44 protein-coding genes and 1 pseudogene (2 of these 45 running past the window's edge) are annotated in these 57,671 nt (G+C 66.9%); 22 read left to right on the top strand and 23 right to left on the bottom strand.

What is annotated here, in order from left to right:
- From NAO55_RS12180 to ggt, 4 genes are all read left to right on the top strand, one after another.
- A protein-coding gene (locus NAO55_RS12180) for a GMC family oxidoreductase (protein WP_102838928.1) crosses the window boundary here: on the top strand, positions 1 to 173 show its 3' portion. 1,423 nt of this gene lie to the left of the window's left edge; only the last 173 of its 1,596 coding nucleotides appear in the window; the start codon falls outside the window, past its left edge; the stop codon is at positions 171 to 173.
- A 106-nt stretch (positions 174 to 279) separates the two neighbouring features.
- Positions 280 to 762: a pantetheine-phosphate adenylyltransferase gene (gene coaD, locus NAO55_RS12175; RefSeq protein ID WP_013984354.1), complete on the top strand. Its 483-nt coding sequence runs from the start codon at positions 280 to 282 to the stop codon at positions 760 to 762.
- 107 nt (positions 763 to 869) lie between these two features.
- On the top strand, positions 870 to 1,121 hold the full coding sequence (locus NAO55_RS12170; protein WP_003303200.1) for a YfhL family 4Fe-4S dicluster ferredoxin: 252 nt from the start codon (positions 870 to 872) through the stop codon (positions 1,119 to 1,121).
- Positions 1,121 to 2,854 (top strand): gamma-glutamyltransferase, encoded by a 1,734-nt coding sequence (ggt, locus tag NAO55_RS12165; protein ID WP_102838929.1) that lies wholly within the window; start codon positions 1,121 to 1,123, stop codon positions 2,852 to 2,854. Before NAO55_RS12170 ends, ggt begins: the two co-directional genes overlap by 1 nt.
- On the opposite strand, the gene NAO55_RS12160 is transcribed toward ggt, so the two are convergent.
- The 4 genes from NAO55_RS12160 to NAO55_RS12145 form a co-directional block, all read right to left on the bottom strand.
- On the bottom strand, positions 2,838 to 4,673 hold the full coding sequence (locus NAO55_RS12160; RefSeq protein WP_102838930.1) for a Na/Pi cotransporter family protein: 1,836 nt from the start codon (positions 4,671 to 4,673) through the stop codon (positions 2,838 to 2,840). The two genes, ggt and NAO55_RS12160, sit on opposite strands and share 17 nt — an antisense overlap.
- A gap of 100 nt (positions 4,674 to 4,773) precedes the next feature.
- Positions 4,774 to 5,115, bottom strand: coding sequence for a hypothetical protein (locus tag NAO55_RS12155; protein ID WP_041755835.1), 342 nt, complete (start codon positions 5,113 to 5,115; stop codon positions 4,774 to 4,776).
- A 114-nt stretch (positions 5,116 to 5,229) separates the two neighbouring features.
- Positions 5,230 to 6,042, bottom strand: a complete 813-nt coding sequence (gene mutM / locus NAO55_RS12150) for a bifunctional DNA-formamidopyrimidine glycosylase/DNA-(apurinic or apyrimidinic site) lyase (protein ID WP_102838931.1) — start codon at positions 6,040 to 6,042, stop codon at positions 5,230 to 5,232.
- Positions 6,043 to 6,097: 55 nt separating this feature from the next.
- The gene (locus NAO55_RS12145) at positions 6,098 to 6,964 is read right to left on the bottom strand and encodes an HDOD domain-containing protein (RefSeq protein WP_013984359.1); all 867 of its coding nucleotides are present in this window, start codon (positions 6,962 to 6,964) and stop codon (positions 6,098 to 6,100) included.
- 130 nt (positions 6,965 to 7,094) lie between these two features.
- On the opposite strand from NAO55_RS12145, the gene NAO55_RS12140 reads away from it, so the two are divergent.
- Both NAO55_RS12140 and NAO55_RS12135 read left to right on the top strand, forming a co-directional pair.
- Entirely contained in the window at positions 7,095 to 7,634 is a 540-nt protein-coding gene (locus NAO55_RS12140; protein ID WP_014598026.1) for a type 1 glutamine amidotransferase domain-containing protein, read from the top strand.
- A 100-nt stretch (positions 7,635 to 7,734) separates the two neighbouring features.
- Positions 7,735 to 8,931, top strand: coding sequence for a class I SAM-dependent rRNA methyltransferase (locus NAO55_RS12135; protein WP_102838932.1), 1,197 nt, complete (start codon positions 7,735 to 7,737; stop codon positions 8,929 to 8,931).
- A gap of 53 nt (positions 8,932 to 8,984) precedes the next feature.
- Here NAO55_RS12135 and NAO55_RS12130 read toward each other — a convergent pair whose 3' ends face one another.
- On the bottom strand, positions 8,985 to 9,833 hold the full coding sequence (locus NAO55_RS12130) for a poly(ethylene terephthalate) hydrolase family protein (RefSeq protein ID WP_180981604.1): 849 nt from the start codon (positions 9,831 to 9,833) through the stop codon (positions 8,985 to 8,987).
- Positions 9,834 to 10,341: 508 nt separating this feature from the next.
- On the opposite strand from NAO55_RS12130, the gene ilvD reads away from it, so the two are divergent.
- Positions 10,342 to 12,180 (top strand): dihydroxy-acid dehydratase, encoded by a 1,839-nt coding sequence (gene ilvD, locus NAO55_RS12125; RefSeq protein ID WP_102838934.1) that lies wholly within the window; start codon positions 10,342 to 10,344, stop codon positions 12,178 to 12,180.
- A 41-nt stretch (positions 12,181 to 12,221) separates the two neighbouring features.
- On the opposite strand, the gene NAO55_RS12120 is transcribed toward ilvD, so the two are convergent.
- Positions 12,222 to 13,334: an NAD(P)/FAD-dependent oxidoreductase gene (locus tag NAO55_RS12120; protein WP_102838935.1), complete on the bottom strand. Its 1,113-nt coding sequence runs from the start codon at positions 13,332 to 13,334 to the stop codon at positions 12,222 to 12,224.
- Positions 13,335 to 13,431: 97 nt separating this feature from the next.
- On the opposite strand from NAO55_RS12120, the gene NAO55_RS12115 reads away from it, so the two are divergent.
- Positions 13,432 to 13,887: a metallophosphoesterase family protein gene (locus NAO55_RS12115; protein WP_003282804.1), complete on the top strand. Its 456-nt coding sequence runs from the start codon at positions 13,432 to 13,434 to the stop codon at positions 13,885 to 13,887.
- Here the strand turns inward: NAO55_RS12115 and NAO55_RS12110 are convergent.
- Positions 13,880 to 14,527, bottom strand: a complete 648-nt coding sequence (locus NAO55_RS12110) for a YitT family protein (RefSeq protein WP_102838936.1) — start codon at positions 14,525 to 14,527, stop codon at positions 13,880 to 13,882. The genes NAO55_RS12115 and NAO55_RS12110 overlap by 8 nt on opposite strands.
- Before the next feature lie 87 nt (positions 14,528 to 14,614).
- A complete protein-coding gene (locus NAO55_RS12105) occupies positions 14,615 to 15,130 on the bottom strand; it encodes a dihydrofolate reductase (protein ID WP_095460281.1) in 516 nt (171 codons plus the stop codon).
- Between the two features lie 148 nt (positions 15,131 to 15,278).
- Here NAO55_RS12105 and NAO55_RS12100 point away from each other — a divergent pair, with 148 nt between their 5' ends.
- The 3 genes from NAO55_RS12100 to NAO55_RS12090 all read left to right on the top strand — a co-directional run bounded on the left by NAO55_RS12100 (position 15,279) and on the right by NAO55_RS12090 (position 19,247).
- The gene (locus tag NAO55_RS12100; protein WP_079329384.1) at positions 15,279 to 16,394 is read left to right on the top strand and encodes a glycerophosphodiester phosphodiesterase; all 1,116 of its coding nucleotides are present in this window, start codon (positions 15,279 to 15,281) and stop codon (positions 16,392 to 16,394) included.
- A 92-nt stretch (positions 16,395 to 16,486) separates the two neighbouring features.
- Complete coding sequence (locus NAO55_RS12095; protein WP_102838937.1) at positions 16,487 to 17,881, top strand: DUF2868 domain-containing protein; 1,395 nt, start codon at positions 16,487 to 16,489, stop codon at positions 17,879 to 17,881.
- Entirely contained in the window at positions 17,874 to 19,247 is a 1,374-nt protein-coding gene (locus tag NAO55_RS12090; protein WP_102838938.1) for a DUF3482 domain-containing protein, read from the top strand. Before NAO55_RS12095 ends, NAO55_RS12090 begins: the two co-directional genes overlap by 8 nt.
- Before the next feature lie 135 nt (positions 19,248 to 19,382).
- On the opposite strand, the gene NAO55_RS12085 is transcribed toward NAO55_RS12090, so the two are convergent.
- A complete protein-coding gene (locus tag NAO55_RS12085; RefSeq protein WP_102838939.1) occupies positions 19,383 to 20,306 on the bottom strand; it encodes a DMT family transporter in 924 nt (307 codons plus the stop codon).
- Positions 20,307 to 20,394: 88 nt separating this feature from the next.
- Here NAO55_RS12085 and NAO55_RS12080 point away from each other — a divergent pair, with 88 nt between their 5' ends.
- Positions 20,395 to 21,309: a LysR family transcriptional regulator gene (locus NAO55_RS12080; protein ID WP_102838940.1), complete on the top strand. Its 915-nt coding sequence runs from the start codon at positions 20,395 to 20,397 to the stop codon at positions 21,307 to 21,309.
- A 42-nt stretch (positions 21,310 to 21,351) separates the two neighbouring features.
- Here NAO55_RS12080 and phoU read toward each other — a convergent pair whose 3' ends face one another.
- From phoU to NAO55_RS12055, 5 genes are all read right to left on the bottom strand, one after another.
- Positions 21,352 to 22,080 (bottom strand): phosphate signaling complex protein PhoU, encoded by a 729-nt coding sequence (phoU, locus tag NAO55_RS12075; protein ID WP_102839659.1) that lies wholly within the window; start codon positions 22,078 to 22,080, stop codon positions 21,352 to 21,354.
- A gap of 145 nt (positions 22,081 to 22,225) precedes the next feature.
- A complete protein-coding gene (pstB, locus tag NAO55_RS12070) occupies positions 22,226 to 23,053 on the bottom strand; it encodes a phosphate ABC transporter ATP-binding protein PstB (RefSeq protein WP_102838941.1) in 828 nt (275 codons plus the stop codon).
- A 97-nt stretch (positions 23,054 to 23,150) separates the two neighbouring features.
- On the bottom strand, positions 23,151 to 24,821 hold the full coding sequence (pstA, locus tag NAO55_RS12065) for a phosphate ABC transporter permease PstA (protein ID WP_102838942.1): 1,671 nt from the start codon (positions 24,819 to 24,821) through the stop codon (positions 23,151 to 23,153).
- Between the two features lie 27 nt (positions 24,822 to 24,848).
- Positions 24,849 to 27,125 (bottom strand): ABC transporter permease subunit, encoded by a 2,277-nt coding sequence (locus NAO55_RS12060; protein WP_102838943.1) that lies wholly within the window; start codon positions 27,123 to 27,125, stop codon positions 24,849 to 24,851.
- A 162-nt stretch (positions 27,126 to 27,287) separates the two neighbouring features.
- Complete coding sequence (locus NAO55_RS12055) at positions 27,288 to 28,253, bottom strand: PstS family phosphate ABC transporter substrate-binding protein (protein ID WP_102838944.1); 966 nt, start codon at positions 28,251 to 28,253, stop codon at positions 27,288 to 27,290.
- A gap of 223 nt (positions 28,254 to 28,476) precedes the next feature.
- On the opposite strand from NAO55_RS12055, the gene NAO55_RS12050 reads away from it, so the two are divergent.
- Entirely contained in the window at positions 28,477 to 28,878 is a 402-nt protein-coding gene (locus NAO55_RS12050; RefSeq protein WP_003286782.1) for an acyl-CoA thioesterase, read from the top strand.
- Positions 28,879 to 28,902: 24 nt separating this feature from the next.
- Here the strand turns inward: NAO55_RS12050 and NAO55_RS12045 are convergent, their stop codons facing one another.
- The gene (locus NAO55_RS12045; protein ID WP_102838945.1) at positions 28,903 to 30,117 is read right to left on the bottom strand and encodes a GGDEF domain-containing protein; all 1,215 of its coding nucleotides are present in this window, start codon (positions 30,115 to 30,117) and stop codon (positions 28,903 to 28,905) included.
- Positions 30,118 to 30,283: 166 nt separating this feature from the next.
- On the opposite strand from NAO55_RS12045, the gene NAO55_RS12040 reads away from it, so the two are divergent.
- Positions 30,284 to 31,192, top strand: a complete 909-nt coding sequence (locus NAO55_RS12040; RefSeq protein ID WP_102838946.1) for an AEC family transporter — start codon at positions 30,284 to 30,286, stop codon at positions 31,190 to 31,192.
- Here the strand turns inward: NAO55_RS12040 and NAO55_RS12035 are convergent, their stop codons facing one another.
- The 4 genes from NAO55_RS12035 to recC all read right to left on the bottom strand — a co-directional run bounded on the left by NAO55_RS12035 (position 31,193) and on the right by recC (position 40,875).
- Positions 31,193 to 31,636 (bottom strand): hypothetical protein, encoded by a 444-nt coding sequence (locus NAO55_RS12035; RefSeq protein WP_102838947.1) that lies wholly within the window; start codon positions 31,634 to 31,636, stop codon positions 31,193 to 31,195.
- A gap of 130 nt (positions 31,637 to 31,766) precedes the next feature.
- Entirely contained in the window at positions 31,767 to 33,620 is a 1,854-nt protein-coding gene (gene recD, locus NAO55_RS12030) for an exodeoxyribonuclease V subunit alpha (RefSeq protein ID WP_102838948.1), read from the bottom strand.
- A gap of 130 nt (positions 33,621 to 33,750) precedes the next feature.
- The gene (gene recB / locus NAO55_RS12025) at positions 33,751 to 37,299 is read right to left on the bottom strand and encodes an exodeoxyribonuclease V subunit beta (protein ID WP_102838949.1); all 3,549 of its coding nucleotides are present in this window, start codon (positions 37,297 to 37,299) and stop codon (positions 33,751 to 33,753) included.
- 297 nt (positions 37,300 to 37,596) lie between these two features.
- Entirely contained in the window at positions 37,597 to 40,875 is a 3,279-nt protein-coding gene (recC, locus tag NAO55_RS12020) for an exodeoxyribonuclease V subunit gamma (RefSeq protein WP_102838950.1), read from the bottom strand.
- A gap of 237 nt (positions 40,876 to 41,112) precedes the next feature.
- Here recC and NAO55_RS12015 point away from each other — a divergent pair, with 237 nt between their 5' ends.
- From NAO55_RS12015 to NAO55_RS12005, 3 genes are all read left to right on the top strand, one after another.
- Positions 41,113 to 42,009, top strand: a complete 897-nt coding sequence (locus tag NAO55_RS12015) for a cache domain-containing protein (RefSeq protein WP_102838951.1) — start codon at positions 41,113 to 41,115, stop codon at positions 42,007 to 42,009.
- Positions 42,010 to 42,148: 139 nt separating this feature from the next.
- A complete protein-coding gene (locus NAO55_RS12010; protein ID WP_102838952.1) occupies positions 42,149 to 43,840 on the top strand; it encodes a Na/Pi cotransporter family protein in 1,692 nt (563 codons plus the stop codon).
- Between the two features lie 32 nt (positions 43,841 to 43,872).
- Entirely contained in the window at positions 43,873 to 44,502 is a 630-nt protein-coding gene (locus NAO55_RS12005) for a hypothetical protein (RefSeq protein ID WP_102838953.1), read from the top strand.
- Positions 44,503 to 44,540: 38 nt separating this feature from the next.
- Here NAO55_RS12005 and NAO55_RS12000 read toward each other — a convergent pair whose 3' ends face one another.
- Positions 44,541 to 47,102 (bottom strand): TRAP transporter permease, encoded by a 2,562-nt coding sequence (locus tag NAO55_RS12000; RefSeq protein ID WP_102838954.1) that lies wholly within the window; start codon positions 47,100 to 47,102, stop codon positions 44,541 to 44,543.
- A 120-nt stretch (positions 47,103 to 47,222) separates the two neighbouring features.
- Positions 47,223 to 48,188 carry a TAXI family TRAP transporter solute-binding subunit gene (locus NAO55_RS11995; RefSeq protein WP_102838955.1) on the bottom strand — a complete coding sequence of 322 codons (966 nt, stop codon included), beginning with the start codon at positions 48,186 to 48,188 and terminating at the stop codon, positions 47,223 to 47,225.
- Between the two features lie 557 nt (positions 48,189 to 48,745).
- Between NAO55_RS11995 and NAO55_RS11990 the strand changes: the two are divergent.
- From NAO55_RS11990 to NAO55_RS11975, 4 genes and pseudogenes are all read left to right on the top strand, one after another.
- Positions 48,746 to 50,336 (top strand): annotated as a pseudogene (locus NAO55_RS11990) (methyl-accepting chemotaxis protein).
- A gap of 303 nt (positions 50,337 to 50,639) precedes the next feature.
- Positions 50,640 to 50,804 (top strand): hypothetical protein, encoded by a 165-nt coding sequence (locus tag NAO55_RS11985; RefSeq protein WP_172974191.1) that lies wholly within the window; start codon positions 50,640 to 50,642, stop codon positions 50,802 to 50,804.
- A 123-nt stretch (positions 50,805 to 50,927) separates the two neighbouring features.
- A complete protein-coding gene (locus NAO55_RS11980; RefSeq protein ID WP_102838956.1) occupies positions 50,928 to 52,514 on the top strand; it encodes a methyl-accepting chemotaxis protein in 1,587 nt (528 codons plus the stop codon).
- A 134-nt stretch (positions 52,515 to 52,648) separates the two neighbouring features.
- The gene (locus tag NAO55_RS11975) at positions 52,649 to 54,574 is read left to right on the top strand and encodes a sensor domain-containing diguanylate cyclase (protein WP_102838957.1); all 1,926 of its coding nucleotides are present in this window, start codon (positions 52,649 to 52,651) and stop codon (positions 54,572 to 54,574) included.
- Here NAO55_RS11975 and NAO55_RS11970 read toward each other — a convergent pair.
- Positions 54,555 to 55,955 carry a sensor histidine kinase gene (locus NAO55_RS11970; RefSeq protein WP_102838958.1) on the bottom strand — a complete coding sequence of 467 codons (1,401 nt, stop codon included), beginning with the start codon at positions 55,953 to 55,955 and terminating at the stop codon, positions 54,555 to 54,557. The genes NAO55_RS11975 and NAO55_RS11970 overlap by 20 nt on opposite strands.
- Positions 55,948 to 56,619: a response regulator gene (locus NAO55_RS11965; protein WP_102838959.1), complete on the bottom strand. Its 672-nt coding sequence runs from the start codon at positions 56,617 to 56,619 to the stop codon at positions 55,948 to 55,950. Before NAO55_RS11965 ends, NAO55_RS11970 begins: the two co-directional genes overlap by 8 nt.
- A 182-nt stretch (positions 56,620 to 56,801) precedes the next feature.
- On the opposite strand from NAO55_RS11965, the gene NAO55_RS11960 reads away from it, so the two are divergent.
- Positions 56,802 to 57,671, top strand: partial view of an OprD family porin gene (locus NAO55_RS11960; RefSeq protein ID WP_102838960.1) — the 5' portion only. Its footprint extends 393 nt past the window's final position; only the first 870 of its 1,263 coding nucleotides appear in the window; the start codon lies at positions 56,802 to 56,804; its stop codon lies beyond the right edge, outside the window.

The raw sequence follows: 57,671 nt of genomic DNA, 5'->3' as shown, positions 1-57,671 counted from the left end.
ACCCGCGCCAGGCGGTGACCGACAGCCTCGGCCGGCACCATCAGCTGGGCAATCTGTCCATTCACGACGGGTCGCTGTTTCCCACCAGCGTCGGCGCCAACCCGCAGCTGTCGATCTACGCACTGTGCGCGAAATTGACGGCAGAGCTGATCGATCGTTTGCAGAACGCCTGAGATTGCCCCGCAATCGCGGCAGATCGCCGCACGGCCATTCAGGCTTTACGCTGCCGATACCGAGCCGCTACCATCCACACCCCCACGCATGCGTCAGGACGCCGCGATGAATCGAGTGTTGTATCCGGGAACCTTCGATCCCATCACCATGGGCCACGCCGATCTGGTGGAACGTGCCTCGCGGCTGTTCGACGAGGTCATCATCGCCGTGGCGGCCAACCCGAAGAAGAACCCGCTGTTCCCGCTGGAGCAACGTGTGGAGCTGGCCCGTGAGGTGACCAAGCACCTGCCGAACGTCAAGGTCATCGGCTTCTCCACCCTGCTCGCCCATTTCGTCAAGGAGCAGCAGGCCAACATCCTGCTGCGCGGTCTGCGCGCGGTGTCCGACTTCGAATACGAATTCCAGCTGGCCAACATGAACCGGCAGCTGGCGCCGGACGTCGAAAGCCTGTTCCTCACGCCGTCGGAAAAGTACTCCTACATTTCCTCGACCCTGGTGCGCGAGATCGCCTCGCTCCAGGGCGACGTCTCGAAGTTCGTCCATCCGGCCGTGATGCAGGCGCTCAAGACGCGCTTCGGCCAGAACTGAGGGCCACCGTCGGCGCTGCGTCGGATGCACGCCGCGCGCCGATGCGGCACAATTGGCCGTCGTAATTTAGCTGTGCCGAGGCTCGAGCCACGGCAGGAGTTCGCTGGATGTCCCTGAAAATCACCGATGACTGCATCAACTGCGATGTCTGCGAGCCGGAGTGCCCGAACAGCGCCATCTCCCAGGGCGAGGAGATCTACGTCATCGACCCCAACCTCTGCACCGAGTGCGTCGGCCACTACGACGAACCGCAGTGCCAGCAGGTTTGCCCGGTAGACTGCATTCCGCTCGACGAGAACAACGTCGAGAGCAAGGACGAACTGATGCAGAAGTACCTGATCATCACCGGCAAGGCGTGATGCGCTGGCGGCAACCGACCCGGCGGACGCTCCTGTTCAAGGTGCTCCACGGCTGGTTCGCCGCCCTGCTGTTGCTGGCCTGCAGCGTCCAGGCCAGCCCGCTCGACAACGGTGCCGTTGCCACCGCCCACCCCCTGGCCAGCGAAGTCGGCCGACAGATCCTCGAAGCAGGCGGCAACGCCTTCGACGCCACCGTCGCGGTGAGCGCCGCGTTGGCCGTGGTTGAACCCTACGGCTCCGGGCTCGGCGGCGGTGGCTTCTTTCTGCTGCGCGAGGCCGCCGAGCCGGCCCGTCATGTATTTCTCGACGCCCGCGAGCGAGCGCCCGGCGCCGCCACGCCGGACATGTATCTGCGCGGAGGCAAGATCCAGCGCGAACTCTCGCTGAACGGCCCGCTGGCCGCGGCGATTCCCGGCACGCCAGCGGCACTGGTCGAACTCGCCGAAAAACGCGGTCGCCTGCCACTCAAGACGACCCTGGCACCCGCCATCGCCCTGGCCCGCGACGGCTTCGCGGTGGATGCGGTGTACCGCCAGCGCGCCAGCTGGCGCCTGGCCGCACTGCGTGACGATCCCGAGAGTGCGCGGCTGTTTCTAACTGGCGGCGAGCTTCCGCCCGAAGGTCATCTGCTGCGCCAGCCGGAACTGGCGCAAACCCTGGAGCGACTCGCCAGCAACGGCCGTAACGGCTTCTATCGCGGCGAGCTGGCACAGAAGCTGGTCCAGGGTGTGCGTGCGGCCGGCGGCATCTGGTCGCTGGAGGATCTGGCCGACTACCGCACGGTGGAGCGCGAACCCCTGCGTTTCGCCCTGGCCGATGGCCGCGAGCTGATTGGCGCGCCGCCGCCATCGGCCGGCGGGATGATCCTCGCGCAGAGCCTGGGCATCCTCGAACGCCTCGCCTGGCGCGAGGCCGAACCGCTGCAGCGCAGCCACCTGGTGATCGAGGCGCTGCGCCGCGCTTACCGTGACCGTGGTCTGCTGGGCGACCCCGATTTCGTCAGCGCACCGCTCGCACGACTGTTGTCCGCCCCCTACCTCGACCAACTAGCGGCATCCATCGACCGCGAACGCGCCACCCCGAGCAGCGACCTGCCAGCGGCACCGCGCTGGCGCGAGGGCGAGCACACCACACACTTCGCGGTGATCGATGCCGAAGGCAATGCGGTGGCGGCGACGCTGTCGCTGAACATGATGTTCGGTGCCGCCTTCACCGTGCCCGGCACCGGTGTGCTGCTCAACGACGAGATGGACGATTTCGCCGCCGACATCGACGGCAGCAATGCCTATGGCCTGCAAGGCAGCAGCGCCAACGCCATCGCCGGCGGCAAGCGGCCGCTGTCGAGCATGAGCCCGACCTTCATCGAAAGCGCCGAGGAGTTCGCCGCCTTCGGCACGCCCGGCGGCAGCCGTATCCCCAGCATGGTGCTGCTTTCGGCACTGTCTTACCTGGATGGAGAGCCGGTGCAGGCCTGGCCGGCAGTGCCGCGCTATCACCATCAGTACCTGCCGGATGTGCTGCAGTACGAAGCCGATGCCTTCAGCCCGGTGCAGCTGGACGCACTACGTGCCCGCGGCCACCAGCCCAGGCTGATCGAGCGCGACTACGGCAATCAGCAGGTGCTCTACTGGCACAAGCCGAGCGGCCAGGTCGAGGCGGCCAGCGACCCGCGCGGGATCGGCCGCGCGCTGAAGGTGCCGGCACGGCGCCAGCCGATCACGGCTGCACAATGACCGGGCCGTCGTCGGCTGCCAGCTGTCGCAGTTGGCGCGTCAGCTCGTGGCCCTCGCCCAGCAGCAAGGCGTTGCGCAGGCTCTGGATGATGCGACTGGCATAGCCCAGGTCGTTCATCAGCGAACTGGTCTGCAGGCCGTCCAGCTTGTGATTGCGGATCGACTCGAACAGCCGCCGGCGGAATTCGGCGTCGAATTGCGCGGCGCGCTCGTCCAGCCAGTTCAGCCGCTCGCGCCAGAGCTCATCAGGCAGCTCCGAGTGGCTCAACGTGCGGATCTCCCGTAGCGACTCCAGCAGATGTCGGCGCAGTTCGACATAGGCCTGCCGAGCACCAGACTCATCGGTACGCAGGTAGTGGCCAAGGTTCTTCTGCAAGTGCTTGGCATCCTTGACCGCATCCACCAGCTGCAGCGCGGCGACCTGGCAGTTCAGCCAGAACGCCTGGTGGCTCTCGTCCAGCGGCAACTCCAGGCGGCCCATGAAGGTCAGCAGGTCGGAATACACGCCCTTGATATGGCGCTTGTAGAGGCCCTCGGCATCCAGCGCCTGGGCTTCGGGCTTCGCCTTGATCAGCGTCTCGTCGATCGGCCCCTGCTGGCGTAGCTGCTCCACCGGCAGGTAGGTCGCGTGACAGATCACTTCCAGGCTCAGGCGCGCCAGATGCTGCAGTTCCTGAGCCACCGCGCTGGCCGCCGCATCGGCCGAATCCAGCGCGCGATCATTGAGATAGCGGGCGTGGGTGGTTCCGTCCGGCTGTGCCGGCGCCAGCTCGGTGATCAGCACCGTCGGCTCGGCCCGCTCCGGCAGTACGCGCAGCAGGAAATTCGCCAGCTGCGTCTGCCAGGGCCAGAACAGCAGTACGCCAATGCCGTTGAACAACGTATGAAACAGCGCCAACTGAATCAGTCGATTCTCACCCAGCCCCAGCGGCGCGACCAGCCACGGCACCAGCCAGGCCAGGGGCACCAGCAGCGCGATCGCCAGGACGGCGGTCGTGACGTTGAACAGCACATGCGCCAGGGCCAGGCGCTGGCCATTGCGATTGCCGCCCAGCGAGCCGACAAAGGCGGTGGTGACGCTGGTGCCGACGTTCGCGCCGATGGCGGTGGCCAGGGCCTGGATCAGATCCAGCTGACCGGCAGCCAGCGCGGTCAGGGTCAGCATCAGCGTGGCATGGCTCGATTGCAGTACCACGGTGGCGAGCAGGCCGATGCCGACGAACAGCAACTGGCCGGTCAGGCCGCCGGCGTGATACTGCGACAGGTCCATGCCACCGAAGCTGGAAAAGCCGGTCTTGATCTGATCGATACCGAGAAAGATGAAGGCGATACCGAGCACGATGCGCCCGGCCGCCTTGCCCTTGTCTCCGCTGAAGCTGGCCAGCACCCCGAAGACCAGCAGCGGCAAGGCCAGCGGACTCAGGCTGACGTTCTGGCCGGCCAGCGCCAGCAGCCAGATGCCGGTGGTGGACCCCAGGTTGGCGCCGAACAGGATGGCGATACCGCCGGCGAGCTTGATCAGCCCGGTACTGATGAAGGCGATGGTGAGCAGCGATACCAGCGTGCTGGACTGCAGCAGCATGGTGCCGCTGATGCCGAACATCAGGCCCTTGAGCGGCGTCGCGGTACTGCGCGCCAGAAGCTGTTCGAGCTTGCTGCCGGCCAGCTGGCGCAGGCCCTCTTCGAGGCATTGCATGCCGAACAGGAACAGCGCGAGTCCCGCGCACAGCTCGAGCCAACCGTCGCTGGCCCAGAACGACCAAGACAACATCAGCAGGCCCACAATGGGCAAGAAAGTCTTGAAGAAGCGGCTGTTCAAGGAGGGAGCTTCGCGGCGCGGGATGGGAGGCGAAGCCTACTGCAGCAACACCGCAACCGGAAGGCTCAGGCCTCGCCAGTCGCGGTGCGGATGACGTCGATCAACGCTGGGCGTTGTAGCCGCTGGTGGTGCAGCCCAGGCAGCGTACGAAAGCCGCTTTGCCAGGCTCGACCACCAATGCCTTGCCGGCCTCGCCGACGTTGCCGCCCAGCGCGGTGAACGGCAGGCTGACAACGAAAACGCCGGCGCCGATGGCCGTCGCGGCGATGAGCAGCGGACGGGCGATGATCAGGTCGCCCACCATGGAGTAGGCCTTGGGCGCCTCGACGGTGTACATCGGATCGCCGCTGGCGTTCTGCGGGACCGATTCCGCGTGCGCCGGCATTGCCAGCAGGCCAGTGGTCAGAGCCAAGACAGCAGCGGTGGAGCGGAACAGATTCATGGTGTGGTCCTTCAGCTGTGCGAAACGCGGCAATTTTAGTTGTGACGGCCACTATAGCAGTGGCCGCGCCCCGCGGGGCGTGAACGCCGTCAACGCGCGCGCAGTTACGCCACCTCAGCGTTGGCAGCGACTGCAGTAGACGCTGGCCCGCTGGCCCAGGCGGATCTCGCGCAGGGTCGAGCCGCAGCTCTTGCAGAACTCACCACCGCGACCATAGACGAACAGCTCCTGCTGGAAATAGCCGGGCTTGCCATCGCCGCCGACAAAGTCGCGCAAGGTGGTGCCGCCGCGCTCGATGGCCATGGCCAGGATGCGCCGGATCTCCTCGCCGAGCTTCAGATAGCGCGCCCGCGAGATACTGCCGGCCGGCCGTCGCGGGTCGATCCCGGCGGCGAACAGCGCCTCGCTCGCATAGATGTTGCCGACGCCCACCACAACCGCGTTGTCCATGATGAACGGCTTGACCGCCATGCTGCGCCCGCGCGACAGCCGATACAGCCGGTAGCCATCGAAGTCCTCGCCCAGCGGCTCGGGCCCGAGGCTGGCCAGCAGTACATGCGCCAGCGGCTCGTCGCTCCAGAGCATCGCGCCGAAGCGCCGCGGATCGGTGTAGCGCAGGGCCTGACCGGACTCCAGCAGGATGTCGACGTGCTCATGCTTGGCCGCGGGCGATGCCGCATCCACCAGACGCAGGCTGCCGGACATGCCGAGATGGACGATCAGCGTGCCGCTTTCGGCGCGGATCAGCAGGTACTTGGCGCGCCGCTCGACGGCCTCGATGCGCTGGCCGGACAGACGCACGTCGAGATCCTCCGGAATCGGCCAGCGCAGGCGACGATCACGCACCAGCACGCGGCTGACGCGCTGGCCGACCAGATACGGCTCGATGCCACGGCGGGTGGTTTCGACTTCGGGAAGTTCGGGCATGGCGAGATACGGTTACAGCGAAGGATGCCGACCTTAGCAGGCCGGCGCCGGAGCGTCAGCCCACGCCCAGTTCGCGAATGCTTTCCTTCAGGCAGACGAAGTCGTAATCCGACAGGCCGACATAGTCGAGCACCAGGCGCGCGACGCTGTCCCACTCGTGGTCCTCGGGCTGACCGCCCAGCACGCGATGACAGGCACAGATGTGTTCGGCCATCTTGAGGATCGCCAGCAGCGTCTTGATCGGCGCGTCACGCCCGGAGTCGTCGGAGAACAAGGACAACGCGTTGTGGTGATTGGCGATGGCATCGCACAGGTACAGCGGCAGGTTCCACGACTTGGCGGTGAAGTAACCGACCACCGCGTGGTTGGTGCTGAGCACGCGGTTCTCGATGTCGACGATGCGCTGGCCCTCGCCGGTACTGGCGTAGGCTTCCTCCAGCACCGCTATGTAACCGGGGAAGCGCTTGAGCATCAGCGGAATGCCGCAGTTGTGGAACAGCCCCAGCGCGTAAGCCTCGTCCGGCGCCTGGTAGCCGATGCGCTTGGCCAGGGTCAGGCAGGCCATGGCCACGTCCTGCGCGCTGTCCCAGAAGCGATTGAGGGTGACGATGGTCTCGTCGCTCATCTCGCCCTTGATCGACTGGGCGTTGATCAGGTTGATCACCGAGTCGCAGCCGAGCAGGTTGACCGCCTGCTGGATGGAGGCGATGCGGTTGGTCAGGCCGAAGTACGGCGAATTGACGATCTTCAGCAGCGCGCCGGAGAGCCCCGGGTCTTGGCTGATCAACCGGGCGATGGCCTTGAGGTCGGGCACCGGCATGACCTGCTCCATCTGCAGATCGACCATGATCTGCGGCTGCGGCGGCACGCTGATGCCTTGCAGCACCCGGCGGATTTGATCGGCGGACAGTTCAACGGCCATGGCGGGACGCTCGGACAGGTAAGGCAAAGTGCTATCGGCAGGAAAGGGCGAACTTTGGCTGAGATGTGGGTCCCATTTCAAGTGACTCGCATTCGGCGAGTGTTATCGACAGACAGACGGAGGTAAGTCCATGTCCCAATCTCTCAACGGCAAACGCGTGGCCATTCTGGTGACCGACGGTTTCGAGCAGGTCGAGCTGACCGGGCCCAAGGAGGCGCTGGAAAAGGCCGGCGCAACCGCCGAGATCATCTCCGCCAAGAACGGCGAGGTGACCGGCTGGAACCACACCACCCCGGCCTCCAAGTTCCATGTCGACAACACCTTCGACAGCGTCCGCATGGAGGATTACGACGCCGTGCTGCTGCCCGGCGGCGTGGTCAATTCCGACACCATCCGCACCGACAAAACCGCGCAGAAGCTGGTCCGGGCGGCGGCCGATGCGAACAAGCCCATCGCGGTGATCTGCCATGGCGGCTGGCTGCTGATCTCCGCCGACCTGGTCAAGGGCAAGCGCATGACCAGCTGGCCCTCGCTCACCGACGACCTGAAGAACGCCGGTGCCGAGTGGGTCGACGAGCAGGTGGTGGTGGACGGCCAGCTCATCAGCAGCCGCAAACCCGATGACATCCCGGCATTCAGCCAGGCGCTGATCGACGCCCTGTCCGCCTGAGCGAGACAGCGGCAGCACGCGGCGAGCGTTTTTCCGCCGACCCGGCGCGCGCCGCCTGCCGCTCGTTTAGAATGCCCGTCTTTTTTCCGGAGCCCTGCCGATGACCCTGCCCAGCCTGCGCCTCAAAGCCAATGCCGACCGCCGCCTGCGCGCGGGCCATCTGTGGGTCTACAGCAACGAGGTCGACACCGCGGCCACGCCCCTGGCCGGCTTCGCCGCTGGCGACCAGGCCATCCTCGAGGCCGCCGGAGGCAAGCCGCTGGGCATCGTCGGGGTGTCGCCGAACAACCTGATCTGCGCACGGCTGCTGTCGCGCGATCTCAAGCACAGCCTGGACAAGTCGCTGCTGGTGCATCGCATCCAGGTCGCGCTGTCGCTGCGCGAGCGCCTGTTCGATCAGCCGTGCTACCGCCTGATCTACGGTGATTCCGACCTGCTGCCGGGCCTGGTGGTGGACCGCTTCCACGACCACCTGGTGGTGCAGCTGGCTTCGGCCACCATGGAGCGCAACAAGGATGCCGTGCTGGAAGCGCTGGTGCAGGTGCTCAAGCCCCGCGGCGTGCTGTGGAAGAACGACTCCAGCGCCCGCGATGCCGAAGGCCTTGAACGCTACGTCGATACCGCCTTCGGCGTGGTACCGGAGTGGGTCGCGCTGGAAGAGAACGGCGTGAGGTTCGAGGCGCCGGTGTTGCAGGGCCAGAAGACCGGCTGGTTCTACGATCACCACATGAACCGTGCGCGCCTGGCGCCCTACGTCAAGGGCAAGCGCGTGCTCGACCTGTTCAGCTATATCGGTGGCTGGGGCGTGCAGGCCGCCGCCTTCGGTGCCAGCGAAGTGTTCTGTGTCGACGCCTCGGCCTTTGCCCTGGATGGCGTGGAGCGCAACGCTGCGCTCAATGGTGTGGCCGAGAAGATGACCTGCGTCGAAGGCGATGCCTTCGAGGCGATGAAGGAACTGAAGAGCGCCGAAGAGCGCTTCGACGTGGTGATCACCGATCCGCCGGCGTTCATCAAGCGCAAGAAGGATCTGAAGAACGGCGAGGCCGCCTACCGCCGCCTCAACGAAACCGCCATGCGGCTGCTGAACAAGGACGGCATCCTGGTCAGCGCCAGCTGTTCGATGCACCTGCCCGAGGACGACCTGCAGAACATCCTGCTCGGCAGCGCGCGCCATCTGGATCGCAACATCCAGCTGCTCGAGCGCGGTGCCCAGGGTCCGGATCACCCGGTGCATCCGGCGATCCCGGAGACCCGCTACATCAAGAGCCTGACCTGCCGCATCCTGCCCAACAGCTGACCCCTGCACCAGGCGCGCAAGGCGGTGGCGAACCGCCGCCCTGCGCCCATCCCTTATTCGATGCCCTTGCGCTGATCGCTCCACAACAGGCTGGTGCACAACCCGCAGAAGCGTCCGTAGAAAGTGCTGCGCGCACTTTCGTCGTCCATCAGGTGATAACGGAACCAGGCCGTCGTCGGGCCGCGATAGGCCCCGCCATCACCCACCGGCTCGAAGTGGCTGACATAGCGCCGCTCGCCCCAGAAGATCGGCACGTTGGCGCGAGTGAAGACCGGCTGCGCGTTCAGGTAAGGAATGGCAATGGTGTCGGCACCGCCGGACATCAGGAACATCGGCCCGCGCTGGTTGCGCTGCGACGACGAGTCATGGCCGAGACCAATGGTGTACGGCTGGATCGGCGCGGTGGCCTTCACGCGATCGTCCTGCCCGGCCATGATCGAGCCGCCACCGCCCTGGGAATGCCCCGAGGTCCCGACCCGCCCGGTGTTCAGCACGCCGACGTAAGTGCCATAGGTGCGGTTGCTCTCCTGCACCAGGTAATCCAGGCAGGCCAGCATGTCCCGCCCCGTGCCGGCGTTGGAGGTTTCCGCCGCGGCGACCACGAAGCCATGGCTGGCCCAATGGCTCAGCAGTCCGGAATAGGTGGTCGGCCCGGTACCGGTGCCGTTGCCCCAGAGGATGATCGGGTGGCGGACTCCGCCCTGGCCGAGCGTGCGTGGCCGGTAGACTCGGCAATTGGGCCCCTCGCTCTGGCTGGTTACCGCGTACGGCCCGTCGTTGTCGAAGCTCGAAACCGACGGAAAGGGCGCGCCGGGCGTATCGGGCAGCGGAGCGGCGGTGGCGGAAACGGACAGGGCGACCAGCGCCGTGGCACTCAGGCATCCAAGTGTAAACTTGCGCATCTGCATTCCTCGTTCTTGTCATTGGTATAAGGATTCATCGCCGGTCGAACGCTGCCCTACCGTCGCGAAACGGACACATACCGGCCGACCGCCAGCGGGCAGCACGCAACTCCAGTGGCGCGGCAGCCAGCGAAACGGTCGGGAATGGACTCTAGCGAGCGATAATCGACCCGCCAGTCGCACGCAGGCAGAAGCGGACCAGCGGTCAATGCGGCATTTTTCAGCGGATGTGCGTCTCGAACGCCTCCTCCGGCGTCGCCATGCGGCTAGCGCGCGGCATGCCGGCGTACCGGCAATCGTCCCGCCTGGCCCGGCTGCCGGAACGTGCGTAGAATCGGTGATATCTCGCCATTCACCACACGGCGGACCCTGAGCCCAGGCCCCACGAGCGATTACCCCGCCTCGACCCGGCCCCTTCCGAACGCACGGTCATCCTCCGTTGCATCCGGCACAGGCGTTGCTCACCATACGCATACCTCCGTTTACCTGATTAGCCGCAGGAACCGTCATGCCTGATTACCGTTCGAAAACCTCCACGCACGGCCGCAACATGGCCGGTGCCCGGGCGCTGTGGCGCGCCACCGGCATGAAGGACGAAGACTTCAAGAAGCCGATCATCGCCATCGCCAACTCCTTCACCCAGTTCGTCCCCGGCCACGTGCATCTGAAAGACATGGGCCAGCTGGTCGCCCGCGAGATCGAGAAGCACGGCGGCGTGGCCAAGGAATTCAACACCATCGCGGTCGACGACGGCATCGCCATGGGCCACGACGGCATGCTCTATTCGCTGCCGTCGCGCGAGATCATCGCCGACTCGGTGGAATACATGGTCAATGCGCATTGTGCCGACGCCATCGTCTGCATCAGCAACTGCGACAAGATCACCCCCGGCATGCTGATGGCCGCGCTGCGTCTGAACATCCCGGTGGTGTTCGTTTCCGGCGGGCCGATGGAAGCCGGCAAGACCAAGCTGGCCAACCACGGCCTGGACCTGGTCGACGCCATGGTGGTGGCCGCCGACGACTCCTGCTCCGACGAGAAGGTCGCCGAATACGAGCGCAGCGCCTGCCCCACCTGCGGCAGCTGCTCGGGCATGTTCACCGCCAACTCGATGAACTGCCTGACCGAAGCCCTCGGCCTGTCCCTGCCGGGCAACGGCACCACGCTGGCCACCCACGCCGACCGCGAGCAGCTGTTCCTGCGCGCCGGGCGTATCGCCGTCGAGCTGTGCAAGCGTTACTACCAGGACGGCGACGAGTCCGTACTGCCGCGCAACGTGGCCAGCCGCAAGGCCTTCGAAAACGCCATGACCCTGGACATCGCCATGGGCGGCTCGACCAACACCATCCTGCACCTGCTGGCCGCCGCCCAGGAAGCCGAGGTCGACTTCGACCTGCGCGACATCGACGCGCTGTCGCGCAAGGTGCCGCAGCTGTGCAAGGTGGCACCGAACATCCAGAAGTACCACATGGAAGACGTGCACCGCGCCGGCGGCATCTTCTCCATCCTCGGCGAGCTGGCCCGCGGCGGCCTGCTGCACACCGATGTTTCCACCGTGCACAGCCCGAGCATGGCCGATGCCATCGCCGAATGGGACATCACCCAGACCCAGGACGAAGCGGTACATACCTTCTTCAAGGCCGGCCCGGCGGGCATCCCGACCCAGGTCGCCTTCAGCCAGGCCACCCGCTGGCCGAGCCTGGACCTGGACCGTGCCGAAGGCTGCATCCGCAGCGTCGAGCACGCCTATTCCCAGGAAGGCGGCCTCGCCGTGCTCTACGGCAACATCGCCCTGGACGGCTGCGTGGTGAAGACCGCCGGCGTGGACGAGTCCATCCACGTGTTCGAAGGCACGGCGAAGATCTACGAAAGCCAGGACAGCGCCGTGAAAAGCATCCTCGCCGACGAGGTGAAGCCAGGCGACATCGTCATCATTCGCTACGAAGGTCCGAAGGGCGGCCCGGGCATGCAGGAAATGCTCTACCCGACCTCGTATCTGAAGTCCAAGGGCCTCGGCAAGGAATGCGCGCTGCTCACCGACGGTCGCTTCTCTGGCGGCACCTCCGGCCTGTCCATCGGCCACGCCTCGCCGGAAGCGGCCGCGGGCGGCGCCATCGGCCTGGTACAGGACGGCGACAAGGTGCTGATCGACATTCCCAACCGCACCATCAACCTGCTGGTCAGCGACGAGGAAATCGCTCATCGCCGCCACGTGCAGGACAAGAAGGGCTGGAAGCCGGCGCAGCCGCGCGCGCGCAAGGTCTCGACCGCGCTCAAGGCCTACGCCCTGCTCGCTACCAGCGCCGACAAGGGTGCGGTGCGCAACAAGGCGATGCTGGAAGGCTGATCGCTGCGACAAGAAAAAACCCGGCCCTGTGCCGGGTTTTTTTATGCGCGCGGCTCGTGCAGCCGGGCCGTCACGTAATCCGCGATCGCCAGACAGGCAGTCAGGCCCGGCGACTCGATGCCGAACAGGTTCACCAGCCCGCCGACGCCGTGCTGCGCCGGGCCATCGATGCGAAAGTCCGCGGCCGCCTCGCCGGGCCCGCTGATCTTCGGGCGGATGCCGATGTAGGCCGGTTGCAACGAAGCGTCCGGCAGCGCCGGCCAATAACGGCGAATCGCCGCGTAGAAGCTTTCGGCCCGTTCCGGCTCGATGCGATAGTCGAGCGCCTCGACCCACTGCACGTCCGGGCCGAAACGCGCCTGGCCGGCCAGATCCAGGGTCAGGTGCACGCCAAGCCCGCCGGGCTCGGGCAGCGGATAGACCAGATGGCGAAACGGCGTGCGCCCGCTCAGGCTGAAGTAGCTGCCCTTGGCGAAGAACTGCCGCGGCCGCGCGGCCGGGTCCAACCCGGCGGTGTGCGCGGCGAGGATGGGCGCACCATGCCCGGCGCAATTCACCACGGTGCGGGCCAGCAGCTGCAGCGGATCGGCGCCGCCCACCTCGACCTGCAAGCCTGCGCTGCCAGCCGTGATCGCCGTTACCGGCGCGTTCAGTGCCAGCACCGCGCCGTGGCGCTCGGCATCGCCCAGCAGTGCCAGCATCAGCGCGTGGCTGTCGATGATGCCGGTACTCGGTGAGAGCAGCCCAGCCACCGCCTGTACTTCCGGCTCCAGCGCCAGCACCTCCCGCCCATCGAGGTACTGCAGGTCATCGACCCCATTGGCCAGCGCGTGCCGCCGCAGTTGTTCCAGCGCAGCGATCTGGGCCTCGTCGGTGGCGACGATCAGCTTGCCGCAACGTCGATGGGCCACGCCGTGGCTGTTGCAGAAATCGTAGAGGTGGCGACGCCCGGCCACGCACAACCGGCCCTTGAGCGAGCCCTGCGGGTAGTAGATGCCGGCGTGGATGACTTCGCTGTTGCGCGCGCTGGTGGCGGTGCCAAAGGCCGCCTCGGCTTCCAGTATCAGCACCTCGCGACCGGCCAGCGCCAGTGCACGCGCCACCGCCAGCCCGACCACTCCCGCACCCACCACCACGCAATCCACCCGATCCATGCCAGACTCCTCGACCCGAACAGCCCAAGCCTGCCGCAACCACAGCGGTCGGCCAAGGGTCGGATGACCTGACGAAGCAGTTAAAGGAAACACCGGCATGCGCATCGGCCTGATCTCCGACACCCACGGCCTGCTCCGCCCCGAGGCGGTGGCGGCACTGCAGGGCTGCGCACAGATCATTCACGCCGGCGATATCGGCAAACCGCAGGTGCTCGACGGGCTGCGCGCCATCGCGCCGCTGGAGGCGATCCGCGGCAATATCGATACGGCCGACTGGGCGCAGGTGCTGCCCGAACGGCTCGACCTGCGCATCGGGGGTCTCACCCTGCACGTGCTGCACGACCTCAAGCAGCTGGATATCGACCCGCTTGCCGCCGGCGTCGACGTGGTGATCGCCGGCCACTCGCACAAACCGAAGGTCGAGCGGCGCGATGGCGTGCTCTACGTGAACCCGGGCAGCGCCGGTCCGCGACGCTTCAGCCTGCCGATCAGCCTGGCGCTGCTGGAGCTGAACGACGGCCAGGCGCAGGTGGAGCTGATCAGCCTCAGCTGACGCCCATGTAGCGATCGGCGCGGTGATTGATCGCCAGCACCAGATTCAGCGCCACGGCGCCGAGCACCGACAGCAGGACCTTGTCCACCGGTACGACGAACACCGCGGCCATGACGATCAGCGCGTCGATGCCCATCTGGAAGGTACCGGCGCGCAGGCCGAAACGCTCCTGCAGAAACAACGCGAGGATGTTCACCCCGCCAAGACTGGCGCGATGGCGGAACAGGATCAGCAGGCCGATGCCGATGGCGAAACCACCGAACACTGCGGCGTAGACCACGTTCAGCTCGGCGAAGCGTACCCACTGCGGGGTCAGCTCGGCGAACAGCGAGACCAGCCCTACTGCGCAGACGGTGCGCAGGGTGAACTTCCAGCCCATGCGCCAGATCGCCAGTGCATAGAACGGCAGGTTGAGCAGGAAGAACACCGGGCCGAACGACCAGCCGGCCAGGTACTTGAGCAAAAAGGCCAGCCCAACGGTGCCGCCGGTCAGCAGCCCGGCGTGGCTGTAGAAGGCGACGCCAAGGGCGACCAGCGCGGTGCCGGTGAGCAGCGCCAGAGCGTCCTCCCACAGCGGGTGACGAACGAAGATCGCCGATACGCGCTCGGCTTGCGGCACGTCGGATTCGCGGGTTTGCATCGGCTGGGTCTCGAAAACGGTTGTTGCGAAGGATAGAAGCTGGGCAGACGGAAGGACTTGGCGTCGATCAAGCAAAGACGGCGCCGATCAGCGCCGTTGCCAGGTCTCGAACCGATACGCAGGCGCCTCGCCCTCGGCCGGATGCGGCTGGCTGTCGATGCACTGCCATTCGTGCTCGTCGAATACCGGGAAGAAGGCATCGCCCTCGGGCTGCGCGTCGATCCGTGTCAGGTAAAGCCGCTGCGCCTGCCCCAGCGCCTGGGCGTACAGCTGCGCACCGCCGATCAGCATCAGCTCGGCGACACCCTGCTCGCGCGCCCACTGCTCGGCACGCACCAGCGCGGCATCCAGATCGGTGAAGGTTTCCGCGCCGTCGAGCTGCAGATCGGCCTGGCGACTGACCACCAGGTTGAGCCGCCCCGGCAGCGGGCGGCCGAGCGAGTCCCAGGTCTTGCGACCCATGATGATCGGCTTGCCAAGGGTCATGGCCTTGAAATGCTTGAGATCGGCGGGCAGATGCCAGGGCATGCGGTTGTCGAGGCCGATCACGCGGTTCTGCGCGAGGGCGGCGATCATGGCGAGGGGAAGGCGGGTCTGATTCATGGCGGCGAGAATACCAGAGCGGCCCCGATTCCCGCAGCGCCAGCCGTTCGTCGGTTTAACCGTTTTGCAACGCAAGGGGCAACGCAGCGTCAACGTCCGGTCATGCAAGTGGCGCAGGCTGTGACATCCAAACCGAGGAGATGCCGAAATGGCCCGCAAGACCACCGCTTCCCTTCGCCGCTGGCTCACCGCCTGCACCCTGTTGCTACCGCTCTCCGGCTTCGCTGCGCCGGATGAACACGCCGCGAAACACCAGGCTGCGCGGGGCGAGCCGACCCCGCTGGTGATCGCCCATCGCGGCGCCAGCGGCTATGTACCGGAGCACACCCTGGCCGCCTATGCCCTGGCCGTTTTCCAGGGCGCCGACTACATCGAGCCGGACCTGGTGATGACCCGTGACGGCCATATCGTCGCCCGCCACGACAACGAGCTGGGCCTGACCACCGATGTCGCCCAGCGACCCGAGTTTGCCGATCGCAAGCGCACCCAGCAGGTCGACGGCGTCACCCTCACCGGCTGGTTCAGCGAAGACTTCACCCTCGCCGAGCTGAAGACCCTGCGCGCCATCGAGCGCATCCCGGATATCCGCCCGGGCAATGCCCGCATGGACGGCAGCCTGGAAATCCCGACCCTGCAGGAGATCATCGACCTGGTGAAAACACTGCAGCTCAGCCAGGGCCGGCGCATCGGCCTGTACCCGGAAACCAAGCATCCGACCCATTTCCAGCAGCTCGGCCTGGCCATGGAGAAGCCGCTGGTGCGCATCCTCACCCGCAACGGCTACGTCGGGCGCCACGCGCCGGTGTATATCCAGTCGTTCGAGGTGGACAACCTCAAGACCCTCAGCCGCCTGACCCAGCTGCGCCTGGTGCAGCTGTTCAGCTCCGGCCAGCCGTATGACCAGCAGGTGCGCGGGACCAAGCTGACCTACGCGCAGATGGCCACTCCCGCCGGGCTCAAGGCCATCTCCCGCTATGCCGCTGGCGTCGGCCCGGAGAAGAGCTACATCATCCCGCGTGACGGCAACGGCAATCTGGGCACGCCGACCGGCTTCGTCGCCGCGGCCCATGCGGTCGGGCTCAAGGTCCACCCGTACACCTTCCGCGCAGAAAACGCCTTCCTCCCGGCCAACCTGCGCAGCAGCGACAAGCGCCACGAGCGCGGCGACAGCGAAGCGGAGATCCGCGCCTTCCTCGATGCCGGCATCGATGGCCTGTTCATCGACCAGCCGGATATCGCCGTGCGCCTGCGCAACGCCGACTGATGACCACAGCGGGGAGCCGCAACGGCTCCCCGTTTCCCCGTTCCGCGCGGCAGCGGTTATCCTCAGGGCTCGACCCGCCAGCGAGAAGCCGCGTGACCGTCCGCCCCTCTCCCGATCTCACTCCGCTCGACCGAATCTGGCTGACCGAAGCCGTGCGCCTGCGCGAAGAGCATGCCGGGCCGCTGGACGACGACGAGGCCAACCGCCAGGCCCGTACCCAGGGCGGCGATCTGTCGGCGCTGATCGAGCGCCGCGCGCTCTGGCTGGCGCACCGTGACGGGCTCATCGAGGCGCTCCGGCACTGGCGTCAGGGCGCCCGCCTGGGCGCGCTCGCGCTGATCCTGCTGGCGCTCTTCACCGGTGCCGGGCTGGCCTTCGCCGCACTGGGCGACGGGCAGCGACCGGTCAACGTGTTCTGGGCGCTGGGCAGCCTGCTCGGGTTGAACCTGCTGACCCTGCTCGGCTGGCTGCTCGGCCTGCTGCTGACCGGTGACAGCAGCGGCGCGCTGGGGCGGCTGTGGCTCTGGCTGAGCGAAAAGCTCGCCCGCGATGCCCGCGCCGCGCAGCTGGCCCCAGCCCTGCTGAGCGTGCTGCATCAGCGCCGACTCGGCCGCTGGTTGCTGGGAACAGGCGTGCACGCCCTATGGCTGCTGGCGATGGCCAGCGCCTTGCTCACCCTCCTCGCCCTGCTGGCGACCCGCCGCTACGGCTTCGTCTGGGAAACCACCATCCTTGGCGAGAACGCCTTCGTCGGCCTGACCCAGGCCTTCGGCGCGCTGCCGGCCCTGCTCGGCTTCAGCGTGCCGGATGTCGAGCAGATCCGCGCCAGTGGCGCACTCGCCGGCGATCTGGACGGCGCCCGGCAACGCTGGGCCGGCTGGCTGGTCGGCGTGCTGCTGGTCTACGGCCTGCTGCCGCGACTGCTGCTGGCGAGCCTCTGCCTGTGGCGCTGGCGGCGTGGACGGGCTGCGCTGACCCTCGATCTGAACCTGCCGGCCTACCGCCTGCTGCGCGAACGCCTGCAGCCACCCAGCGAGCGCCTCGGCATCCGTGATGCGGCGCCCGCCCAACTGCACGCACCGACTGCCGGCGCTCAGCTCGATGGCAGCGCTGGCGCCGTACTGGTGGCCATCGAGCTGGACGGCAGCCGCCCGTGGCCGCCGGCTCTGTCCAAGGGTATCGCCGATGCCGGCATCCTCGACGACCGCGAGGGACGCCGACGGCTGCTCGATCAACTCACCCGCTTTCCGCCGGCACGCCTGGCCGTCGCCTGTGATCCGCGACGCTCACCCGACCGCGGCACCCTGGCGCTGATCGGCGAGCTGTCGCGCTGCGCGGCGGCGACTCGCGTCTGGCTGTTGCAGGCACCCCCGGGCGAGGCGCTGGACAGCGCGCGCCTGGAAGACTGGCATCAGGCGCTGGATACCCTGGGGCTGACGCATTCGAGCTGCGCCCCGCTGCGCTGGCTGGAGACAGGCCATGACTGAAGCGCTGAAACTGGCCGTGGTCGGCCATACCAATGTCGGCAAGACCTCGCTGCTGCGCACCCTGACCCGCGACATCGGCTTCGGTGAGGTCTCGCACCGGCCGAGCACCACCCGCCACGTCGAGGGTGCGCGGCTGTCGGTGGACGGCGAGCCGCTGCTGGAGCTCTACGACACCCCCGGCCTGGAAGATGCCATCGCCCTGCTCGACTACCTCGAACGGCTGGAGCGCCCCGGTGAGCGCCTCGACGGCCCGGCACGCACTGCGCGCTTTCTCGACGGCAGCGAGGCACGCCAGCGCTTCGAGCAGGAAGCCAAGGTGCTGCGTCAGTTGCTGGCCAGCGACGCCGGGCTCTACGTGATCGACGCCCGTGAGCCGGTGCTGGCCAAGTACAAGGACGAGCTGGCGGTGCTCGCCGGCTGCGGCAAGCCGCTGTTGCCGGTGCTCAACTTCGTCGCCCAGCCGGGGCACCGCGACGAGGAATGGCGTCAGGCCCTGGCCCGCCTCGGCCTGCATGCACTGGTGCGCTTCGACAGCGTGGCGCCACCCGTGGACGGTGAGCGCCGGCTGTACGAAAGCCTGGCGCTGCTGCTGGAGCAGGCGCGCCCCAAGCTGCAGCGACTGATCGAGGACCACGAGGCCCAGGCTGCCGCACGCCTGGCCAGCGGCCAGCGACTGATCGCCGAACTGCTGGTGGATGTCGCCGCCTGCCGACGCAGCGTGGCCGCACAGCCGGAACTGGAGCGCGGCGCCATACGTGAATTGCACGACGCCGTGCGCAGCCGCGAGCAGCGCTGCGTCGAGGCCCTGCTGCGGCTGTACGCCTTCCGCAAGGAGCAGGCGGCGGCCAGCGAGCTGCCGCTGCTCGACGGGCGCTGGGGCGACGACCTGTTCAACCCGGAGACCCTCAAGCAGCTGGGCGTGAAGATCGGCAGCGGCATGGCCGCAGGCGCAGCCGCCGGTGCCGGGGTCGACCTGATGGTCGGTGGCATCACCCTCGGAGCCGCGGCGCTGCTCGGCGCCATTGCCGGCGGCGGCGCGCAGACCGCGCGGCACTATGGCAATCGCCTGCTCGGCAAGCTCAAGGGGCAGCGCGAGCTGAGCGTCGACGACGCCGTACTGCGCCTGCTCGCCCTGCGCCAGCGTCAACTGCTGGCCGTGCTCGCGACTCGGGGGCACGCCGCCACCGAGGCGATCCGCCTGGCCACGCCGCAGGATCAGGGCTGGCGCGAGGGCAAGCTGCCCGAAGCCCTGCAACGCTGTCGCGCCCATCCCGAGTGGTCGTCGCTCAACCCCGGCGCCCGCCTGCAGGACGGCGAGCGTCAGGCGGCGCTGGACGAGCTGGAAACTCAACTGCAGGAAAACTGAGCCGATCAGGTGGAGCGTAGGGTGGGCTTCAGCCCACCAGCGGGTGGCGTGCGCGGGGTTGTCGGTGGGCTGAAGCCCACCCTACCCCTGTGGTGTCTGCCGCATGATCCGTGGCGATTTCGGCAAAGGCAGGGACTAACCGAGCATTTCCCCATGAATCCGCGCGCATCGCGCTTTGGCGGCCGGCACCGGCGCACGTGCGACCCGCAAGGTGCACAGCGTTGCCAGCATGATCAGCAACCCACCCGCCCAGCCCATCGGTCCCAGCCGCTCACCCAGCCAGAGACCGGCGATGATCGCGCCGAACAGCGGTTCGGAGCCCATCAGCAGCGACACCCGCGTTGCACTGCTGCGCCCCAGCGCGCGGTTCTGCGCAAACATGGCAAACAGCGTGGCGAACAGCACCAGATACAGCGTGCCGAACCAGAAGCCCGGCTCCACCGGCAGCGCCGGCAGTCCGCCCGCCAGCGACACGCCGAGCAGCATGCAGCCCGCCGCAACGACTCCACTCTGCACCGCAGTCAGCGCCAGTGCCGGGATTTCCCGGCCGGCCGTCAATCGCCGGGTCAGGCAGACCAGCACCGCGCGCAGCAAAGCGGCGGCCAGCATCAGCGCATCGCCGAGATTGAGCGACAGCTGCGGCCCGCCGGTCAGCAGCCAGACGCCCGCCAGCGACAGCGCGCAGGCGAGCAACAGCGTGCTGTGCGGCCGCTGGCGCAGCAGCAGCCATTCCATGAATGGCGTGATCACCACGCACAGGCTGATCAGAAACGCCGCATTGCTGGCGCTGGTCAGCATCACGCCCCAGGTCTCACAGAGAAAGATCGCCAGCATCACCAGCCCCAGCGGCAGGCCGGGGCGCAGCGCCCGGCGACCGGCGCCGCGCAGTTGCGGCAGCAGCAGGACAAAGGTCAGGCCGAAGCGGATAGCCAGAAAACCCAGCACCGGGTAGAACAGCAGCGCCTGCTTGGCCACCGCGTAGCTGCTGCCCCAGATCAGCGCCACCGTCAGCAGCATGCCATCGGCCAGCCACAGCCCCTGTCTCAACGTGCCTTTCATGTTCGAATCCCCGCACCAATCAGGCGCTGATTGTCGGCCCTGTCGCGGCAGTCGATAATCCAGCGAAACAGCACAGGACCTGTTCCGCATGGGAACGAATGACAGCGCAGCCCTGCTGCCCTACATGGCCGTATTCGTGCGGGTGGTCGAGGCCGGCAGCTTCTCGGGCGCCGCGCGTCTGCTGGGCAGCACACCGTCGGCGGTGAGCCGCCAGGTGGCACGGCTGGAGCAGGCCCTGGCGCTGCGCCTGCTGGAACGCACGACACGCCAGCTGCGGCTGAACGAGGCCGGGGCGGAGTTTTACCAGCATTGCCGGGACATGCTCGATGCGGCCGATGCCGCCGTCGCCATCGGCGAGCGGCTGATGCGCAGCCCGCGCGGGCTGGTGCGCCTGAGCGTACCGAAGGCCTATGGCAAGTTCGTCGTCGGGCCGTTGATGCCGGCCTTTCTCCAGCGCTACCCCGAGGTCGATGTGCAGCTGCGGATCAGCGACCAGAGCCCGGACCTGATCGAGGACGGTTTCGACCTGCTGGTGCAGGTCACCGACAATCCACCCGAAGGCCTGGCCGGCAAGCCGCTCGGGCCGGTGCGCCAGCTGCTCTGCGCCAGCCCCGACTACCTGCAGCGCCACGGCGAGCCGCAACATCCGCAGGACCTGCTGCGCCACAGCTGTCTGTATCTGGGGGAAACGGCGGGAGACAATCGCTGGCACCTGCGCCGCGGCGAGCTGCAGGAAACGGTGACGGTGCGCGGTCGCTACATCAGCAACCACAGCGAGGCCCGGTTACTGGTGGCGCTGGCGGGCCTGGGCATCACCTGCCTGCCGCATTTCACCGCTGCCCAGGCGCTGGCCGAGGGGCAGCTGCGCGAAGTGCTGCCGCAGTGGCGCTACACCGGCTCCTACCAGGGCGCGGCCTGGCTGCTGTGGCGACAGAATCACCACCTGCCGCCGAAGACACGGGCGCTGATCGACTACCTGAGCGAGGCGCTGATAGCCAGCTGAGCGCAGCGCGCACCCGCACGCGCACCGCTACCGGCGCGCCTATCAGCGCTCCTTGGTGCCTTCCACTTCCTCGGCCATGCGTGCCAGGCCGAGGTGGCGCACGTCGGTGCCGCGCACCAGGTAGATCACCAGTTCTGCGATGTTGCGCGCGTGGTCGCCGATGCGTTCCAGCGAGCGCAGCGCCCAGATCACGCTGAGCACGCGGGAGATCGAGCGCGGATCTTCCATCATGTAGGTGACCAGCTCGCGCAGGGCGGTCTTGTACTCGCGGTCGACGGTTTTGTCGTATTGCGCCACCGACAGCGCGAGGTCGGCATCGAAGCGGGCGAAGGCGTCGAGCGCTTCCTGCACCATCTTGCGCACCTGGTCGCCGATGTGACGCACCTCGACGTAACCCTTGGGCGACTCGCCTTCCTCGCACAGCTGGATGGCGCGGCGGGCGATCTTGGTCGCCTCGTCACCGATGCGCTCGAGGTCGATCACCGACTTGGAGATGCTGATGATCAGGCGCAGATCGGAGGCCGCCGGCTGGCGGCGGGCGAGGATGCGCACGCATTCCTCATCGATATTGCGCTCCATCTGGTTGATCTGGTCATCCACCTCACGAACCTGCTGGGCGAGCCCCGAATCGGCCTCGATCAGCGCGGTGACCGCGTCGTTGACCTGCTTCTCCACCAGCCCGCCCATGGCCAGCAGGTGGCTGCGCACCTCCTCGAGCTCGGCGTTGAACTGTTGGGAGATGTGTTGGGTATGGCTGTCTTTGCTGATCATCATCGAGCCCTTGCGAAACTGTGGTTCTCTCGCCGGACGAGCCGGCCCTTGGCAAAGCGTGCTGCGCTAGGAGGCGGCGCGCAGACAGTACAAACGAGTACGGCAAGCGCCGCCGAAAACGCGCAGCGCGGTTTGCCATGGCCGGCTAGCCGTAGCGGCCGGTGATGTAGTCTTCCGTCTGCTTCTTGGCCGGGTTGGTGAACAGCGTATCCGTATCGCCGTACTCGATCAGCTTGCCCATGTACATGAACGCGGTGTAGTCGGACACCCGCGCGGCCTGCTGCATGTTGTGGGTAACGATGACGATGGTGTATTTGGATTTCAGCTCGTAGATCAGCTCTTCGACCTTCAGCGAGGAGATCGGGTCGAGGGCCGAACTCGGCTCGTCGAGCAACAGCACTTCCGGCTGCACGGCGATGGTGCGGGCGATCACCAGGCGCTGCTGCTGACCACCGGAGAGGCCGAGTGCCGATTCGTGCAGGCGATCCTTGACCTCGTCCCACAGCGCCGCGCCCTTGAGCGCCCACTCGACGGTCTCGTCGAGCACGCGCTTCTGCTTGATACCCTGGATGCGCAGGCCGTAGACCACGTTCTCGTAGATGCTCTTGGGGAACGGGTTGGGCTTCTGGAACACCATGCCGACGCGACGGCGCAGGTCGGCCACGTCTTCGCCCTTGCGGTAGATGTTGGTGCCGTCGAGGTTGATCGCGCCCTCGATGCGGCAGCCGTCGACCAGGTCGTTCATACGGTTGAAGCAGCGCAGCAGGGTCGACTTGCCGCAGCCGGACGGCCCGATGAAGGCCGTCACGCGCTGGCGCGGGATGTTCATGCTGACGTTGAACAGCGCCTGCTTCTGGCCGTAGTACAGGCTGAGGTCAGGCACCTCGATGGCGACCTGCTCGTTGGCCAGGTTCAGGCTGCGCTTGTCGCGTCCCAGCGCGGAAATGTCGATGGAGTGGGTGTTGGTTTGCATGTGCTCGCTCCGTTTGCAGCCCCGGGCTGCAAGCTATTGGCTGCAAGCCAGGCCGGTTGCCTCGTCTCGAAGCAGACCGCCGGGCTTGCAGCACCAATCAATGATCCAGCGCCTTGTATTTCTCGCGCAGGTGGTTGCGGATGACGACCGCACTGAAGTTGAGAATCGCGATGACCAGCACCAGCAAGAACGCCGTGGCGTAGACCAGCGGGCGCGCTGCCTCGACGTTGGGGCTCTGGAAGCCGACGTCGTAGATGTGGAAGCCCAGGTGCATGATCTTCTGATCCAGATGCAGGTAGGGGTAGTTGCCGTTGAGCGGCAGGTTCGGTGCCAGCTTGACCACGCCGACCAGCATCAGCGGCGCCACTTCGCCGGCGGCACGCGCCACGGCGAGGATCAGGCCGGTCATCATCGCCGGGCTGGCCATCGGCAGCACCACCTTCCACAGCGTCTCGGACTTGGTCGCGCCGAGAGCCAGCGAGCCTTCGCGGATCATCCGCGGAATGCGCGCCAGGCCTTCCTCGGTGGCGACGATCACCACCGGCAGGGTGAGGATGGCCAGGGTCAGCGAGGCCCACATCAGACCCGGCGTGCCGAACACCGGCGCCGGCGCGGCTTCCGGATAGAACAGGCGGTCCAGCGAGCCGCCCAGCACGTAGACGAAGAAGCCCAGGCCGAACACGCCGTAGACGATCGACGGCACGCCGGCCAGGTTGTTCACGGCGATGCGGATGATGCGGGTGAGCAGGCCCTGCTTGGCGTATTCGCGCAGGTAGACCGCGGCGATCACGCCGAACGGGGTGACGATCACCGCCATGATCAGGGTCATCAGCACGGTGCCGAAGATCGCCGGGAACACGCCGCCCTCGGTATTGGCCTCGCGCGGTTCGTCGCTGACGAACTCCCACAGCTTGGCGAAGTAGAACATCAGCTTCTGCGCCGTCGACATGGCATTGGGCTGGAACGCTCGCACCACCTTGCCCAGGCTGATCTCCTGTTCGCGGCCATCGGCGGTGCGCACGGTGATGCTGTCGCGGTTGAACTGCTGCTGCAGCGCCACCAGCTTGTCTTCCAGCACACGGTACTCGGCATCCCACTCGGCGCGCTCGGCGTCCAGATCGGCCTGGGCGGCCGCGTCCAGGCGATCGTCCAGCTCCAGCTTGCGGGTCTTCAGGCGCAGACGCTCGAGGCCGTGGTTGATGCGGCCGATCTCCACCTTCTCGATGCGCGAGATCTGCGTGTGCAGCTCATCGACGCGGTCGATGCGTGCCTGCAGTTCGTTCCAGGCACCTTCGCCCTCGGCGACCAGCTGGCCGGCTTCCTTCACGTTGAGCAGGAAACCATAGAAATTGCCCCACTCACGGCGCTCCAGCACCATCAGCTCGGCGGGTGTGCGCTGGTTGCTCAGCCACTCACCCACGACCCAGGAGAAGTCCGCGCCGTAGACCTCGCGGTTGCCGACCTTGAGCAGCTCGCGGGTCATGAACTCGCCGCCCTCGACGTTCACCGGCAGGCCGCTGGCCGCCAGGCGCGCCCGCGGCACTTCTTCGGCCTGCACGACCTCGCCGGCCAGCACACGCGTCTCGGCGCCGGGCACGCTGTAGTCGGCGACGATCACGTCGGCCGGCCAGAAGTGCGCCAGGCCGCGCACGGCAATGATCGCCAGCAACCCCAGGGTCATGATCACGGCGATGGACACCGCGCCGGCGTTCATCCAGATCCAGGGTGTGCCGCTCTTGACCCAGGTGTTCAACGAATCCTTTTTCACGGATCGATACCTTTTGCGAAGTCTGGTTTACAGGCTGGCGTACTTGCCGCGCAGCCGCTGGCGGATCAGCTCGGCCAGGGTGTTCATGACGAAGGTGAACATCAGCAGGACCAGCGCGGCGAGGAACAGCACGCGGTAATGGGTGCCACCGACTTCGGATTCGGGCATTTCCACCGCGACGTTGGCGGCCAGGGTGCGCATGCCTTCGAAGATGTTGGCTTCCATGATCGGCGTGTTGCCGGTGGCCATCAGCACGATCATGGTCTCGCCCACCGCGCGGCCCATGCCGATCATCAGCGCCGAGAAGATGCCTGGGCTGGCGGTCAACAGCACCACGCGGATCAGGGTCTGCCAGGGCGTGGCACCGAGTGCCAGCGAGCCCAGGGTGAGGCTCTTCGGCACGCTGAAGACGGCGTCTTCGGCAATCGAATAGATCGTCGGGATCACCGCGAAGCCCATCGCCAGGCCGATTACCAGGGCGTTGCGCTGATCGAACGGGATGCCCATGTCGTTGGACAGCCACAGGCGCATGTCCCCGCCGAAGAACCAGTTTTCCAGATGGCCACTGATTTCCAGCGAGCCGAAACCGATCAGCAGGATCACCGGAATCAGCAGCACTGCTTCCCAGCCCTCCGGAACCGCCAGACGCACCCGCTGTGGCAGGCGACTCCAGGTCCAGGCGGCGAAGAGAATGCCCACCGGCATGAGCAACAGCAGGCTGAAGATGCCCGGCAGATGGTTCTCCAGGAAGGGCGCGAGGAACAGGCCGGCAAAGAAGCCGAGGATCACCGTCGGCAGTGCCTCCATCAGCTCGATCACCGGCTTGACCTTGCGGCGCAGCGACGGCGCCATGAAGTAGGCGGTGTAGAAAGCCGCGCAGATGGCCAGCGGCGCGGCCAGCAGCATGGCGTAGAAGGCCGCCTTGAGCGTACCGAAGGCCAGCGGCGCGAGGCTCAGCTTGGGTTCGAAGTCGGTATTGGCCGAGGTGGACTGCCAGACGTAATCCGGCTCCGGGTAACTCTCGTACCAGACCTTGCCCCACAGCGCGCTCCAGGAAATTTCCGGGTGCGGATTGTCGATCACGAAACGCTGCAGGCCCTTGTCGGACTCCACCAGCAGGCGGGTTGCGCGGGGCGACAGTGCGGCCAGCGCAGCGCCGTCGGCAACCTGCTCCTTGAGCAGGGTGCGGTACGCGGTGCTGTGGAATACACCGACGTTGCCGCTGTCGTCCAGGACGAGGAAACCCTTGCGCCGCTCTTCCGGCAGGATCTGCCGAATCGGACTGCTGCCCAGCTGGAAGTTGCGCACGTTCTTCAGCTCGGCCTGGCCGTCGGCGGCGCGGACCATGAACCATTGCCCGACGGTACCCTTGGAATCGCCCACCATCAGCGAGATGCCGCCCAGCAGCGGGCTGATCGTGGTGATCTCGCTACCATCGCCGACCAGCTTGTAACGGCCATTGAGTTGCTTGCGGCGCAGATCGAAGACATCCGCACTGGCCTTGCCGCTAACCGCGTAGAGCCACATGTGGCGCGGATCGATCAGCAGCTGGCGAATCGGCTCGGCCAGTTGCGGCAGGTCGAGGCGCTCCTGCTCCAGCGTCACTTCGCCGGTCATCAGGTTTTCGCTGCTGGCGATGCGCTGGGAGTGCAGAGCGGTGCCGGTTGCCCCGGCGACCAGCAGGGTCTTGCCGTTCAGGCTGATGGCGGCGCGCTCGATGGGGCGGCCTTCCGGATCGAGCTCAAGCGGCGCCTCGCCGAAGGGATAGGCGAGCTCGGGGGTGATGGTCTTCTGGTTGTTCGGGTAGGTGACCTTGTAGTTGTGCTCCAGCACCAGGGCCTGGCCATTGTCCAGACCGAGCACCAGCCGGCGGGTGCCGGGGGTGTCCTGGCCCACCGAGACGATGCGGCTGCCTTCCGGCAGCGGCAGGGGCTTGCTCGTCAGCAGCGCACCGTCGCGCAGGCTGAAGAAACGCGCCTGCCCGTCCTCGCCCAGACGCAGGGCGACCTGGTTCTGCTCCTCGATGGCCAGCAGCAGCGGCTTGCCGGCATCGGCCAGCCAGGCCGCCTGCTGAGCCTTGCGGGCCTCCAGCTCGGCGCCCTGGAACATCGGCAGCACGACCTGCGCCAGATAGAAGAAGATCAGGGTGATGGCGCCCAGCACGGCCAGGCCGCCGATGGACACGTACCAGCGCGCCAGGTGGTCTTTCAGCGCGCGTATGCGCCGCTTGCGCTGCAGTGCCGGCGTGTTGAAGTCCAGCCGTTGCACATCGGAATTCGCGGTCATGTTGTCCATGTCGTTCATGCCAGGCTCCTGGGCCGAGCGGCCCTTCGGGGCGCCTAATCTAATAAAGCCGTGTGACAGAAAAGTTACAGCCAGGTGACGCGACGATGCCCGCCAGCGCGTTCAGCGTGGCGGGCATCTGCGCATGGCCGGCGCGCTAAGGCGCCGGCCGTCACGCGGGTCTTACAGACCCAGTTCCTGCATGGTCTTGTCGACCACCTTCTTCGGCAGCGGGATGTAGCCGTCCTTGACCACGACTTCCTGACCCTGCTTGGAGAGCACCAGCTTGAGGAACTCGGCGTCGATCGGGCTCAGCGGCTTGTTCGGCGCCTTGTTGACGTAGACGTAGAAGAAGCGAGCCAGCGGGAACTTGCCGGCCAGAGCGTTCTCTTCGTTGGCCTCGAAGGCCTCGCCACCCTTGGACAGCGGTACCGCACGAACGCTGGAGGTCTTGTAGCCGATGCCCGAGTAACCGATAGCGTTCAGGGTGCTGGAGATCGACTGCACCACCGAGGCCGAACCCGGCTGCTCGTTGACGTTCGACTTGAAGTCACCCTTGCACAGGGCTTCTTCCTTGAAGTAGCCGTAGGTGCCGGATACCGAGTTACGACCGAACAGCTGGATCGGCTTGGCCGCCCACTCACCGGTCATGCCCAGGTCGCCCCAGGTCTTGATGTCCTTCTCGCCACCGCACAGGCGGGTGCTGGAGAAGATGGCATCGACCTGCTCGATGTCCAGCGACTTGATCGGGTTGTCCTTGTGCACGAACACGGCCAGGGCGTCGATCGCCACCGGAACGGCAGTGGGCTTGTAGCCGTACTTCTCTTCGAAGGCCTGAATCTCGTTGTCCTTCATGGGGCGGCTCATCGGGCCCAGGTTCGCAGTGCCCTCGGTTAGCGCGGGCGGCGCAGTAGAGGAGCCGGCAGCCTGGATCTGAATATTGACGTTCGGATAGCTGCGCTTGAACTCTTCGGCCCACAGGGTCATCAGGTTGGCCAGGGAGTCGGAACCAACGCTGGACAGGTTGCCGGAAACACCGGAGGTCTTCTGGTAGCTCGGCAGCGCCGGGTCTACAGCAGCGACTGCGCTCGCGGCGCCAACGCCAGCGGCAACGAAGGTCAGGGCCGCCATCAAACGATTCAGTTTCATACCTTGCTCCTAGCAGGTGTGTGCTCGAGTGTGTTGGAACGGGGGCCAGTATCTGCAGGCCGTGTGAACACTCTATGAATCAAGTGTGACAATCTCATGACCACGTGCACCATTGACCTGGTGCGGTCGCTGTGGCGGTTCACAGCCGTTATACTCGGCGCCATCGCCCGCGCTAGCGCGGGCATTTCGCGCCAGAACAACAAACGCGCCGCGAGTCCGACCGATGAACGAATACGAACAGGAAGATCCGATCCCGCAGGGCGACCTGGCGCTGCAGCTCACCGCGCTGCCCAGGGAAACCAATGGTTTCGGCGATATATATGGTGGCTGGCTGGTGTCGCAGATGGACCTGGCCGGTACCGCGATGGCCAGCCGCGTGGCCGGCGGGCGTGTCGCCACGGTGTCCATCGATCGCATGGCGTTCATGGTGCCGGTAGCGGTCGGCGCGCAGCTGTCCTTCTATACCCAGACGCTGGAAGTCGGGCGCAGCTCGATTCGCATGCTGGTGGAAGTGTGGAGCGACGATCCGCTGTCCAGCGAGTGGCGCAAGGTCACCGAAGCGGTGTTCGTCTTCGTCGCCATCGACGGCAGCGGCCGTACCCGCCCCGTTACCCCGCGCCGCTGAGACCAGCACACTGGTTTTCCACAGTTAGGCCGTCGGCACGTCGGCGCCCGGCCGCCCACTGGCCAGGACGAAGCAATTCTTGCCGCTCGTCTTGGCCCGGTACAGTGCACGGTCGGCACACTGATAGAGCTGTTCGGCCCGCTGCCCCTCCTGCAGGGTCGCCACACCGATACTGACCCCAACCCGCAATGCCGCATCACGCGGGTGTCGGAGTTCAAGCGCGGCCAGCGCCGCGATCACCTGCCGCGCAATGCGTTGTGCCGCTGCGCTGTCGCAGTTGTACAACAGCAGCGCGAACTCCTCTCCGCCCACCCGTGCTGCCAGATCCAGCGGACGTCGTGCGAAACCTGCCAGCAGTTCACCGAACGTGCGAATCAGTGCGTCGCCGGCCGGGTGGCCAAACGCGTCGTTGTAGGCCTTGAAGTCATCCAGATCGAGCAGCAGCAGACTCAGGGGGCGGCGATCCCGGCGCGCCTGGGCGATTCGCTGGTCGAGCGCCCGATCATGGCTGCGTCGATTGGCCAGACCGCTCAGGGCATCGTGCTCGGCCACCCAGCTCAGTAGCTGGCGCATCAGGAACTGCTCGCGCTGGGAGTACTCGTGCAGGTAGCGACTGACGGCACCGATGATCAGCAGCAGCGTGTAATAGCTGACCGCGATCCAGTGCTGCGGCAACTGTGCCGGCGTCAGGATCAGGTACGCCATGAGCACGTCCAGCAGCACGATCAGTAACGCACCCAGGAGTGCCACCCAGAAGGTCACCCCGAGGAAGAAGAACGAGCTGACGATCAGCAGCCCGGCGCCGTACTGGAAGTTGAGCGGGGCATCCAGCGCCTCGAAGCGAATGTCGATGAATGCTGCGATCACACCGATCAGCACCAGCAACGCGGGAAATATCCGATTGGCCTGGGCGCGAAAGGTACGGCTGTAGAACGACAGCACCAGCACGACGATGCCCGGCACGATCTGTAGCAGCCGCAGCAGGGTCAGCGTACCCAGCCAGTCGGTATCATCCAGCTGGAAGTAGCGGTGCTCGAAGTATAGGTAGCCGGATACCGCGACGATCAGCAGCAGCGCCGCAAGCCGCTGCGATGCCCGGGCCTGGCCGTCGAGATAGGCGCGGAATTCGTGCTCGAGTTGCGGCCTGAAGCGAAGCAATCGAAAGCCGCCGTGCAGCTGGCGGCCGTAAGGCGTCTCGCGAAAGCCCTCGGTCGCAGCTTGATCGGTGGTATGTCGCATGGAAGAACCCGCAAATTCGGTGACGGCAATGATATCACTACGCCAGCATCCGATCGGAACCGTCCGACGGGCGTCGTGGCAGACAGCCTGGTCTTTGGACAGAGCGCTTGCACTGGACGTTTCAAGCATCGAAGATCGCGCTACATGCATTGCTGGATGTATCCGCGTGACCACCCTTCTGCTTGCCCTCTGGCCGCTGTTCGCCTTGATCGTCGCCGGTTATTTCCTGCGCCTGCGCGCCTTTCCGAGTGCCGAGTTCTGGCCCGGCGCCGAGCGCATCAACTATTTCCTGCTCTTTCCTGCCCTGCTGTTCAGCAGCCTGGCCACCGCCCCCCTGGACAACCCCGCGTTGCCACGGCTGGCCGGCGCCGTGCTGCTCGGCCTCGGTCTGGCCTGGGTCGGGCTGCTGATCGCCAAGCGGCTGCGCGGCTGGTCCGCTGGCCGCTTCGGTGCCATCACCCAGGGCGTGCTGCGTTTCAACACCTACCTCGGGCTGGCGGCGGTCGGCAGCCTGTTCGGCAAGGAAGGCCTGGCCCTGGCAGCACTGATGCTGGCGCTCATGGTACCGACGGTGAACGTGATGTCGGTCTGGGCGCTGACCGCCGAGCGCGGCGTCAGCGTACGCGGGCTGCTGCTGCCGATCGCGAAGAACCCGCTGATCCTGGCCTGCCTGACCGGCGCGCTGGTGAATCTGTCAGGGCTGGGATTGCCGGGCGGCACCGACCGGCTGCTCGGCCTGCTGGCCGCAGCGAGCCTGCCACTGGGCCTGCTCTGCGTCGGCGCGGCGCTCAAGCCGCAGGAACTGGGCGGGGAAATCCCGGCGCTGGGCTGGAACTGCGCGGTACGTCTGCTCGCCGTGCCCCTGCTGGCCTACGGCGTCGCGGTCGTGCTCGGCCTGCCAGCGATGGAAACGACCATCCTGGTGCTGTTCTTCGCCCTGCCCACCGCGCCCACGGCCTATGTGCTGACCCGCCAGCTCGGCGGCGACAGCCACCTGATGGCCGGCATCATCACCCTGCAGACACTGCTGGCCGCGGCCAGCCTGCCGCTGGTGCTCACCCTGCTGAACGGCTGATCAGCGCGCCACCTGTCCACGCAACAGACGCAGCAGCATCAGCGCCAGGCCAATGCCCACGGCGCACAGCACCAGCAGCGGCCCGAGGTAACCGAGGGCGTCCTGCAACCAGCCGAGCAGCAGGTGCAGCCACTCGGTATGCAGCGAGGCTTCGACCGCGACGTAGCCGCCCTGCTGCCATATCTCGTAGGCGGCATGCAGGGGAATCAGCGTCAGCGGCAGCAGGATCAGGCACAGCCAATAGCCGGCACGCCGGTAGGCACCCAGCAGCCCCCACGGCAGATAGGCGGCACGGATGAGCTGGAAGAAGCAGACGATGTAGTAGGCGACCAGCAGCAGCGCGAAACCGCTGGCCAGCGACGGCTCGAGCCAGAGCGCACGCAGCGCCGCGGTACTGATTGTCAGGCTGAGCGCGCCCCAGAGCAGAAGAAAGAAGGTTTTCATCGCGAGTCCTGGTATCGGCTTTCGGCGAACGCGCATCGGAACAGAATTGCGCCAGCCAAACCCACAACCGCTTCACGAAACGGAGGCGATGAGCCGCGATCGTGCCGGCTTCGAGCAGCCCCGCACGCTTTTAGAACAGGCTGAGCTGATCGCCCTCGGTTGGCGCCGCACCGATCGGGGCGTCTGGCACCGCATCGGCATTGGCCGCGGCACCCGCCAGAACCAGCCGCTCGGCCAGTCCGGCGGCGCGCTCGGCGCGGGTGCTGACCGCTTCGGCCAGACGTGCCGGCAGCGCCCAGATCTCCACCCGGCGCTTGGCGCGGGTGATGCCGGTGTAGAACAGCGCGCGGGTCAGCAGCGGGCTCGGCTGATCCGGCAAGGCCAGCAGCACCTCGGTGAATTCCGAGCCCTGGCTCTTGTGCACGGTCATGGCGAAGGCGCTGTCGTGGCTCGGCAGCCGTGCCGGCGCGAAGCCGCGGTAACCGTCGTCACCCTCGAAGAACACCCGCAGGCCCTGCTCGGTTTTCAGGCACAGGCCGATATCGCCGTTGAACAGCCCCAGCGCGTAGTCGTTCTGCCGGACCATCACCGCACGGCCGGGATACCAGCGCTCGCGGGCCGGCACGCCGAGGCGACGCCTGAAGCGTGTTTCCAGCGCCTCGTTGATACCGGTCACGCCGAACGGGCCCTCGCGTTGCGCAGTCAGCGCCCGGAAACCGTTGAAGGCCTCGAACGCCGCGCCTGGATCGCCCTGCCGCGCGGCCTGCAGGTAGCCGCCGTAACCCTGCTCCAGCCGCTCGATCAAGGCGGTCGGGCTGGGCGCCGCGTTCCAGGCGAGATCCGCACGACCTTCCTGCAGCAGCGCGACGGTGCCTTTCGCATCGCCAGCGTTGATCCGCCGCGCCAGCTCGCCGATGCCGCTGTCGCCGGCGAAGCGGTGGCTGTGGGTGAGCAGCACCACCGCATCGCCGAGGCGCGAGCGCGGCGTCTCGACCGGCACGGGCTGGCCGGTGATGCGCTCCAGCTCGCTTGCCGCCCGGGCATCGAAACCGCGGCCTTCGCAGAGTTCGGCGAACACCGCGCCGGCCTCGACGGCGGCCAGCTGATCCTTGTCGCCGAGCAGGATCAGCCGCGCCTTCGGTGGCAGTGCGACGACCAGCTTGGCCATCAGCGCCAGGTCGACCATCGACGCCTCGTCCACCACCAGCACGTCCAGCGCCAGCGGATTGGCCGCATCGTGGCGCACACGGGGGCTGTCGCCGCGGCTGCCGAGCAGGCGGTGCAGGGTCCGCGCCTCGTCCGGCAGGGCCTCCTTCACCGCATCGCTGACCGGCAGCTCTGCCTTGGCGTTGCGGATCGCCTCGGCCATGCGCGCCGCGGCCTTGCCGGTGGGTGCGGCGAGGCCGATGGCCAGGCGCTCGCCACCAGGCTGCTCGAGCAGCGCCGCCAGCAGGCGCACCACGGTGGTGGTCTTGCCGGTGCCGGGGCCGCCGGAGATCACCGCCAGGCGCCGGCGTACCGCCTGCGCGGCGGCCAGGCGCTGCCAGTCGGGGCGCTGCTGATTGAAGGCGAACAGCCGCGCCAGACTTTCACTCAGCCGAGCTTCATCGACATCCGGTGCGTCCGCCGCGCGAGCCAGCAGCTGTTCGGCCAGCTGCTGTTCGTAGGCCTGGTAGCGGGCCAGGTAGAGACGGTTGCCGAGCAGGGTCAGCGGCGCGTAGTCGTCTGGTGCACCGACCAGCGAAGAGGCTTCGAGCTGAGCGCGCCAGACGGGTAGCGACGGCATGCTGAGATCGACATCGGCCCAGGGCCGCCTGCCAGCCAGGCGTTCCAGCGGCAGACAGACATCGCCGGCCGACAGCGCCTCGCAGCACAGCGCGGCGGCGAGGAGCACCGGCTCGGACGCCTCTGGCTCAAGGCGTTGCAGGCTGGCAACGAAGGCGCGCTCCAATGGGCCGAGGGGTAGCTCTGCAGGCAGGGTCATCGGGTAAGCCTCGATACAGGACGTGTAGGGTGGCGGTCGCAACGGTGGGCTGAAGCCCACCCTACAGGCATCGACGAAGGCCGTAGGGTGGGCTTCAGCCCGCCAGCGATGGCACCGGAACGGGCCTGCATCACCGTCCCTCCTCGAACAGTCGATCCAGCGCATCGAGCAGCGCATCGTCCGGCCGCGCGAAGTAGACGCCGGCCTCGGGCATGCCGCGCAGGAACAGGTAGAAGGCGCCGCCCAGCTGCTCGTCGCGAAAATCTGCCAGGCGCTGACGCAGGAAGCGGCGCAGCGCCACCAGATAGATCAGGTACTGCAGGTAGTAATGCTCGCCGGCCAGCGCCCGCAGCAGCCGCTCGCCGCCGTAGTAGCTGGCGTCCGGGCCGAGCCAGTTGGACTTGTAGTCGGCGATGTACCAGCGGCCGCCGTGCTCGAAGGTCAGGTCGATAAAGCCTTTGAGAAAGCCCTTGAGGCTGTCGAATGCAAGCCGCGCTGCGGCCTCGCGCAGCGGTGCGGCCAGCCCGCTGGCCGGGTTGGTCAGCAAGGCGCGCAGGCGCACCACGTCCAGCTCGCGCACCGGGAAGGTGAAGCCCAGCTCCGGCAGCCGGCGCGCTGCCTGCAGGCTGGCGAGGGTCAACCCGGCGCCGTCCAGATCGGTCTGCAGCACCCGCTCCAGCTGAGCCGTAGCGATGTCCCGCCAGTCCAGGGGCAAGCCGTAGGCCTTGAGCGCCGGCTCGACCAGCTGGGTCAGCTCACCCTTGCCCCGCGCCCAGTCCTCGAGGATGGCATGCAGACAGGTACCGGCCCGAGCGCCGCGTGGGAAGGCGAAGAAGCCGCTGCCCGGCTCGCCGGCATCGGGCATCGCAAGGGCGTCGCGGTCCGGCGCTTCCATGTGCATGCCGGCGGCCAGCCCGGAGAAGCTGCCGATGCGCCAGGCGCTGTAGAGGTTGCGGTTGAGCTGCGCCAGCTGCTCGGGCGGCGCTGCGCGGCTGCTGCCCTGGGTGCTGGCCTCACGCGACTCGAGCGGCAGGCAGGCCATGTGCCCGTCGCTCGCGGCGACCAGCCGCTCGATGGCCAGACGCAGGCTACCGCCGTTGAGGCCAGCCAGGTGGTTGCCCAGCTCCGTCAGTGGCTGCTCGCCCGGCAGTTCGCGGCCGTGCAGCAGCCAGGCCAGGGCGCTGCTGTGCAAGCCTTCGTCGGGCAGACTGCCATCCTTCTTCGCCTTGGGCAGGCTCACCGGCCCCCAGTGCAGCCAGAGCCGGTCACGCGCGCGGGTCAGGGCGACGTAGGCCAGCCGCAGCTGTTCGGCGAACACCTCCTGGCGGGCGCGTTCGAGGTTGTCCTCCAGTTCGTCGCTGCCCAGGTCCAGCAGCGGCCGGCCAGCGGCATCGTGACAACGGGCACTGTCCTGCTTCTTGCCGAGCAGCTTGCCGTCCCAGAGAAACGGGCAGAACACCAAGGGGTATTCCAGCCCCTTGCTGGTGTGGATGGTGACGATCTGCACCCGTTCGGCATCGCTTTCCAGGCGCAGCAGCGCTTCTTCACCGGCGCCTTCGCTGCCGCGCTGGGCGTTGAACCAGGCGAGCAGCGGCTCGAGCCCGGGCCGCAGCAGGCTCTCGGCCTGCAGCAATTCACCGAGGTGCAAGAGGTTGGTCAGCCGACGCTCGCCGTCGACCCGAGTCAACAGGCGTTCGGCCACCGCCTGCTCGTCGAGCCAGGCGCGGAACACGCGCATGAAGCCCTGCTGCTGCCAGAGCTGGTGGTAGCGCTCGGCAGCTTCGCGCTCGGCGTCCCATTCATGCTGGTCATCCTGGCAGCGGGCGAGATCGGCGGCGCTGCGGCCCAGCAGGCGCGTCGCCAGGGCATGCCGCAGCAGACCCTCGCGTCCCGGCTCGGCATAGGCGGCAAGCACCGCGGCCAGTTCGGCGGCCTCCTCGCTGCGCCAGACGCTGTCGCGCCCGCGGCGCACGCTGGGCACGCCACGCGCGGCCAGCTCGTCGGCGATCATCCCGGCCTGGCGGTGATTGGCCACCAGCACGGCGATATCGCCGCCCTTGAGTGGGGTGAACCGGTCGCCCTGCGCGAAGCCGGCGCGGCCCTCGGCGGCGGCGGCCAGCTGCACGGCGATGCGTCGCGCCGTGTCGGCCGCGGCCAGTTGCGCGGCCTCGGCCTTGCCCAGCGGATCGTCGCCGAGCCAGACCAGCAACAGCGGCGCCGCCTCGCCCTCCTCTGCCAGACGCAGGCTCGCACGCGGCTTGTCGGCCGCGCCTACCGCTGGATAACGCAGGTCGGGTTGGGCGAACGGCTGCGGATGGTCGAACAGCTGGTTGAGCGCGGCGATCAGCTCGGGCGTCGAGCGGTAGTTGGTCGGTAGATTGAAGGGCTCGCGATCGGCCTGTTGCTTGGCCGTCATGTAAGTGGCCAGGTCCGCGCCGCGGAAGGCGTAGATCGCCTGCTTGGGGTCGCCGACGAAGCACAGCGAGGCATCACGGCCCTTGGCATAGATGCGGTCGAAGATGGCGTACTGGATCGGGTCGGTGTCCTGGAACTCGTCGATCAGCGCCAGCGGATAGGTCGCGCGCAACGATGCCGCCAGGTCCTCGCCGACCGGGCCCTGCAGTGCCTGATCCAGACGATTCAGCAGGTCGTCGAAGGCCAGCAGCCGCTGCGCCGCCTTGCGTTCAGGCAACTCTCGGTTGAGCCACTCGAGCAGCGCCACCTGAAGGGCGATCAGCCGCTGCTTGCCGGCCGGCAGTGCCTCGGCCACCTGATCGGCCAGCTCGTCCAGGGCCTGGGCCAGCTCGCACACCGGCGCGTCGAAGCCCTTCTTGCAGGCCTTGCTCAGGGCGCGCACGCCGAACTTCGCCGCGCCCTCGGGCAGGTCGAACATCACCGCCGGATCGGCGAAATAGGCATCCAGTTCCGCCTGCCATGGCGCAAACTTGACGTTCTTGTGCGTACTCTGGCTGAGCCCGCCATGCGCCAGCAGCTCGGCGATCCAGGCGCTGCCCGCCTGCTTCCACAACTCGGCAGCCCGCTGCCAGGCCGCCTCGACCGGGCGCAGATCGGCCGCGACCGGCACGCCCTGCGGCTCGACCCGCAGATAGGGCTTGCCCAGATGACTGCGCAGACGCTGGCGCAACCACTGCGGAGTGATCCGGCTCTTGGCCAGAAAGCGTGCCCAGGCCGGGTCGGCATCGGCCAGCTCGCTGCGCCAGGCGTCGGCGAGCAGCGCGTCGATGATCTCGCGGTCATCGGCGGTCAGCTCGCTGTCGAAGTCGCCGCCGGCCTCGAAGGCCGCGTCCTGCAGGGCACGCTGACAGAAGCCGTGGATGGTGAAGATCGCCGCCTCGTCGAAGCCGTGCACCGCCAGCAACAGGCGCCGCCGCGAGGCGTCGTCAGGATAGCGGGCGTGCAGGCGATTGAGGAAGTCATCGCTGCTCGGCGTGCCCTCATAAACCGCCAGCAGATCGGCCAGCCGCGCGCGGATGCGCTCGCGCAGCTCGGCGGTGGCGGCGGTGGTGTAGGTGACCACCAGAATCTGCCCCACCGAGAGCTGGCGCTCCAGCAGCAGACGCGCATAGAGCGCGGTGAGCGTCCAGGTCTTGCCGGTGCCGGCGCTGGCTTCGATCAGCGAGCGGCCGTCGAAGGGCGAGTCGAGGAGGTCGAGTTTCATGGCTTGATCCTCCGAGCCAAAGCCGACTTTGCAGTGCTGGCCGCACCCTCGGGTTGCGCCCCGCCGGGCGCCTTACTTCTTCTTGCTTGCCCAAGAAGAAGTAAGCAAGAAGAAGGGCACCCCAACATCCGGGTCTGGCCGCTGCGCGGCCAGACCCGGATGCGGGGTGTGCTTTCTCTTTGGTTACTTTCTCTTTGCACCGGGCGGCGATCCGCAAGCAAAGAGAAAGTGACTCGCCCGTCAGGGGCGAAACCCCGACCGTCGAACAGGCACGGCAGCAAGTGGAGACACAATGCTTCAGACGTCATCACTCTGCTCCTCTCCATCCGCCAACGCATCCAACGCCGGGCCGATCAGCTGTTCGGCCAGGGTTTCGAAACGCTCGTCCAGCGGATCGCGATCGCGGAAGGCCAAGGCATTCCAGGGGTCTTCGGCTTCGGCGGCAATGGGGCTGAACTCGGCGCCGAGCCAGGCTTCGCGGGCGCGCTTGCGGGCGCAGTCCAGCGGCTCGCTGCCGCGGCTCGGCTTGCGGTAGCCGCGGGCAAAGGCCTGGCTGCTGCGCGGCAACAGCGGCAGCGGCTCGCGGATCGCGCTGTGGTAGGCCACCAGCCAGGGCTCCAGCAGCTCGGCCGCATTGGCCAGCGGCCCCAGCTGCCAGTCACCGGCCGGCGAAAGCATCAGGCTATGGCGTTCGATGCCGGGCGTGGCGCACAGGTTGAGCAGCAGGTGGCGTAGCCAGAACGGCGGCAGGTCCCATTCGCCCAAGCGGCCGAGCTTCCAGCCGAACAGCCCGCCCGGCGTCACGCCGTCGAGCCAGCCATGGATGCGCACGCCGGCCAGGGTGATGTCCACCGGCAGCGGCTCGGGCACGGCGTCCGGGCGCAGTTCGAACAGCCGCGGTGCAAAGGCACGCACCGGGCCGCGCAGTTTGCCCCACAGCGCCTGGCCCAGCTCGCCGGTGGGCAGCCAGCCCGCCGCGCAGGCCATGCGCCGCTCCTCCTCGTCGCTCCAGCCCTGCTCCATCGCTTGCAGCGACAGGCGGCGCAGGCCGTTCCAGGCCGGCATTTCCAGGTCGAACGGTTCGTCGCTGGCAAGCGATTCCTGATCATCGGCCAGGCGCAGGCCGAGGCGCTGTTCGAGCAGGAAGCGCGCCGGGTGGCGGAAGCACTGCAGCAGCTGCGACGGCTCGATGGTCAGCCAGGCCTCATCGGGTTCGGCGAGCAGGCTGGCGAAGGGTTGCGCCTGCGCCTGTGGTGGCTCGGCCAGGCGCTGGGCGGCGCGGAACCAGGGCAGCGAATAGCCGGCACAGGGCGCTTCGCCGAAATTACGCGGCGAGAACGGCTGCAGCGGATGCGCGATGAGGATCTTCTGGCTGACCGGCCGCGCCCCGTCGGCCAGCACGGCGGTCATGTCCACCGCCTCGAGCACCTCGCTGAGCAACACCGAGGGCGGCAGCACGGCGTTGTCGCGCGGGTCGCGGCCGACATAGGACAGGTACAGCGCCTGGCGCGCCGAGAGCAGCGTCTCCAGCAGCAGGTAGCGGTCGTCGAGGCGCCGCGCCCGGTCGCCACGGCGCGGATGCCGGCCGATCAGGTCGAAGCCCGACGGCGGCGTGCGCCGCGGGAAGGCGCCATCGTCCAGGCCGAGCAGACAGACCACGCGGAACGGCAGGCTGCGCATCGGCACCATGGTGCAGAATGTCACCGCACCGGTGAGAAAGCCGGAGGCGCCGCCGCCCTGCTGCAACGCGGCGCAGAGCTGCTGGTGCACCAGTTCCAGCTCGATGGGCCGGGTGAGGCCGGCGGCCTGGGCCTGATCGCGCAGGGCGGCGCAGGCCTGGGAGAGCAGCAGCAGCGTCTCGCCGGCCTCGCGCTCGTCGAACAGCGTATCGATCAGCACTTGCAGGTCATCCGCCCACTCGGCCAGCGGGCGCGGCCGAGCCAGTTGATCGGCCAGGCTGCCGAGCCGCTCGACGAAGTCCACCAATCGCCCGAGCAACTGCCCGCGCGCGCCTTCCAGCGCATCCAGCGGCCAGTGCTCGCCAAGCAAGGGCGCGCGGTCGCCGGCCAGCTGCGGCGGTGCAGCGAAGCCCAGCAGCAGGCGGTCCAGCCCCTGGCGCCAGGTAAAGGCTGATTCGGCCGGCAGCCCCAGCCGTGCGCGCTGCTCGCCATCGCGGCCCCAGCGCACGCCGGCCTCGCGCAGCCAATCACGCAGCAGCGGCAGGTCTTCGCTCTCGATGCCGGCGCGGCGGGCGATGGCCGGCTGTTCCAGCCAGGCGAGGATTTCCTCGGCGGCGAAACGGCTCTGCGCCAGCAACAGCAGTTCAAGGAAGGCCTCGATCAACGGCACCTCGGCGCGCAGGCTGCGGTCGGCGAGGCTGTAGGGAATCCGCGGGCTGCCCTCGCGCGGGGCGAAAACCGCCTCGATGAAGGGCGCATAACGTTCGATGTCGGGGGTCAGCACCACCACCTGGTCCGGCGTCAGCGCCGGGTCGGCGGCGAAGCGCGCCAGCAGCTGGTCATGGAGGATGTCCACCTCGCGCAGCGGCGAGTGGGCGATATGCACCTCCAGTGAACGGTCGTTCTCGGCCAGGGAGATCCGCTCATCGGGCAGGCGGGTGCGCAGGCGCAGGATGTCGTTCTGCAAGGCATGCAGCAGGCTGTCGTCGTGCAGGTCCTCGTCTTCGGAATACAGGCCGAATTCCTGACTGCCTTCGCTGGCGGTCAGGCTGAACAGCGAGTCGAAAAAGTCGCGGCCCTGCTTGCCGAGACTCGCCAGCAGCGGATGGCCCACGTCCAGATACCAGTCATCGACACCGCTCTCCGGTTGTCTGGCCAACTCGCGGATATCGCGAATCTCGCCCCAGGCCTCGCGGCTCGGGTTGAGCGCGCAGACCACCACGTCGATATGCCGCGCCAGGCCGTCGAGCACACGAAGATGGTGCGGCGGCAGGCTGCTGATGCCGAACACCAGCAGGCGCTCGGGGAGGTCCGGCAACGGCTCGTCGCGATAGAGGCGCTGCAGCAGGTCGCCGAGCAGGCGCGCGCGGTGCGGGTGGCCGTCCTTGGTCAGCTCGCGCCAGAGCAGCGCCTGCCAGGCTTCGTCGGGACCGAGGTCGAGGGTTTCGCCACGCTCCCAGGCCGCCAGCCAGTCGTCGCGATAGAGCAGGTACTGGTCGAAGACGTCGGCGATCTTGGCCGCCAATGACAGCCGCCGGCGCTCATCGCCGCCATCGAGGTACTGCGCCAGACGCGGCGCCAGCTCGAGATTGGCCGGCTCGCACAGCCAGCCATACAGACGCCAGGTCAGGGTGGTCGGGGAGAACGCCGACTGCTCGGGCAGGCTGCCCAGCACCGTGCGGCTCAGGTCCCAGACGAACGCCGCCGGCAGCTGCAGCTCGAGCTGCATGGCGATGCCCTGCCGGCGCGCCAGCTCCAGGGTCAGCCAGCGGCCCATGCCCTGGCTCGGCACCACCACCCGCGCCGACGCAAAGGGGTCGGCCAGCGGCTGGGCGAGCAGCGTGGTGGCCAGTTCGCCGAGGGTTTCGAGATCAGGGGCGTGGTAGAGGCTGAGCATGGGCGCACCGCGTGAACAGAAGTCGCTAGGTTACAGGCCGCCAGATGAGGGAGCGAGCCGGCGAGGCCAGTTTGCACTTGCCGTGCGACAGCTCCTGTCGCATCGACCCAGGGCCTTTTCTCATCCTTTCGCGCTGCCTTTCTGCTTCTCACGACCAATATCAATTCCGCGATTGCTGCCTAGCATGGGATCGAGGGGCGGCCGCTTCGTCGCCCGTCACAAGCGCAGGAGTCGTTCATGTACCGGAACCGCAAGAAGCTGCTCGTCCTATCCATCTGCGCCACGCTGGGCGCCGTACCGTTCACGCTGCAGGCCGAGGAAGCGGCCCGCGAGCGGACCCTCGGCTCGGTGGAGCGCAGCCACGCCAGCAACGCCCGCGCCCTGCTCGACCAGGCCGTGCTGACCTACCAGGCCAAGGGCCCGGAACAGGCCCTGGCCACCTTCAACGACCGCAACGGCGAATTCGCCCGCGGCCAGTACTACATCTTCGTGCTCGGCGAGGACGGCACCATGCAGGCCAGCAGCGGCCCATCGGCCAGCCTGGTGGGACTTAACGTCAGCGATCTCAAGGACGCCGCCGGCAAGCCGTTCATGCGCGAGATTCTCGACAATTCGACGCGCCAGGACAGCGGAGAGGTCGAGTATCAGTGGCTCAACCCGGCCGATAACAAGCTGGAGAACAAGGTCAGCCAGTTCCGCAAGGTCGGCGACCATGTGCTCTGCGTCGGCTACTACATCTCCCGCGCCACCGCCGAGCAGGCCCAGGCGCTGCTCGAGCGTGCTGTGCAACAGGTCAAGGACAAGGGCGCCGAGGCAGCCTTCCGCAGCTTCAACGATCCGCGCGGCGGCTTCGTCTACAACGACGAGTATGTCTTCGCGATCGGCCTGGACGATGGTCGCTATCGCGCCAGCGGCAGCTCGCCGAACCTGGTGGGCGTCGACGTGCGCAACGTTACCGATGCCGCCGGCAAGCCGCTGTTCAAGGACATGATCGAGCTGGCGCGCAAGCAGGGTTCCGGCACGGTCGACTACGTCTGGCGCAACCCGGCGACCAACGCTGTCGAGCAGAAGCATTCGCTGATCCAGCGGGTCGATGACGTGCTGCTTGGGGTTGGCTACTACACCCGCCCCTGAGTGAGATGCGCCCCGGCACGTGACGTTTCGGTGAACGTGCCCGGCAGGTCAGGGTCAATCGGATATCCCCGGTGCAGTTCTGCGTCCTTGTGACGCAGAACGTTGTCGTTGCCGCTCGCCGGGGAAGGAGCCCCGAACGATGCTGACCCTGCTGCACCTGTTGTCGTCCATCGCCCTGTTGGTGTGGGGTACGCACATCGTGCGCACCGGCATCATGCGCGTGTACGGCTCGCATCTGCGGCGATTGCTGGGGCGGAGCATGGGCCACACGCCGCTGGCATTCGGCGCCGGCATCGGCGTCACGGCCCTGGTACAGAGCAGTAACGCCACCGCACTGCTGGTCATCTCTTTCGTCGCCCAGGGCCTGATGGCGCTACCCACCGCCCTGGCGATCATGCTCGGCGCGGATGTCGGCACCGCACTCATGGCACGGGTTCTGACGATGGACCTGTCCTGGCTGTCGCCGTTGCTGACACTGCTGGGTGTGTGTTTGTTCCTGTCACGCAAGCAGAGCCGCAGCGGCCAGCTAGGGCGCGTGCTGATCGGCATGGGGCTGATCATTCTTGCCCTGCAGCTGATCGTTCAGGCTGCGGCGCCGATCACCGAAGCGCGCGGCATGCGTGTGCTGTTCTCCTCGCTGGCCGGCGATACGCTGCTGGCGGTCGTCGTCGGCGCAGTGTTCGCACTGCTGTCCTATTCCAGCCTTGCCGCGGTCCTGCTGATCGCCACCCTGGCCGGTGCCGGCCTTATCGGTCTACCGGTAGCACTGGGGGTGGTCATCGGGGCCAATGTCGGCAGCGGCCTGCTCGCCTGGCTGAACGCCAGCCTGCAACCGGTGCCGGCGCGCCGCGTGGCCCTTGGCAACCTGCTGTACAAACTGGCCGGACTGGCCGTGCTGCCGTTTCTCGAACCGCTGGTGACCTGGATGGGCGGGTTCGGCTTCAGCACCCAGACACAGGTGATCGGCTTCCACCTCGCCTACAACAGCCTGCGCTGCCTGCTGCTGTTGCCCACCGTGCCGGCGATGGCCCACCTGTGCGAAAACCTGCTGCCGGAGCGGCAAACGGACGGCGGCGTGGCCCGGCCACGGCACCTGGACCCGGCGGCACTGGAAACGCCGAGTCTGGCCCTGGCCAACGCCACGCGGGAGACGTTGCGTATCGGCGATCTGGTCGAGCTGATGCTGGTGCGCCTGCTGGAGGCGCTGCGCGAGGACCGCCCCGAGCCCGGCGAAGAAATCCGGCGCCTGGACGACGATGTCGATGCGCTCTACAACGCCGTGAAGCTATATCTGGCACGCATGCCTCGCGACGACCTCGCCGAGGACGAGCAGCGCCGCTGGGCAGAGATCATCGAGCTGGCGATCAACCTGGAACAGGCCGGCGACAGCGCCGAACACATGCTGGGCAAGCTTCGCGACCTGAAAACCTCGACCCGCCGGCCATTTTCCGAACAGGGCCTGGAAGAGTTGCAGACGCTGCTCGAGCAGTTGCTAGCCAACCTGCGCCTGGGGCTCTCGGTGTTCCTTTCCGGCGATGCCAACGGCGCCCGTCAATTGCTCCAGCACAAGCGCGAATTCCGCCGCAGCGAGCGCCGCATGGCGCACGCGCATGTGGAACGTCTGCATCACGGCGTCAGCGAGAGCCTGCAGACCAGCTCGGCGCACCTGGAGCTCATCGCCGACATGAAACGGCTCAACTCGCTGTTCTGCAGCACCGCGCATGCCGCGCTGGAGGCAGCCGCGCTCGACACGCGGCGGTCTGCCGAGGCGCGAGCGGACGACCGCGCCTTGGACCATCCGCTGCCAGGCCGCGCGCACCCCACCGGCTGACCGCAGCCGCTTCAATCCGCAACGAGGCCCCTATGCTCGACTGGGTTCGCGAATATCAGCCGCTGCTCACGCTGATGGTTTCCACCTGCACACTGCTGGTCTGGCTCTTCTATGCGCACCTGCTGCTGGCCAACTTCAAGCGCCAGCGGCGACCCAACCTGATCATCAATCGCGGCGCCGGCAAGGGGCTAACCTCGCTGTGTCTGATCTCCAACATGAGCGCCGAACCGATGTTCATCAATCAGGTGCTGATCTGCCTGGATACCAACCGCGGCAGCCTGCTCGGCGACGTAACCGATATCCGCGAAAGTCAGGAAGATGAGGCGACGCCCGATCTGGCGCTGTACCAGACCACCCACCAGGGCCCGCTGCGCAGCGGTGATTTCACCCACATCGGCAGCTTCCAGGCATTGCTGCGACGGGCAGCCGAGCAGCATGGCATCGACTTGCGCGGGCACCAGCCGGAAGGCGAATGGCAGTTTCTGGGCATGGAGATCCGCGTGGTGGCCTTCTATGGCTCGGACCGCCATCCGCTGGGCGTGTCCCGCCGCTTTACCCTGGACGGCGCCGAGCTGCTACCCGACAGTCCGCTCACCCGCCAGCTGTGCACCCGACGCGAGCGCCGTCAGGTGCGCGGCTGGATGGTCGAGCACATCGGTTAGGCCGGCGGGCACATCGCTGTGCCCGCCGGCGCACCCGTTCAACGGCCCTGCTGCGCCAAGCGCCGCCGTTGCAGCCAGACGATCAGCGCGAACAGCAGGAAGCCCGGAATCCATATGAATTCCTTGGGCCAGCGATCGGTCGGCGCGCGCACCCTGAGGATCTGCTGGTCGAATTCCAGCCCCGCCTCGGCGGCCGGGCTGCCGAAGGTCACGCTGTCGACCAGCACCTTGCCCTCCTCGACATAGGTCATCAGGCCGATCTTCTCGAGCTTCTCCTCGCCACTCTCGCCGTCAGGAATCGCCAGCAGCACGACGAACTCGCGCGGATCGCCGACATCATCCTCACCCAGCACGCGCAGACGTAGCTGGCTGTCCTCCCCGACCCGCTCCAGTGCCTGCACCAGTTCGGTCGGCTCGATGTCGCGGTAGGGGTCGTGGATGATGTCCATCCAGAAGCCCGGACGGAACAGCGTGAACGCCACCAGCAGCAACAGCAGGCTTTCGTACCAGCGGCTGCGCACCAGAAAGTAACCCTGGGTGCCGGCGGCGAAGATCAGCATGGCGATGGTCGCCACGACGAAGATCAGAACGCCGTGCCAGAAGTCCACATCGATCAGCAGCAGGTCGGTGTTGAAGATGAACAGGAACGGCAGCGCCGCGGTGCGCAGGCTGTAGTAGAAGGCGGTGATACCGGTCTTGATCGGATCGCCCTTGGACACTGCGGCGGCGGCGAACGAGGCCAGACCCACCGGCGGCGTCACGTCGGCCATGATGCCGAAATAGAAGACGAACAGGTGTACCGCGATCAGTGGCACGATCAGGCCGTTCTGCTGCCCCAGCGCCACGATCACTGGCGCCAGCAGGCTGGATACCACGATGTAGTTGGCGGTGGTCGGCAGGCCCATGCCGAGGATCAGGCTAAGGAAGGCGGTGAGCAGCAGCATCAGCAGCAAGTTGCCCATCGACAGCAGCTCGACCAGATCGGCCAGCACCAGGCCGACGCCGGTCTGCGATACCGCACCGACGATGATGCCGGCGGCGGCGGTAGCGATACCGATGCCGATCATGTTGCGCGCACCGGCGATCAGCCCCTCGCGCAGATCGACCACGCCGTCCATGAAGGTGCCGTGCTCGTGGGCACCGTCCTTGCGCAGCATCGACAGCAGCGGGCGCTGGGTGAGCAGGATGATCACCAGCATCACCGAGCCCCAGAATGCCGAGAGGCCGGGTGACAGCCGCTCGATCATCAGGCACCAGACCAGCACCACCACCGGCAGCAGGAAGTGCAGGCCGGAGAGCAGCACCGGACGCGTCTCGGGCAGTTGCTCGAGCGGCGCGTCGGGGTCTTCGGCGGGCAGCGGCGGGTTGCTTGCCGCCACCTTCAGCAGTGCCAGGTAGACCAGCGCCAACAGCGCCCCGATCACCCACAGCGCCGAGTCGCCCAGGGCTGGCTTGAGCCAGCCGAGGCCGTAATAGACACCCAGCGACAGCCCCGAAATCAGCGCGGCACCGAAGGCGAAGCCGATCAGCCGCTGCATCCAGGGCTTGGCCACGTTGGCCCGCGGCAGCGCAGTCAGGCCCAGCTTGAGCGACTCCAGGTGCACGATGTAGACCAGCGCGATATAGGAAATCAGCGCTGGCAGGAACGCGTGCTTGATGACCTCGACGTAGGGAATGCCGACGTACTCGACCATCAGGAACGCCGCGGCGCCCATCACCGGCGGCATGATCTGGCCGTTGACCGACGAGGCGACTTCCACCGCGCCGGACTTTTCCGCGGAGAAGCCGGTGCGTTTCATCATCGGGATGGTGAAGGTGCCGGTGGTCACCACGTTGGCGATCGACGAGCCGGAAATCAGTCCGGTCATGCCCGACGCCACGACCGCGGCCTTGGCCGGGCCGCCACGAAAATGCCCGAGCATGCTGAAGGCCAGCTGAATGAAATAATGACCCGCACCAGCGCGTTCGAGCAGCGCGCCGAACAATACGAAGAGAAAGACGAAGCTGGTGGAGACACCGAGCGCGATGCCGAACACGCCTTCGGTGGTGATCCACTGGTGGTTGGCCAGCGCGGTGAAGCTGACCCCACGGTGGGCGAGCAGGCCGGGCATCCAGGGGCCGGCGACGCTGTAGACCAGAAATATCAGGGCGATGATTGCCAACGGCGGGCCGAGGGCACGGCGCGTGGCTTCCAGCAGCAGCGGAATGCCGAGGCAGGCCGTGATCAGGTCCATGGTGGTCAGGTTGCCGGGTCGCTGCGCCAGTTGCTCGTAAGCGATGAACAGGTAGGCGGCAGTCGCGGCAGCGATCAGCCCCAGGGCGATGTCGAACAGCGGGACGCGGTCTCTCGGCGATTTCTTGAAGGCCGGATAGGCCAGAAACGCCAGCAGCAGCGCGAATGCCAGATGGATCGAGCGGGTCTCGGTGTCGTTCAGCACGCCGAACCCGAGTACGAAGGGCAGCGGCGAGGCGATCCACAGCTGGAACAACGACCAGAGCAGCGCCAGCCCGGCGATGACCGCGGCCATCGGGCCTTCGGGCAGGCGCGCACCGACATCCTGGGCGATCAGTTCCTCGGTGGACAGTTGTTTGTCTTGCATGAATTGAGGCCTGTTTTTTCAGGTAACGGAACCGCGAAAACCCGTGGCCATGGGGCGCACGGGTTTTCGGCTAAGGCATCGACGATCAAGGTCGCGTCCGCGACGCGGCCCTGCTGAGCCTTACAGCCAGCCGCGTTCCTTGTAGTAACGCTCGGCGCCTTCATGCAGCGGCGCGCTCAGGCCGACTTCGATCATCTCTTCCGGCTTGAGATCCTTGAATGCCGGGTGCAGACGCTGGAAGCGCTCGATGTTCTCGAACACCGACTTCACCAGCTGGTAGACCACTTCGGCATCGACCTTGGCGGTAGTGGACAGCACCGCCTTGCCGCCAATGGACTGGGTCGGCTGGTCGTTGCCCTTGTACAGGCCGCCGGGGATCTCGGCCTTGGTGTAGTAGCTCTTGGCAGCCAGCAGCTTGTCGATCTCCGGGCCGGTGATCGGCACCAGGACCGCATCGACGGTGGTGGTGGCTTCCTGGATCGCGCCATTCGGATGACCGACGAAGTAGGTCATGGCGTCGATGTTGTTGTCGCCCAGGGCGCTGGCCTGCTCGGCCGGCTTCAGCTCGGCGGCCAGGGAGAACACCGACTTGTCCCAACCCTTGACGTTCATGATCTCTTCGAGGGTATCGCGCTGGCCCGAACCGGGGTTGCCGATATTGACGCGCTTGCCCTTCAGGTCATCGAGACCCTTGATGTTGGCATCACGACGGGCGAGCACGGTGAAGACTTCGCTCTGCAGCGAGAACACCGCGCGGATGTCGTCCATCTTCCCTTCTTTCTCGAAGGGCGCGACGCCTTCCATCGCCTTGTACTGGTGGTCGGACTGCATGATGCCGAAGTTGAATTCGCCACTGCGCAGACCGTTGACGTTGGCCACGCCGCCGCCGCTGGCCGGCGCGTTGCACTTGATGTTTTCCGCATTGCGGTTGACGAAGCGGCAGATCGATTGCCCGGCGACATAGTAAACGCCGGTCTGGCCGCCGGTGCCGATGGTGACGAACTTCTCTTGCGCCTGTGCTACTCCGCTCAGGCCGGTACCCGCCAGAGCGGCGGTAAAGATCCATGCCAAGGATTTGCCTTTCATGGATGCACTCCTTTTTGGTTGTTTTCGGATTCCCGGGCATCCCTTGTGAGTCTGCGCGGAACTTGAGTCTAGCAGGCGTCAGCGTCGGCAACAGCCTTCGCGACCTGCGTGCCGTTCCTACCCTGCAATCCCTAGCTAGGACCGGCCGCTTGAACCAGGGTTGCGGCTCAGGGATGAAGTTTTTATGTACAGCCATTGTACAAAGAAAAGAATATGTACAATATTAGTGGCACTCAGCCATATTGATATGCCTGACCAAGGTAGTAGGACTTCAGTCGTATTGAACGCACTTAGGGACTGATATAACTATGCCATCACCCTGATTTGTCAGGGCGATGGTAAGCCAACAGGGCCGTCGACATAGCGAACCCGTGCTGGCGCGTTTTCCGTGTCCGCTGCACCGCTACACAAGTTCCGAACGACCCGCTGGGCCATCTGAAGCAGGAAGCGAATCGCCGAGAAGGCGAGACCGACACGGAAGGTACGGTGCATACCGATGCGCCGGCAGAGGCGCCCAGGGAACCGAACAACACCTTGCCTTGTTGACGAGACCCATCATGCGCATGAACCTGCCGGTCACTGGCCGCGACGTTTCAATCAGCGACACCGCCAATATCCTCTCCACCACGGATCTCGACGGTGACATCACCTACGTGAATCCCGATTTCATCCGAGTCAGCGGATTCGAAGAGCACGAACTGCTCGGACAGCATCACAACATCGTCCGCCACCCGGACATGCCCACCGAAGCCTTCGGCGATCTCTGGTCATCCGTGCGCGGCGGCCGATCGTGGATGGGCATGGTGAAGAATCGCTGCAAGAACGGCGATCACTACTGGGTCAGCGCCTTCGTCACGCCGATCAGCCGCAACGGGCGGGTCGTCGAGTACCAGTCCGTAAGGACCAAACCACAACCGGCACAAATTGCTGCGGCCGAACGGCTATATGCGCAGCTGCGTGAAAAACGCCCACCGGCCGCACTGCGGCGCGCCCCGCTGGGCGTACGCAGCCGCGTCGCGCTACTGGCGGCGCTGGGCAGCGCGCCCGTCGTGCTCGCCGGCGCGCTGCTGGGTGGTGTGGGTCTCGCATTCGCGGCGGTCACCACGGCCGTCGCCGCAACGACGGCCGGCACCCTGGCCTATCTTGCGCTGGCCCCCCTGCAACGGCTCGTCGAACAGGCGCGGCGGATCGGCGACAACCCGGTGGGCCAGCTGATCTACACCGGCCGCCGTGACGATTTCGGCCAGATCGCCTTCGCCATGAAGATGCTGGAAACCGAGGCTGGCGCCATGGTCGGGCGCATCGGCGATGCGTCCCGCCAGCTCAGCCAGCACGCCAAGGAGCTGCTCGGCGCGATGGAGAGCAGCACACAGAGCGCTGCCCGTCAGCAGGTCGAGACGGACCAGGTCGCCACCGCGATCAACCAGATGGCAATCAGCGTGCAGGAGGTGGCCAGCAACGCACAGCGCACCGCCGAAGCCGCCAGCCGTGCCGATAGCGAAGCCGCGACCGGCACCGAGGTGGTCAATCGCACCGGTGCCGCCATCGGCCAGCTGGCGCTGGACATCCAGCAAGCCGGTGAGGTGATCCACGAACTGGAGATGCACAGCAACGACATCACCAAGGTGCTGGACGTCATCCGCGGCATTGCCGAGCAGACCAACCTGCTGGCCCTCAATGCCGCCATCGAGGCGGCACGCGCAGGTGAACAGGGCCGAGGCTTCGCCGTGGTCGCCGACGAGGTGCGCAACCTGGCATCGCGGACGCAGCAGTCGACTCAGGAGATCAACAGCATGATCGCCGCCCTGCAGGGCGGCGCACGCCAGGCGGTGGAGGTCATGCAGCGCAGCCGTGAGCAGGCCATGCACAGCGTCGAGCAGGCGGAACAGGCGGCGCGCTCGCTGCAGGGCATCAATAGTCGGGTCAACGATATCAGCGAAATGAGTATCCAGATTGCCGCGGCCGTCGAGCAGCAGAGCGCGGTGAGCGAGGACATCAACCAGAACATCGTGAGCATCCGCAGCGGTTCGGACCATCACGTGGAGAGCGGCCTGCGCAGCCGGCAAAGCGCCTCGGGCGTCGCCGAGCTGGCCGGCCGGCCGGATGGAAATGCTGGTGGACCAGTTCTGGACCCGCCGACGTGCCTGAAGCAGGGCAAGAACGCCCCGTAATGGTGCGACGCAGGGCGCTGCCGGAACGGCGCCATAATGCGCTTGCCGGGCTTGTTACCACACTTGGCTACAGGCAAAATGCCACCAGTTTCGCATTTTGCGAAAGTTGCTTTACCGCTCAGGACACCCGGACCTGATAGCTAAGGCGCCAGCCGTGACATCCCATCAGGGGTGCATACGGCCGGCGCCTTTTTTTTGCCCTCGACGAACCCCGTCAGGGCAGAACCGCCGGGCGAACAAACGGCACCCAACCTGCATGTGACGCTACGAAGAACAAGCAATGCTGACCGAAGAGACCCTGCGCGAGGCCCTGGAAGAGACCATTCAGGTCTTGGAGCGCACCCGCCGCTCCTTCAAGTCGCGCGAACTCGGCCAACTGCGCCGACGCCTGATCGACCTGCTGGAGCAGCTGGAGACCGATGCGGGCGGCAAGGAGGATGACTGATCACCGATTCGTAACCTGACTGCCGTACAAGATGCCCCGCCGCATCCCGCGAGCGCGCCGACAGAAGCCGCGCCGCCGAACCTGCCTCGCGTACTCAGACCCATTACCAAGGAAGATCTGTTTATGCGCCTCAACCTGCCCGTCAGCGGCCGCGAAGTCATCGTGGACGACACGGCGAACATCCTCTCGACCACCGACCTCAAAGGCACCATCAGCTACGCCAATCCTGATTTCGTGGCGATTTCCGGGTTTGACGAAGACGAGCTGCTGGGTCAGCCGCACAACACCGTGCGGCATCCGGACATGCCCGAGGCCGCGTTCGCCGATCTCTGGCAGACGCTGCAGGCGAACCGCTCGTGGATGGGCATCGTCAAGAACCGCTGCAAGAACGGCGACCATTACTGGGTCAGCGCCTTCGCCACGCCGGTCAGCCGCAACGGCAAGGTGGTGGAGTACCAATCGGTACGGACCCGCCCGCAGCCCGAACAGATCCAGGCCGCCGAGGCACTCTACGCGCGGATGCGCGACGGTCGGGCTGCGGCCTCGTTGCGCCCGCCAGCGCTCGGCCTGCGCGCTCGGGTGGCGCTGCTGGCAGGCCTCGGCGGCGCAGCCGGTGCGGCGATCGGCGCATTGCTGGGCGGCGCGCCGCTGATCGCAGGTGCAACGGCCGTCGTGCTGGCGGGCGCGGCCGCCGCCGGGCTGACGGCACTGGCACTGGCACCGCTGGTACAGCTGGTCCGACAGGCACGGCGCATCGGCCGCAATCCCGTCAGCCAACTGATCTATACCGGACGCAGGGACGAGATCGGCGAAATCGCCTTTGCCATGAAGATGCTGGAAACCGAAGCCGGAGCCATGGTCGGGCGTATCGCCGACTGCAGCCGGCAGCTAAGCGATCACGCCCGCAACCTGCTTGGCGCGGTGCATGGCAACTCCGCAAGCGCTTCGCGACAGCAGCAGGAAACCGACCTCATTGCCACGGCCATTCAGCAGATGACTGCCAGCGTGCAGGAAGTTGCGCTCAACGCACAGCGCACTGCCGAAGCCGCCGCGCAGGCCGATAGCGAAGCCGCCAGCGGCCGGGAGATCGTCGGCCTGACCGGCAGCAGCATCACCCGCCTGGCCAGCGATATTCAGCAGGCCGCCGAAGTCATCCACCAGCTCGAAAGCCACGGCCAGGAAATCAGCCGCGTGCTCGAGGTGATTCACAGCATTGCCGAGCAGACCAACCTGCTCGCGCTCAATGCCGCCATCGAAGCGGCGCGCGCTGGTGATCAGGGCCGCGGGTTCGCCGTGGTGGCCGACGAGGTGCGCCAGCTGGCCTCGCGCACCTCAATGGCGACGGCGGATATACAGACGATGATCGCCGCGCTGCAGGCCGGCACGCGGCAGGCAGTCGACGTCATGCAACGCAGCCGCGAACAGGCCGAGCACAGCGTCAGCCATGCCGACCGGGCCGAACACTCGCTGAGCGATATCAACAACCGGGTCAACGAGATCAGCGCCATGAGCAACCAGATCGCCGCTGCCGTGGACCAGCAAAGTTCGGCGAGCGAGGAGATCAGCCAGAGCATCGTCAGCATTCGCGGCAGCTCGGATCAACATGTCAGCAGCGGCATGCACAGCCAGCGCAGCGCCAGCGGCGTCGCCCAGCTGGCCGATGGCATGCTCGAGCTGGTGCAGCAGTTCTGGGCACGCCGGCGCGCCTGAGACGACAGCCCGTCAGCTGTGTGGGACAGATGGGCTGCATGATGGCATGATGGCATCGCAGCCGGCGCGTTTCTGGCGCCGGATGACTGACAGAATGCGTGTCAGTCGCTGCGACGTCCACGAGGCAAGCCACCATGATGCGCACCCTGCTGTTTATCGCCGGTCTGATGCTGCTGTCCTCGCTCGCGAGCGCGGTGGCTGCCGGGCCGTCGCCGGTGCTGCAGGTGCGCGATGCATCGGCACTGCAGGTCGACGCGGTGGAATATGTGCTGGGCAAGCCCATGGCGTCCTTCGATGACGCCGCTGGCGCGCAATGGCCCTGGCAGCCGCTGACCAAGCCAACCCTGGGCAAGCAGCCTGACGGCGCCTGGCTGCGCATCTCCCTGCACAACAGCGCGGCGCACGCCAGGCTCTGGTACCTGCTGCTGAAATGGCCGGTGCTCGATCGCGTCGCGGTGCGCCTGCATTATCCGGACAGCGACCGTTGGGGCACGGCGATGCTCGCCGGGGACGCCGTGGCCATGAGCGCTCGGCCATTGGCGGACCATCACTTCGTCTATCCGCTGGAGTTGCCGGCGGGCGAGCGCGCGGTGGTCTACCTGCAGGTGCAGGCCCGCGAGACGCTGGCCCTGCCGCTGGAACTGATCGACGAGAAGCAACTGATCGAGAGCCGACTCCACGATGTCACTCTGGTCAGCCTGTTCTTCGGCGGCATTCTGGTGATCGTGCTGTACAACTGCAGCCTGCTGATCTTCACCCGCGACCCAAGCTATTTCCTCTACGTGCTCTATCTGCTCAGCGCGGTGTTCTACGTGCTGAGCATCACCGGCTTCGGCCAGCTCTATCTCTGGCCGGAGATTCCCGAACTCTCGGCACGCTTCTACGGGCTCTCGGCCGCCCTGTGTTTCTTCACACCGATGCTGTTCGCCCTGCGCTTTCTCGGTGTGCGGCGTTACGGCGGTTGGGTCTGGGCAGTTTCGATCACCCTCACGCTGTACTGGGGAGCCGTGGTGGTGATCCTGCTGCTGGCGCCGGCCCTGGCCCGCTATACATTCATGGAAAGCGTCGCGCTGCTGCACTGTGTGCTGACCATGGCGATCACGCTCAATCTTTGGGCGCGCGGCAACCCGTCCGCGCGGCTGTTCAGCATCGCCTGGAGCACGCTGCTGGTGTTCACCGTGGTCAACCTGCTGGCACTCAACGGCGTGCTGCCGCTCAACGCCTGGACCCTGAATGGCCAGCTGATCGGCATGTTCACCGAGTTCGTGCTGCTTTCCATGGCCCTGGCCGAGCGCATCAACATCGAGCGCAACCGGCGTATCGCCGCGCAGCAGCTGGCGCTGCAGACGTCCGAATCGCTCGCCGCCGAGCGCGCCCTGCACCTGCAGGCCAAGCAGGAGGCACTGGACGTGCAGCTGCGTGCCAACGAGGTGCTGGAGGCACGGGTCTACGAGCGAACCCGCGCGCTGGAGGACGTCCGCCTGGGCCTTGAAGCCGCCAACGCCGAGCTGCTGCGCCTGAGCACCACCGATTCGCTGACTCAGCTGGCCAATCGTCGACGCTTCGATCTCTTGCTGGACGAGGAAATCCGCCGCGCGCGGCGCGCCGGCAGTCCACTGTCGGTGCTGCTCGCCGATATCGATCACTTCAAGCGGGTCAACGACAGCTATGGCCATCCGTTCGGCGACGAATGCCTGCGCCAGGTCGCGGCAGTGCTCGCCGCCCATTGCCAGCGCGCCGGGGACGTCGCGGCGCGCTATGGCGGCGAGGAATTCGTCGTGCTGCTACCGGGGCTCGACGGGCCGCAGGCCGCGGCGCTGGCCGAATCTATCCGCCGCACGATCGCACAACTATCGCTGCAGCACGACGAGCAACCCGTGCCGCTGACCATCAGCCTCGGCGTGGCGACGCTGGCTCCGGCGCACGCCACGTCAGCGGAGCTGCTGGCGGCGGCGGATGCTGCGCTCTATCAGGCCAAGCACCAAGGCCGCGATCAGGTGGTGCTCGCCGCCGCCCCCTCGGCTGCCTGCCCGGACGGCATCAATCCTCAGCCGGCGTGAAGCACACCCGCACCAACAGCCCGCCGAGCTTGCCCTGATCCAGGCTGATACTGGCGCGATGGGCACGGACGATCTCGCCGACGATGGCCAGCCCGAGGCCGGCGCCATGGCCGCCGGTGTCACGGCGGTAGAAGCGGGCGAAGACGCGATCGCGCTCGGCGGCGGGGATGCCCGGGCCGTCGTCCTCCACCTCCAGCACGCCACCGTCGAGGACCCGCAGCACCACGTTGCCGCCAGCCGCGGTATGCGCCAGCGCATTGTCCAGCAGGTTGCTCAGCAGCTCGCTGATCAACGTCGGTTCGCCGTCGATCCACACCGGCGCCTCGGCCTCCAGCGCCAGGGCGACACCGCGCTGGTGCGCCAGCGCGGCCATCGCCAGCCCCAGTTCGCGGGCCAGCTGCGACAGGTCCAGACGCTGAGCGCCGCCTTCGGCGATCGATTGCGCGCCGCTTTCGATACGCGCCAACGAAAGCAGCTGGTTGGCCAGATGAATGACCTTGTTGGTGCTCTGTCCGGCGTCTTCCAGGGTGCTGCGCCACGCCGCGGGCTCGGCTTCGCGCAGACCCAGTTCGATGCGCGCCTTGAGCGCCGCCAGCGGCGTGCGCAGCTCGTGTGAGGCATCGGCGATGAAGCGCGCCTGGCGCTCGAACTGCCCACGCAGGCGCTCGGTGAAGCCATTGAGCGCGCCGACCAGCGGCTTCAGCTCGCGCTGCACATCGACCAACGGCAGCGGCCTGAGGTCATCCGGGGCGCGTTCCTGCACGGCCTCGCTGAGCCGGGCCAACGGGCGCAACGCCGCGCTGACGGCCAGCCAGACCAGCACCAGCGCGGCAAGCGCCAGCAAGCCCAGGCGCCACAGCGTGTCGCTCAACAGGCTACGCGCCATGCGCTCGCGCGCGCCGAGCGTCTCGGCCACGCGAATCTCGGCGATGCCGTTGAGCTCGGGCTCGCTGACCGGCTGCAGCAAGCTCACCAGGCGTACGCCCTGGCCCTGGAACTCGCCGTCGTAGAAGCGCGCCAGCGCCGGGTAGTCGTCGGTGCGACGGACCTCGGCACCCGGTGCGGGCAACTGTTCGTAGCCGCTGACCAGGCGCCCCTCGGTGTCCAGCACCTGGTAATAGATGCGTCCGGCACTGTCGTAGGCGAAGGTGTCCAGCGCCACGTAGGGCACGTTGGCGCGCAGCCTGCCGTCGCTGGTCACCAGCCCCTCGGCGATCGCCCGGGCCGAGGCCAGCAGGGTCCGGTCGTAGGCGGTATCCGCGGCGGCGCGGCCGTTCCAGTAGGCACTCCAGGCCCCGTACAGCAGCAGCGGCGTGAGCAGGATCGCCAGCCGCAGCAGCAGCCGCGCACGCAGACTGCCGGCCGCCCCGCGCTCAGCCATCGAGCGCCTCGAGCATATAGCCCAGCCCGCGGAAGGTGACGATGCGTACCGGCTGGCCCTCGAGCTTCTTGCGCAGGCGGTGGATGTAGATCTCGATGGCGTCGGCGCTGGCCTCCTCGTCCAGACCGAATACCTGGGCGGCCAGCTGATCCTTGCTCATCACCCGACCGGGGCGGGCGATCAGCGCCTCCAGCACGCCCTGTTCGCGCGAGGTCAGCGTCAGTGGCTCGTCGGCCAGGCTGAAGCGCCGCGCATCCAGATCGTAAAACAGTGCGCCGCAGCGCTGCTGGCGTTCGCCGCCGCCGACGCTGCGTCGCAGCAGCGCCTTGACCCGCGCTTCCAGCTCGGACAGTTCGAACGGCTTGGCCAGGTAATCGTCGGCACCGAGGTTGAGCCCGTGCACGCGGTCGCTGACCTCGCCGCGGGCGGTGAGCATCAGTACCGGCAGCGTCTTGCCGCGCTCGCGCAGGCGCGCCAGCACCTGAAAGCCGTCGAGCCGTGGCAGGCCGACATCGAGAATCGCCAGCGCATAGTCCTCGCTGGCCAGCGCCAGGTCGGCGGCGACGCCGTCGTGCAGCAGGTCCAGGGTCCAGCCGGCGGCGCGCAATGCCTGGGCCACGCTTTCGGCCAGCTGGGGATGGTCCTCGACCAGAAGAATTCGCATTGCCTGTCCTCTGCGATGGCGACGGAGCGCCAGTGTAGCGGCAGAACTTTCACGCCGCTGCCGGCTTTGCGCGCTGAAAGGCTGGCGAAAGCTTGACCGCCTAGGATCGCTCGCAGGTGGCTCGAACCACCACGCGCGGCGCATGCGCCGTCACAACAAAAACAATAGTGGAGATACCCCCGATGCTGACTGCCGTCAGACGCTCACCCGCTCCTGCCCGTCTCGCCCTGGCCGTTGCCGCCGCCTCGCTGGCGCCCATGGCTCAGGCCGCATTCATCGAAGACAGCAGCGCGACCCTGCAGACCCACAACATCTACCTGAACCGCGATTTCCGCGAAGGCACCGCCCAGTCCAAGCGCGAAGAGTGGACCCAGGGTTTCATCCTCGACGTACAGTCCGGCTTCACCGAAGGCACCGTCGGCGTCGGCCTGGATGCGCTGGGCATGCTCGGCGTCAAGCTGGATTCCGGTGGCGGCCGCGCTGGCACCGACCTCTTGCCGGTGCAGGACGATGGCGGCACGCCGGACGAGTTCAGCCGCCTGGGCCTTACCGCCAAGGCGAAGATCGGCGAGACCGAACTGCGCTACGGCTCGCACATTCCCGAGACGCCAGTGGTCAAGGCCAGCGACAGCCGTACGCTGCCGCAGGTGTTCGAAGGTGCCACCGTCACCTCCACCGATATCGACGGCCTGACCCTGACCGGCGGCCGCCTGGACAAGGTGATCGATCGTTCTTCGACCAACTCCCAGGACCTGCAGCTGAACAACAAGAACGGCCGTTTCGCCAGCGCCGCCGAGGCCGATCACCTGACCTTCGCCGGTGCCGAATACGCCTTCAACGAGAACCTCACCGGGCGCTACTACTACGGCGAGCTGGACGACGTCTACCGCCAGCACTTCTTCGGCCTGCTGGCGAACAAGCCGCTGAGCGACAACTCCGCGCTGAGTGCGGACCTGCGCGTGATGCTCAGCGACGACACCGGCGCGGCGAATGCCGGCAAGATCGATAACCAGGCCTGGAACGGCATGCTCGGCTACAGCCTCGGCGGGCAC

Origin of the sequence: Stutzerimonas frequens (assembly GCF_024448335.1) — a bacterium.
Lineage (GTDB): Bacteria > Pseudomonadota > Gammaproteobacteria > Pseudomonadales > Pseudomonadaceae > Stutzerimonas > Stutzerimonas frequens.
This window is presented reverse-complemented; position numbering and strand designations above follow the sequence as displayed.

Coding starts and splice junctions, on each gene's coding strand:
- coaD (WP_013984354.1), top strand. CDS start 280: ATGAATCGAGTGTTGTATCCGGGAACCTTCGATCCCATCACCATGGGC.
- NAO55_RS12170 (WP_003303200.1), top strand. CDS start 870: ATGTCCCTGAAAATCACCGATGACTGCATCAACTGCGATGTCTGCGAG.
- ggt (WP_102838929.1), top strand. CDS start 1,121: ATGCGCTGGCGGCAACCGACCCGGCGGACGCTCCTGTTCAAGGTGCTC.
- NAO55_RS12155 (WP_041755835.1), bottom strand. CDS start 5,115: ATGAATCTGTTCCGCTCCACCGCTGCTGTCTTGGCTCTGACCACTGGC.
- mutM (WP_102838931.1), bottom strand. CDS start 6,042: ATGCCCGAACTTCCCGAAGTCGAAACCACCCGCCGTGGCATCGAGCCG.
- NAO55_RS12145 (WP_013984359.1), bottom strand. CDS start 6,964: ATGGCCGTTGAACTGTCCGCCGATCAAATCCGCCGGGTGCTGCAAGGC.
- NAO55_RS12140 (WP_014598026.1), top strand. CDS start 7,095: ATGTCCCAATCTCTCAACGGCAAACGCGTGGCCATTCTGGTGACCGAC.
- NAO55_RS12135 (WP_102838932.1), top strand. CDS start 7,735: ATGACCCTGCCCAGCCTGCGCCTCAAAGCCAATGCCGACCGCCGCCTG.
- NAO55_RS12130 (WP_180981604.1), bottom strand. CDS start 9,833: ATGCGCAAGTTTACACTTGGATGCCTGAGTGCCACGGCGCTGGTCGCC.
- ilvD (WP_102838934.1), top strand. CDS start 10,342: ATGCCTGATTACCGTTCGAAAACCTCCACGCACGGCCGCAACATGGCC.
- NAO55_RS12120 (WP_102838935.1), bottom strand. CDS start 13,334: ATGGATCGGGTGGATTGCGTGGTGGTGGGTGCGGGAGTGGTCGGGCTG.
- NAO55_RS12115 (WP_003282804.1), top strand. CDS start 13,432: ATGCGCATCGGCCTGATCTCCGACACCCACGGCCTGCTCCGCCCCGAG.
- NAO55_RS12110 (WP_102838936.1), bottom strand. CDS start 14,527: ATGCAAACCCGCGAATCCGACGTGCCGCAAGCCGAGCGCGTATCGGCG.
- NAO55_RS12105 (WP_095460281.1), bottom strand. CDS start 15,130: ATGAATCAGACCCGCCTTCCCCTCGCCATGATCGCCGCCCTCGCGCAG.
- NAO55_RS12100 (WP_079329384.1), top strand. CDS start 15,279: ATGGCCCGCAAGACCACCGCTTCCCTTCGCCGCTGGCTCACCGCCTGC.
- NAO55_RS12090 (WP_102838938.1), top strand. CDS start 17,874: ATGACTGAAGCGCTGAAACTGGCCGTGGTCGGCCATACCAATGTCGGC.
- NAO55_RS12085 (WP_102838939.1), bottom strand. CDS start 20,306: ATGAAAGGCACGTTGAGACAGGGGCTGTGGCTGGCCGATGGCATGCTG.
- NAO55_RS12080 (WP_102838940.1), top strand. CDS start 20,395: ATGGGAACGAATGACAGCGCAGCCCTGCTGCCCTACATGGCCGTATTC.
- phoU (WP_102839659.1), bottom strand. CDS start 22,080: ATGATCAGCAAAGACAGCCATACCCAACACATCTCCCAACAGTTCAAC.
- pstB (WP_102838941.1), bottom strand. CDS start 23,053: ATGCAAACCAACACCCACTCCATCGACATTTCCGCGCTGGGACGCGAC.
- NAO55_RS12060 (WP_102838943.1), bottom strand. CDS start 27,125: ATGAACGACATGGACAACATGACCGCGAATTCCGATGTGCAACGGCTG.
- NAO55_RS12055 (WP_102838944.1), bottom strand. CDS start 28,253: ATGAAACTGAATCGTTTGATGGCGGCCCTGACCTTCGTTGCCGCTGGC.
- NAO55_RS12050 (WP_003286782.1), top strand. CDS start 28,477: ATGAACGAATACGAACAGGAAGATCCGATCCCGCAGGGCGACCTGGCG.
- NAO55_RS12045 (WP_102838945.1), bottom strand. CDS start 30,117: ATGCGACATACCACCGATCAAGCTGCGACCGAGGGCTTTCGCGAGACG.
- NAO55_RS12035 (WP_102838947.1), bottom strand. CDS start 31,636: ATGAAAACCTTCTTTCTTCTGCTCTGGGGCGCGCTCAGCCTGACAATC.
- recD (WP_102838948.1), bottom strand. CDS start 33,620: ATGACCCTGCCTGCAGAGCTACCCCTCGGCCCATTGGAGCGCGCCTTC.
- recB (WP_102838949.1), bottom strand. CDS start 37,299: ATGAAACTCGACCTCCTCGACTCGCCCTTCGACGGCCGCTCGCTGATC.
- recC (WP_102838950.1), bottom strand. CDS start 40,875: ATGCTCAGCCTCTACCACGCCCCTGATCTCGAAACCCTCGGCGAACTG.
- NAO55_RS12015 (WP_102838951.1), top strand. CDS start 41,113: ATGTACCGGAACCGCAAGAAGCTGCTCGTCCTATCCATCTGCGCCACG.
- NAO55_RS12010 (WP_102838952.1), top strand. CDS start 42,149: ATGCTGACCCTGCTGCACCTGTTGTCGTCCATCGCCCTGTTGGTGTGG.
- NAO55_RS12005 (WP_102838953.1), top strand. CDS start 43,873: ATGCTCGACTGGGTTCGCGAATATCAGCCGCTGCTCACGCTGATGGTT.
- NAO55_RS12000 (WP_102838954.1), bottom strand. CDS start 47,102: ATGCAAGACAAACAACTGTCCACCGAGGAACTGATCGCCCAGGATGTC.
- NAO55_RS11995 (WP_102838955.1), bottom strand. CDS start 48,188: ATGAAAGGCAAATCCTTGGCATGGATCTTTACCGCCGCTCTGGCGGGT.
- NAO55_RS11985 (WP_172974191.1), top strand. CDS start 50,640: ATGCTGACCGAAGAGACCCTGCGCGAGGCCCTGGAAGAGACCATTCAG.
- NAO55_RS11980 (WP_102838956.1), top strand. CDS start 50,928: ATGCGCCTCAACCTGCCCGTCAGCGGCCGCGAAGTCATCGTGGACGAC.
- NAO55_RS11975 (WP_102838957.1), top strand. CDS start 52,649: ATGATGCGCACCCTGCTGTTTATCGCCGGTCTGATGCTGCTGTCCTCG.
- NAO55_RS11970 (WP_102838958.1), bottom strand. CDS start 55,955: ATGGCTGAGCGCGGGGCGGCCGGCAGTCTGCGTGCGCGGCTGCTGCTG.
- NAO55_RS11965 (WP_102838959.1), bottom strand. CDS start 56,619: ATGCGAATTCTTCTGGTCGAGGACCATCCCCAGCTGGCCGAAAGCGTG.